This is a genomic window from Sphingopyxis sp. NJF-3, from assembly GCF_053514865.1.
The window spans coordinates 816,941-869,986 of record NZ_CM130726.1 but is presented as its reverse complement, the minus strand read 5'-3'; the positions used below and the strand labels follow the sequence as shown (position 1 = coordinate 869,986).

Sequence of the window (53,046 nt, the reverse complement as noted above, 5' to 3'; positions counted from 1 at the left end):
GCGACCTTTGCGTCGGCACGACCTGCGACAGCGCGACCGCGATCCATTTGAACGGCGACCCGCTGTTCTCGACCCGCCTGTTCGAGACCGAATTCTTCGACCTCGAGCGCGTCGAGGTGCTGCGCGGCCCGCAGGGCACGCTGTTCGGCCGCAACGCGACCTCGGGCGTGGTCAACGTCATCACCGCCAAGCCCAAGCTGGGCACCTTCGAAGGATCTGCCGAAGCCGAATATGGCAATTATGATTCGATGAAGGGCAAGGCGATGATCAACATCCCGCTGGGTGACACCGCGGGCATTCGCGTCGCCGGCATTTACCTCAACCGCGACGGCTATACGAAGAACACGTTCCTCAACACCCGCATCGACGACCGCGACCTCTATTCGGTCCGCGGCTCGCTGCGCTGGGAGCCGACGTCGGACACGACGATCGACCTGATGGCGTCCTATTTCCACGAAAAGGACCAGCGCACCCGCATCCAGAAGCAGCTGTGCCAGCGCGACCCGACCGGCATCCTCGGCTGTCTGAACACGCGGCTCGACAATTCGCCGTTCAACGGCGACGCGACCTTCACCGCGGCGCTGACGTCAAGGGAATTCCTGGCGATCCGGGGTATTCCGACGATCTTCGCGCTGGGTAGCGTTTATGATACCGATGGCGACGTCTATGCCGGTACGACGGTTCCGTCCGACCCGCGCGTCGTGAACACGGCATATACCCCCTCCTATTTCACCAGCGAACTAATCCTTCAGGGCCAGATCGAGCATAATTTCGGCCCCGTGTCGCTGCAGGTGTCGGGCCAGTATCAGAAGGTCAAGCTCGAGGCGCAGCAGGATTACAACAGCAATGTCGGCGATCGGTCGCAATATGCGAGCGCCCTTGGCTTTCTGCAGAACGCGGCCGATGGCCTGCTTGGCCCGGCCCTCGATGCTTATCTCAGCCCCGTCGCCGCGGCCCTGATCCCCAATGGCCCCGACGGCGTGCTGTGCACCTCCTTGTCCGACGACAGCGGACTCGGCAGTTATGGCGGCAACAGCATTTGCTCCGACCAATCGCTGCAGTTCGACCGCTCGAACCAGTATAACAGCAGCTGGTCGGCCGAGGCGATCCTGACTAGCGACTTCGACGGACCGTTCAACTTCCTGGTCGGCGGCATTTACGCCGATTATCATCTGACCGAGAACAGCTATTATGTGAACGCCTTTCCGATCGACTATCTGTCCGGCGTGCTTGGGGCCTTCACGGGCCTGGGGACCTTGGCCGACGCAGACCCGTCCAACGACTTGCCGCCAGGATATCTTGGCACGCCCTTCTTCCGCAACAACACCGACGATCTGAAGATCAAATCCTACGGCATCTTCGGCGAAGCCTATTTCGAGGTGAACGACCGGCTGAAGCTGACCGCCGGCCTGCGCTACAACAACGACAAGAAGAGCGTACTCGCGCGCTCGACGCTGGCGAGCTTCCTCGTGCCCTTCGGCCAGACCGGCACGGCGTTCGATTCGCCCTTCGTCGGCAGCTTTGATGCCGACCCCGGCACGCCCGGAAACCAGATCATCCAGGGACGTACGGTCAAGTTCAGCGAATGGACGGGCCGCGCGGTCCTCGATTTCAAGGTGACCGAGGACAACCTTCTCTATGCCTCCTATTCGCGGGGCTATAAATCGGGCGGAATCAACCCGCCGCTGCAACCCGTGTTCGCGGTGCCCGAATCTTTCGCCCCAGAGCAGGTCGACGCCTTCGAAATCGGGTCGAAGAACGCCTTCGGCAACGGCGCGCTGCAGCTCAACCTCACCGCCTTCTACTACAAGTACAAGGATCTGCAGCTCAGCAAGATCGTTGCCCGCACCGCGGTCAACGACAATGTCGACGCCGACATCTACGGCTTCGAGGCCGAAGCCATGATCCGGCCCGATCCGGACTGGGTCGTCAACCTGGGCTTCAGCTATCTCCACACCAAGGTGTCGAGCGACAAGTTCACCAGCAACCCGCGCGACTTTGGCGGCGGACGGGCCGACGCCGTGATCATCAAGGACCTTTCCAACGGCGCTAACTGCGCGGTGGCGCCGGGCACAGCCGGCAACGCGGCAGGCAGCAACGGCTTTGTGAATGCCGTCAACGGCAACCTCAACACCGCGACCGGCGCCGGGCTGCAACCCACCACCGCCTTCCCTGCCGACGGGGGCATTGCCTCCACCGGCGCGTTCGGCATCTGCTCGGTCCTGGCGGCCGCGGCGGTCGATGCGAATGGCGATCCCACGCCGGCCGCCCTGTTCTTTGACCCCAACGGAATCCAGGTTTTGTCCGCCGGCGTGCCCGTGAACATCAAGGGCAACAAGCTGCCGCAGGCGCCGAATTACAAGTTCAGCGCCGGCATCCAGTACACTGCGCATATGGGCGACATGACGCTCGTCCCGCGCTTCGACCTCGCCTACACCGGCGACAGCTATGGCAGCATCTTCAACGGCAACGTCAACAAGATCAAAGGCTATGCCCAGGTCAACGCCCAGCTGCAGCTGAACGGCGCCGACGACAAATGGTTCGTGAAGGGGTTCATCCAGAACATCTTCGATGCCAACAGCGTCACCGGCCTCTACATCACCGACCAGTCGTCGGGGAACTACACCAACATCTTCACGCTCGAACCGCGGCGCTACGGCATCGCGGCGGGGGTGCGCTTCTGATCTGACGAAGACATCCGCCAAAGAAAGACCCCGGCCCCTCGACGGAGGGACCGGGGTTTTTCTTTGCCCAGAGAGACGGGCGGAGCGGAAGGACCGCCCCGCCCTGCCCGTCAGAATTTGAAGCGGCCGGTCACGCCATAGGTGCGCGGCTGGCTGGGGTAGCCCGAGACGCTGCCCGACTGCGCGACGGCGGGGAAGATCGTCGTCAGATAGCGCGCATTGGTCAGGTTGCGGCCCCAGACCCCGAGTTCCAGCCCGTTGTTCAGCGCGAAGGTGAACGATGCGTTGAGCTGGTTCACCTCGCGTTTGAACCGGTCGGAGAAGCCGGCGGGGAAACCCTGCAGGCCGTCGACCAGGCGCGTCGGGCTTTCGTAGAGATAGTCGACGTGGAAGATCGCGCGGTTTCCATCGCCGACCTCGGCGGTATAGGTCGCCCCCATCGCCGCCGACAGGTCGGGGATGCCCGAAGGCTTGGTGCCCGAAATATCGCCGAAGGCCGAACCGGTGAAGCTGTCATATTTGGGGTCGAGCCAGGTCACGGCGAGCGTCAGGTTGAGCCCGTCGACCGGCCGCACCGAGCCGTCGAACTCGACGCCCCAGGTCGACTGCTTGCCCGCGTTGGCGAGCGCGAAGCCGGTGCCGGTGAAGATGTTCGACTGGAAACCCTTGATCGACTGCTTGAACACCGCGAGGTTGACCGCCGCGACCGACCACTGGCCCTTGAGCCCGAATTCATAGACTTCGGATTCCTCCGGCCCCGCAAAGCGCGTGCCGCCGACGAGGTTCGGCGTGGTCAGCCCCGCCGCATCGATCGCGGGGAGGTCCGACGCAAGCGGGCGGCTGTCGCGCGACAGGTTGATCGAGCTCGCCTTGAAGCCCGTCGCATAGGTCGCATAGACGTTGACCGTGTCGGTCAGTTCATAGGCCAGGCGCGCGCTCCACGCGAGGTCCTTGTCGTGCGTCTTGCCGGGTTCGACCGCGTTCGGGACGTTGAGGAAGGGCGGCAGGAACTGGAACGCCTTCAGCCCGGCGAGCGGGTTGGCGCTGCTGCCGTCGGGCAGCGTGATCGTCGGGTTCGCGGCCAGATAGGCGGCCGTAACCGGATCGACACCCGCCCCGACGAGAAGCGCCTGACGGAAGGGCGTATATTGCGGCGCGTCGAGGTCGATCGCCGAGAAGGTGTCGGTGCTGACCACATCGGTCGAGAAGCGCTTGCGGTCCTGCGTATAGTTGGCGCCCGCGGTGAAGGTCAGCCGGTCGGTGATTTCGAAATCGACCGTGCCGAAAATCGACCACGACGTGTTCTTCATCCGATAGGCTTCGTCGAAGCCGTCGCCGGCGCGGAAGAAGCGGCCCGCATATTGCGCCGGGTTCCCGTCGAAGGTTCCCAGGAAGGTTTCGAGCGCCGGCACGCTCAACGCGCCGCCGCTCGCCGCCTGGATCAGCGCATTGCCGTAATTGCGGAAATCGTCGCCGAAGAAGAGCTGGTTCTTCTGGTCGATCTTTTCGTTGAAATAATAGCCGCCAAGCAGGAAGTTGACCGGGCCGTCGAAGTCCGAGGTCAGGCGCGCTTCCTGGGTGAAGGTGTTGATCGCGACGTCGTCGCTCTTGCGGCCGATCAGGTCGGCGGCGGTGAAGTCCGAATCCTGGTTGGCGAAGGATCGCACCTCGCGATAGGCGGTGATCGAGGTCAGCGCCATGTTGCCGAGGTCATAGTCGATCTGCGCCGAACCGCCGTAGTTCTTGATCCGGTTCTCCGACAGGAAATTGTTGTAGACATCGTAGGAGAAGGGATTGTTCCGATCGACGCTCGGTCCGCCGACCAGCGCGTCGGTGATGTCGACCGTCGGGCCGGCGACGACATTGCCCGCGATGCAGCAATTTTCGTCGATCTTGTCGTAATCGCCGATCAGGCGGATCGACAACGCGTCGCTCGGTTCGAACAGCAGCTGGCCGCGAACGCCCCAGCGGTTGCGGTCGTTGACGTCCTGATCGAGGTGGAGGTCGCGGGCATAGCCGTCGCGGCGGTTGTAATTGCCGCCGATCGAGAAGGCGAGCGTGTCGCTGATCGGCCCGGTGATGTCGCCCTTGACGACGATCGCGTCGTAATTGCCGTAGCTCGCCTCGAGCGAGCCGCCGAATTCGAACTGCGGCTTCTGCGTGATGATGCTGATCACGCCCGCCGAGGCGTTCTTGCCGAACAGCGTCGATTGCGGACCGCGCAGCACCTCGATGCGCTCCACATTCGGCAGGTCGCCAACCTGGGCGGCCGAGCGCGAGCGGTAGACGCCGTCGATGAAGACGCCGACCGAAGGCTCGATGCCGGCATTGTTGGCGCCGTTACCGAAGCCGCGGATGACGAAATTGGTGTTGGCGCTCGACTGGAGCTGGCTCACGCGCAGGCTGGGGACCGAGCTCTGGAGATCGATGAGATCGCGGATCTGCGAATTCTCGAGGTCGGCGGCCGAGGTCACCGAAACCGCGACCGGCGTGTCCTGCAGCGTCTGCGACCGCTTCGACGCGGTGACGATGATGTCGTTGCCATAATCGACGGTATCGGTCGGCGCCGCAGCGTCGTCGGCGGGCGCGGCGTCCTGGGCGAAGGCGAAAGCGGGGGTCGTCGCGGCGCACAGCATGGTGGCGCCCAACAAGAGGTTGCGCAAAGTCATCATGTCTCTCCAACCGGCGAAGCTCAGGCCCTATGGCCTCAAGAGGGGATGCTCCACCGGTGACTGATGGCTGTAATAGGCCGGCTCGCAAGGTCAACGCGACGCACGGAAGCAAGCCGATTTCACGGCGCATTTGTGACTAAAAAGCAACAGTTTACGCTACGGAAGCGTCGTAGCCGGCCGCCGCCCGCTATTCCGAGGGATCCTGTGACTGCCGGCAAAGGGAAGATGGTAGCGGAGGAGGGACTCGAACCCCCGACACGCGGATTATGATTCCGCTGCTCTAACCGGCTGAGCTACTCCGCCCCGAAAGGCCGCCGTATTCGGGCGAGCCGCGCCTATAAGCATGGCGGTAGCCGCGGTCAATATGCTCCGCGCTGCGCACGAAAATTCCGCGAAAAGGCGAGTTCCCACGGGCCGCCGCGATAATGATGTGCAGCAAGGCCAGTGATCGCCAGCGGGCGCGAACGGGCGCTCCGCGCGAGATCGGCGAGCAGCGCCCGTGCGGCTTCGGGCACGACCTTGTTCTGCACCGTGATGTGAAGCCGGGGTGTGCCGCGGTCCTGCGCGGTGAGAAGGCCCGCGAGCCGGTCGGCAAGGCGAGCGCGGATGGCGAGAAGGTCGGGACTGGCGATGCGGAACGCGACCCCCGTTCCGAGTGAGTAAACGCCCGCGATCAGGGCCGCGGGCGGCGGCGTATCGGCTGCAACGCGCCGCACCAGCTCCTTCAACTCGTCGAGACTCGATGGCGGCAGCTGGCGGAAAAGCGTGATGTGTGCCGGAACGCGATTACGCTCGGGCGGGAAATGCGCAGCGCGCAAAGCGTCGAAATGGCGCTGGTCTGCCGCGCCCATCGTCGCGGTGACGATGACGGGCGCGGCCCCAGAGGCCCGGACGGGAGGGGGGAGGCCCGGGTCGCTGTTCACGAGACGGGATGGAGGCGGCGGGAGGGGGATGGCCGAAATCCATGGGACGCCCTGTCTCGTTGCCAGCGCCTTTCGCCGATCGCCGCCAAACGATCCAATCGATTTATTGGGTCACAATGATCGTCCACGCCAATCATGGCGAAAAACCCCGTTCCTACAGATCGTTCCAGAAACGCGTCAGCGCCGCGGCGACCTCGGCGGGCCGTTCGGCGATCGCCCAATGCCCCGCGCCGTCGATCACCGTCAGCGGCGTGCCCGTGCGCGCGGCGAAGCGCTCCGCCACCGCAAGCTCGACATAGGGGTCGTTCGCGCCCCAGATCAGCGCACCCTTCGCGGGCAGCCGGCCGATGTCGCGCGCCCAGTCGTGCTCGAAGCTCAATCCCTTCGCCGAGCGATAGAGGCGGAGGATCGCGCGGCGCTTGTCCCTGTTCGCCCATTGCGCGGCCTCCTCCGCCGCGATGTCCGCGGGCATGCCCTGTCCGGCGAGCCCCCTGGCGAGCGCCGCGGGCCGGCTCAGCGCCATGAAGATCTCGCCGAGGATCGGCGTGTTCCAGATGCGCGCGATGCGGTGGCCGCGATAGTCGGGGTCGATCACCGCGTTCGAGACCGCCCAGCTTCGGATCAGGTCGGGACGCAGCATCGCGACGCGCTGCGCGATCAGCGCCCCCCAGTCGTGGCCGACGATGTCGATCGGGCCGTGCGCCGCAACCAGCGCCTCCGCCTCCCCCACCGCCCAGTCGGCATAGGCCTCCTTGGTCGCCGGGAAGCCGGCGGGGAGCGGGGCGGTGAAGCCCGGCAGCGCGGGCACCGCGACGGGCACGTCATCCAGATCGAGCGCGGCGAGCAGCGGGCGCCAGATCGCGGGGCTGTCGGGGACGCCATGGAGGAAGAGTTTCGCGGTGGTCATCTGTCCTTCTCCGTCACCCCCGCGAAGGCGGGGGCCGCTGTCGGCCTTTCCTGCGGCGCTGCGTAAAACGACTGCGGCCCCCGCCTTCGCGGGGGCGACGATCATCGGTTGCCGCGCCTACATCTCCCCGCGCTCGCGGCGCAGTTCATACCATTTCTGGACATTGGCATTATGCTCGGCGAGTGTGCGCGCGAAGATGTGGCCGCCGTCGCCCTTGGCGACGAAGAAGAGATAGTCGTTGGGTTCGGGGTTCAGCACCGCGGCGATCGACGCCTTGCCGGGGTTGGCGATCGGCCCCTTGGGCAGACCGATCATCGCATAGGTGTTATAGTCGTTCACCGCGAGAATCTCCGACCGCAGGATGCGGCGCCCGAGCGGTTTGCCCCGGGTGATCGGATAGATGATCGTCGGATCGGCCTGGAGCCGCATCCCGACCGCGAGGCGGTTGGTATAGACCCCCGCGACGGTGCGGCGCTCGGCGGGAACGCCGGTTTCCTTCTCGACGATCGAGGCGAGCGTGATCGCCTGGTTGCGGTCCTTCGCCGCGGTCCGCGGGCTGCGCTTCGCCCACAGTTCGGCGAAGGTCCTGTCCATCGCCGCCTGCATCCGCTTCAGCACCGCGGCGCGCGTCTCGCCGGTGGTATAGGCATAGGTGTCGGGGAGCACGCTGCCCTCGGCGGGAACCGCGACCTCGCCCTTCAGCCGCTTTTCGGCCATCAGCCGTTCCCACACCATGATCGACGGCATGCCTTCGGGCACCGTGACGAAGCGCTGGACGGTCTTGCCCGATTGGAGCAGTTCGAGGATGTCGCCCGCGCCCATCCCCTTCTTCACCTCATATTCGCCGGGCTTGATCGGCGCATCGCCGCCGAAGAAGCGCGCGTGATTGACGAAGCCCGAGGCAGAGGTCGCGCCCGCCTGTTCGAGGATCTCGCCCGCCCTGGCGATACTCGCCCCCGGCGGGATCACGACGACGGTGTCGCGTGGCGCGCCGCCCGAGCAGGCGGCGAGCAAGAGGGCCAGCAAGGCTGCGAACAGCCAGCGCATGGCTCAGTCCTCGACCGCCTTCAAGACGAGACTGGCATTGGTGCCGCCGAAGCCGAAGCTGTTGTTGAGCGCCGCCTTGACGGGGCGCGCCTTCGCCTTGTGCGGGACGAGGTCGACGCCTTCGGTGCCCTCGTCGGGATCGTCGAGATTGAGCGTCGGCGGGACGATCTGGTCGCGGATCGCGAGGATGCAGAAGATCGCCTCGACCGCGCCGGCGCCGCCGAGCAGGTGGCCGATCGCCGACTTGGTCGAGCTCATCGACACGCCGCCGATCGCGTCGCCGAACAGCCGCTTGACCGCGCCGAGTTCGATCGTGTCGGCCATCGTCGAGGTGCCGTGGGCGTTGATATAGTCGATGTCGGCGGGGGTCATGCCCGCCTTTTTCAGCGCCATCTCCATCGAGCGATAGGCGCCGAAGCCTTCGGGGTGCGGCGCCGTGACATGATAGGCGTCGCCCGACAGGCCGTAACCGACGACCTCGGCATAGATTTTCGCGCCGCGCGCCTTCGCATGCTCATATTCCTCGAGCACGACGACGCCGGCGCCCTCGCCCATCACGAAGCCGTCGCGGCCCTTGTCGTAGGGGCGGCTCGCCTTTTCGGGGGCGTCGTTGCTGCTCATGTTCAGCGCGCGCGCCTGCGCGAAGCCGGCGATGCCGATCGGGCAGATCGTCGATTCGGCGCCGCCCGCGAGCATGATGTCGGCGTCGCCATCCTTGATCATCCGCGCCGCGTCGCCGATCGAATGGGCGCCGGTCGAACAGGCTGTGACGACGGCGTGGTTCGGACCCATCAGGCCGTATTTGATGCTGACCTGACCCGAGATCAGGTTGATCAGGCGGCCGTGGACAAAGTGCGGCGAGACGCGGCTCGGCCCCTTTTCGGCGAGCAGCAGGCTTTCACTCTCGATTCCCGGCAGGCCGCCGATGCCCGAGCCGATCGAGCAGCCGGCGTTGAGCCGCTCCTCCTCGCTCATGTCGGTGAGCCCGGCATCCTCGAGCGCCTGCCCCGCGGCGTCGATGCCATAGACGATGAAGGGGTCGACCTGGCGCTGGACCTTGTGGTCGACGCGCTTGCCGGGGTCGAAGCCATATTCATGATCGGCGGGCTTCACCTCGCACGCGATCGTGCATTTCTGATCCGAAGCGTCGAAGCGGGTGATCTGCCCCGCGCCCGACTTTCCGGCGAGCAGATTGGCCCAGCTGGTTTCGACGTCTCCGCCCAGCGGCGTCACCAAACCCAGTCCCGTCACCACAACCCGGCGCATAGTCATTCCTTTCGTCGGCCCTGCCCCCGCAAGGGTCCACATCAGATTCGCAGGCGCGCATCCATAAAAAAGGCTTCCCAGCCACTGCGCGCGAGCGCTCGGGACCGGGAAGCCGGAAACGCATGGGCGGCGTCGCCGCCGCGTCCGGCCACGCCGGACAGGGCTCTCTTAGCCCTTGTTCGCTTCGATATAGTCGATCGCGTCCTTGACGGTGGCGATCTTTTCCGCCGCGTCGTCGGGAATCTCGACGCCGAATTCTTCCTCGAACGCCATCACCAGTTCGACGATGTCGAGGCTGTCGGCGCCCAGATCGTCGATGAAGCTCGCTTCCTCGGTCACTTTCTCGGCTTCGACGCCCAGATGTTCGACGACGATCTTTTTAACCTTTTCGGCCGAATCGCTCATGCACAGTTCCTTTTTCTGACTATGTCGTGAATGTTGGTTTTGCCCTAGAGCGCAGCGACGGGGCTGGCAAGAGGGCTGGCACCGACCGGGGGCCCGAACGAGTCCGCCCCTCGGCCCCGCCCCGCGGATCACCCCGGATTTCCGCGAATCTTCCTAACCCGCCGGTTTCGCGGCGACAACGCCCGAATTGCGCAAGGTGGCGGCCGATCGTGCGATTACCGCGGGGGTGATCATGAACTGGCGCAGCACTTTTTCAGGCGGCGTGCCCGCCGGCTGGCCGGTATAGTCGAGCAATTGACCCCAGAGGCGGCGTCCGCCCGCAACATCCCCCCGCCGCGCGAGCACGATCGCCCGGACCATCAGATATTGCGGCTCGAGATTGCTGGGCGACGGCATGCGGTCGAGGATCGCCAGCGCTTCGTCGGTTTCGCCACGCTGCGACAGCATGAACGCCAGCGTGACCGCGGGAACGCCCGCGTAAGTGGAATCGAGCTCGATCGACCGGCGCAGCAGCGGCTCGCCCCCGGCAAGGTCGCCGCACGACGCCTTGAACAGCCCCAGGAAGCCGGCGAGATCGGGATCGTAGGGATTGAGCGCCACAGCCGCATCGCCCATCGGCGTTCCCGCCGCGCAATTGCCGGCATAGAAATGCGCCCGCGCCATCGCAAACAACCCCGCGCTCGATGCCGGGGCGCTTTCGTAGGCTCGCTCGGCGAGCTGCCGCGCTTCGGCCAGCGCCGCCTTGCCCGCGGCGCTGCTGCGCTGCGGCTGCCAGTCGCCGAAGCGCAACAGCGACAGCGCATTGAGCAGCACCGGATCGCGCGGCGATTCGGCCAGCGATGCGCGCAGACACCTATCGACCTGGCGGACGGTCGTCGCGTTGCGCATCTGGCGCATGCGGTTGAACTGCGCGAGGCAGGGAAAGCCCGCGGCGAAATTATCGGGCTCGCGCTGAACCTGGTCGCGCACGATCACCCCGTAATCGCCTGCGATCTGCGCGATGGACGGGGCGATCGCGCCGAATTCGGGAAGCTGGTCGGCGGCGACCCGAATCTGGTCCGACCAGATCGCGCGCTGGTCCGCGACGCGGTTGAGGACGAGCGTGACGTCGACCGGGCCCTCCGCCGTCCGCACGATCGACGTGTCGAGCCGATAGTCAGCGGCGCGACCCGCGGCCCGGGCATCGGGCGCGCGCGCACTCAGCAGGTCGACAAGCTCGAACCGGCGCAATCCGTCGCGCAGCTTGCCGTCGAGCGCCCGCGCCATCGCGCGCGATTCGGGCGTTTCGCCGGCGACCGGGGCGCTGACTTCGAGCAGCGGCACTGGCGCCGGCGCCTTTCCAAGCAAATGTCCCTTGTCGCCGAATGTCCACCAGGCGGCGAAGAGCGCGATCAGCGCCGCGGCGGCGATCGCCGCCCACCACCAGCGCGGCGATGTCCGGCGGTCACCGTCCGGACTGCGTACCGCCGGCTGTTCGATTGCCGGTTCCTCGCCTGCGGCGGAGGCATCGCCCGGCCGCGACGGCGGCGACGCGCGATATTGCACGACGATCTCGTAGCTACCCTGCGGCACCCGGAGGCGATGGATCCACGGGGTATCGACATAATAGCGGTCGAGCAGGCTGCGCAGCCGCCCGACCATGACGCGCGGATAGCTGTCGACGGCGGGATCGAAATCGGCGCTGCGGCCGAGCGCTTCGGTCGCGATGGCATAGGCCTTGGGCGCGCTGCGTCCGCCCTGCAGCCGGTGTTCGGCCAGAAACTGGAGCAGGCGCGAGAGGACCGGCGAGCGCACGAACAGGGGCGACGCAAGAAGCTGTTCCAGCTCATCGGCGATGATCCGGTCGGTATCGCCGGATTCCGACGTCCCACTATCCTTGGTGCGGTCCATGCTAGCCTTATATGCCCCCCGACAACGCGGAACACGGTAGATACGCCAAACTGCCCCTTCGACCAGCCAGTTACTGCCATGTAACGGTAACAAGTGATCCCAAACGCCCCCGGACGGGCATGGTTCCCACTTTTCCGGCCCGAAAAAAGCGTCGAACGAGGTTAATAATTGATTATCAAATGGCTACACGCCGCTTCGTGACCCCATGTAACTGCCGCATTCGGACCGAAGCTGTCAATCTTTCCCCGACGCGGCATTCCCCACAATGCCGCGGTCTGGTCTGAGACCTGGTCTCAGGTGGACGAATTGAGGTCGGTGGGTTGAGTGGCGCGAGCTGGTCCCTGGTGCCATTCGCAAGATTCGCCGGCTTCATACACTGAGACTTCGCCGATCGGGCAGTAGCCCCACCTACTCCCGATCGGCAAGTCCGCTCCCCTCCCCCGATCTCCCGGCGTTTATACCCTCAAGACACATATGCAGGTGATCCCCGGCGAAAGCCGGGGTCCCCGCCATTCAGGCGCGCGCCATCCGGACCCCGGCTTCCACCGGGGATCGCTCACGTGTCCGAAAGGGATAATCGCTCCCTCTCCGTCCCTTTTCGCCCGGCGTAGCGTCGCGTTGCGGCCGGCTCAGCCGTGAAAGGCGCTTGCCCAAAAAGAAAGGCGCGCGACCGACCGGCCGCGCGCCTCTCCATCTCGATGCCTGGCGGCGTCAGGCCTTGCAGGGACCGATGTTGGTGTTGGTGACCTGCATCTGCATTTCCATCTGGCCGCCGGTGGGGGCGGCCGTCTTGGTCGTGATCGTCATGTCGGTCTTTTTCGACTCGACCGTGCCCGCCATCGCCAGATCGACCTTCTGGCCATTTGCGGTGCAGGTGCCGGCAACGTCGATCTTGCCACCACCGATCTCGTTCTTCGACCAGGTGCAGGCATCGCCGTAACCCTTCGACATGGCGTTCGCCAGATCTTCCTGGTCGGCCTGCTCCTGCGTCAGGCAGGTTTCGGTGCTGCCGGCCGAGGCGAACTGCTTGGCCATCTGGTCCTTCATGGCGGCGGGCGCGCCCGGCATGTCGAACTTGACCAGCTTCACTTCGGTTTTCCAGTTGCCAGGCTCGCGCTTGACCGGGCCCGCGGCTGCGGTGCTCTCGGTCTTGCCCGCGTCCGCGGTGTCGCCCGCTTTCCCGGCATCGTCCGATTTGCCGCAGCCAGCCACCGCCAAAGCGACGCCCAGCGCCGCCACCGTCACGAACTTCTTCATGGGTATCATCCTCCTGTTGGGCAGAGTTGAAACCCTTGTGCGACCAGATGGTTGCGCGCCGATTGCCGTGGCGCGCCGGCGGTCCCATATTGGCCTCGATGGCCATCCAGATTCGCACCTCGCTCGACGAAATCGACACCGCGGAGGGCTATGTCCCGCACCGCCCTGCACGCCCCGACAAGGTCGAGGGCGGCAAGCGGTTCGAACTGGTCAGCGACTATGCCCCCGCGGGCGACCAGCCGACCGCGATCGAGGAGCTGGTGACGACCGCCCGCGACGGCGAGCGCGACCAGGTGCTGCTCGGCGTCACCGGGTCGGGCAAGACTTTCACCATGGCGAAGGTGATCGAGGAGCTGCAGCGCCCGGCGCTGATCCTCGCGCCCAACAAGATCCTCGCGGCGCAGCTCTATGGCGAGTTCAAGAGCTTCTTCCCGAACAATGCGGTCGAATATTTCGTCAGCTATTACGACTATTACCAGCCCGAGGCCTATGTGCCGCGGTCGGACACCTACATCGAAAAAGAGTCGAGCGTGAACGAGGCGATCGACCGCATGCGCCATTCGGCGACACGCGCGCTGCTCGAACGCGACGACGTGATCATCGTCGCGTCGGTGTCGTGCCTCTATGGCATCGGATCGGTCGAGACCTATTCGGCGATGATCTTCGATTTGAAGAAGGGCCAGATCGCCGACAATCGCGAGATCATCCGCAAGCTCGTCGCGCTCCAGTACAAGCGCAACGACCAGGCCTTTGCGCGCGGCAATTTTCGCGTCCGCGGCGACAGCCTGGAGATCTTCCCGTCGCATTATGAAGATATGGCGTGGCGCGTCAGCTTCTTTGGCGACGAGATCGAGGAGATCACCGAGTTCGACCCGCTGACCGGCAAGAAGATCGCGAACCTGAATTATGTCCGCGTCTACGCCAACAGCCACTATGTGACGCCGGGACCGACGCTCAAGCAGGCGACCGAGGCGATCCGCCACGAGCTTGCCGAGCGGCTGAAGGAGCTCGAGGCCGAGGGGCGGCTGCTCGAGGCGCAGCGATTGGAACAGCGCACCAACTTCGACCTCGAAATGATCGCCGCGACCGGATCATGCGCGGGGATCGAGAATTACAGCCGTTTCCTCACTGGGCGCCTCCCCGGCGAGCCGCCGCCGACCCTGTTCGAATATCTGCCCGACAATGCGCTGCTCTTCGTCGACGAGAGCCACCAGACGATCCCGCAGATCGGCGCGATGTCGAAGGGCGACCATCGCCGCAAGATCACGCTGGCCGAATATGGCTTCCGTCTGCCCTCCTGCATCGACAACCGGCCGCTGCGCTTCGCCGAATGGGATCTGATGCGCCCGCAGACGGTCAGCGTGTCGGCGACGCCGGGGACGTGGGAGATGGACCGCACCCAGGGCATCTTCGCCGAGCAGGTCATCCGCCCCACCGGCCTCATCGACCCGCCGGTCGAGATCAAGCCGGTCGAGGAGCAGGTCGACGACCTGATCGCCGAGGCGAAGAAGACCGCGGCGGCGGGGTATCGCACCCTCGTCACCACGCTCACCAAGCGGATGGCCGAGGACCTGACCGAGTTCCTCCACGAAGCGGGGCTCAAGGTCCGCTACATGCACTCGGACGTCGAGACGCTGGAGCGCATCGAAATCATCCGCGACCTGCGCCTCGGGGTGTTCGATGTGCTCGTCGGCATCAACCTCTTGCGCGAAGGGCTCGACATCCCCGAATGCGGGCTGGTCGCGATCCTCGACGCCGACAAGGAAGGCTTTCTGCGCAGTGAAACCAGCCTCGTCCAGACGATCGGCCGCGCCGCGCGCAACGTCGACGGCCGCGTCATCCTCTACGCCGACCGCATCACCGGCAGCATGGAACGCGCGATGCGCGAGACCGACCGCCGCCGCGAGAAGCAGCAGGCGTATAACGACGAACACGGTATCACCCCGACGACGATCAAGCGCAACATCGGCGACATCATCGCGCATGTCGCGTCGAAGGATCAGGTGACGATCGACCTCGGCGAGGACAAGCCCGACCATATGGTCGGCCATAATCTGCGCGCCTATATCGCCGACCTTGAAAAGAGGATGCGCGACGCCGCTGCCGATCTGGAGTTCGAGGAAGCTGGGCGGTTGCGCGATGAAATCCGCAAGCTCGAAGCCGACGAGCTGGGCCTGCCAGCCGACCAGCAGGTGGCGCCGATGGTCGGCCGCTCGAACGAGGGCAAGCCCGGCACGCGCAAGGGGCGTTTCGGGAAGCAGAGCAAGACGAAGTGGGGGCGATAAGAAGTCCCCACCATCGGCATCAGCTCAGCGCAGCAGCCCCGCCGCAGTCTGCCGCCGGGCATAGAGAAACAGCGCGATTGCGACGACCCAGATGATCGCGGTGAAGATCGCAGGAAAGTTCCCGAACATCCGTTGCAGGTCGCCCCAGTGCATCCCGAACTGGTAGATGCTGCTGATCGCAAGGCCGATCAACGAGACGATGAAGGCGGTCACGGCGTGGCGGCTACGCACGAGGAGCAGCAGCGAACCGAGGACCGATCCCCACACGCCCAGTGCCCAGCCGATATTGGCCCACATCGGGAAGCTGGTAAAATAGACCTGCTGGTCGGGTGTGAAATCGGCAAGATAGGTCGCGGCGTCGAGCTTCGTCATGGTAAAGTCGTACGCGCCCATCGCGTTCCACAACAAGGACAGCACTCCGACGACCCACAGGTGCCACGGTGTCTTGACGGTTGTATTCATGGCGAACCCCTCCCCATTGAACCGGCGCAATCTACCACGCTTCGGCCCCGCGCGGAACTGTATTATTTTGTCATGACAGCGCACGGCCCTTGGCAAGCGCTCGCCGCCGCGCGATAGGCGCGCCATGTGCGTCGTCGCCCTCGCCTGGCGGGTCCATCCGGACTGGCCGTTGATCCTCGTCGGCAATCGCGACGAGTTTCACGAACGCCCCAGCGCCGCGCTCGCCGCATGGGACGATGGTAGCGGCATCGTCGCGGGACGCGACCTGCTGGCGGGCGGGACGTGGCTGGGGGCGCATGCGCCGAGCGGGCGCGTCGTCGTCGTGACCAATGTGCGCGGCGCCATGCCCGATCCGGCGAAAGAATCACGCGGCGTGCTCGTCGTCGACATGCTGCGCGGCGAGGGCCGCTTCGCCGACCCGACCGCGGCCGATCTCGATCGCTTCAACGCCTTCAACCTGTTCGCGGTGGACGGCGAGGCGCGCCTGCTCACCAACCGGCCGGGGGCGCGCATCCTGTCGCTGGAACCCGGCGTCCATGCGCTCGCCAACGAGTCGATCGACCGGCCCTGCCCGCGCGCCGAGCGGCTGCGTGCGGCGCTCGGCGCGGTGGTTGACGCCGGCATCGCGCCCGACGGCCTGCTCGACACGCTGAGCGCGACGAGCGACCCGGCGCTGTTCCTGCGCGGCGAGGTCTATGGCACGCGCTGCTCGACGCTGATCGCGGTCGCTGCGGACGGCACCGCACGGATCACCGAGCGCCGATACGAAGCGGGCGGCCGTCCCGATGGAACGACCGCCCTCGAATTTCGCTCCGGCTGAGCCGGATTTCCTATTTCGGCGCCAGCACCATCAGCATCTGGCGGCCCTCGGTGCGAGGGTGCGCCTCGACCTTCGCGACCTCGGCGGTCATTTCGGCGACGCGCTGGAGGACGTTGAGGCCAAGCTGGGTGTGGCTCATCTCGCGGCCGCGGAAGCGCATGGTCATCTTGACCTTGTCGCCTTCCTCGAGGAAGTCGAAGACCTTCTTCATCTTCACGTCGAAATCATGATCGTCGATGTTCGGACGCATCTTGATCTCTTTGATTTCCTGCGTCTTCTGGCTCTTGCGCGCCAGATTCGCCTTTTTCTGCGCTTCGTACTTGAATTTGCCGACGTCGAGGAACTTGCACACCGGCGGATCGGCGTTCGGGGAGACTTCGACCAGATCAAGGCCCACCTCGGCCGCCTGTTCGATCGCTTCGGCAGTCAGCATCACGCCCAGATTTTCGCCTTCCTCGTCGATCACGCGGACCTTGGGGGAGGCGATGAATTCATTGTATCGCGGGCCGTTTTTGGGCGGTGTTGGTCCAAGCGGGCGGCGGGTCATGGGCGGGCGTATAGCTGTATCTCCTGAAATCATTGACGAGCGAGCGCGGCGCATCGCCATGCGGCGCGTCTCGCGCTCATATAGTGAACGCGGGCGCGTCGTAAAGGCCGCCTGTGGCAAAGCGACCGCAGTTTTCGCCCGACTGTGGCGGCGAAGTCACGCCCTGACGGCGATCACCACTTCGTCGGCGCAGGGTCGATGACGCGGAATCCGCCCGCACCGACTTCGCTGACCTCGAGCGCGCGCACCGCGATCCCGCGTTTGTCGAAGCGGAAAATCCCGTCGATTCCGCCGAACCCATCGGGCGCCAGCAGGCGGCCCGTCGGGAAGTTCGTCCCCGGTTTCCACTCGCGCGCGATTCGCACGGTGAGCAGCACGGCATCATAGCCGAGGCTCGACAGGCGGTAGGGTGCCTTGCCGTAGCGCTGGCGATACTGCGTCGCCATCTGGCGATAGAGGCCGTCGGACACGCTGGCGAACCAGGCGCCGCGCATCGCCGCGCTGCTCCCCAGCGAGGCATCGGTATTCCACCGCTCGGTACCGAGAATCTGCCGGTCGCCATTGCTCTTGATCACCGGCACCGCGCGCACCGCGTTGCCGCCCGCATCGGCGATCAGTACCGCGTCGATATCGCCCGCATTGGCCAGCCGGCGCGCCGCGCCCGACATCGCCGCCGCGTTATGATCATAGGATTCGACGGCGACGAGCGTGCCGCCGGAGGCCGCAACCGCCGAGCGGAAGGCAGCGGCCGAGCGTTCGCCATAGACATTCTTGGGCACCAGCGCGCCGAAGCGCACATGCCCCTTGCCGCGCGCATAGGCGACGACACGCTCGACCGACTGGCCGGGCACGAAGCCCATGATGAAGACGCCGTTGCCGGCGACGCTTGTATCGTTGGAGAAGCTGAGCACCGGCACCTTCGCCGCGCGCGCGATCGGGGCGACCGCGGCGACATCCTCGCTGAGCAGCGGCCCGAGGATCAGCTTGTTGCCGTCTGCAACCGCCTGCCGCGCCGCGGCGGCGGCGCCGAGCGCGGTATCGTAGGTGGTGATGCGCACCTTATCGGCGCGCGCGTCGAGCAGCGCCATCGTCGTCGCATTGGCGATCGCGGTGCCGACGTCGGCATTGGTACCCGTTTCGGGCACCAGCAGCGCGACGCGGTGGCGGTCGGTATCGGTCGGCAGGCCGGGTTCGATCGTGTCGGGCTTTTCGGGCGGCGGCGGCGGACCCGCGGTTTTCGGCACGACCTGGCACGCCGCGAGCAGCCCGCCGAGCGCCATGACGCCCAGCCCGCGCAGCAAATGCCGGCGCGGCGACGCATTGTCTTGGCGCCGGACGGCAGTTTCTGCCATTTTCGGCGTCATGCCGGATTCGACCATTTCATATTCTCCCTTGCCCGGTCTCTATATCGTGGCGACCCCCATCGGCAACCTCGGCGACATCGGCGCGCGCGCCGCGTCGGTGCTGGCGCGCGCCGACCTGATCGCGGCCGAAGACACGCGGGTGACCGCGAAGCTGCTGTCGCATCTGGGTTTGCGTGTTCCGATGACCCCCTATCACGATCACAGCGACGAACGCACCCGCGCCGCCTTGGTTGCGCAGATGGCCGACAAAGTCGTGGTCCTGGTGTCGGACGCCGGAACGCCTCTGATTTCGGACCCCGGCTACAAGCTTGTGCGCGACGCCCGCGCGGCCGGGCGGCTTGTCACCACCCTTCCCGGCCCTTGCGCCGCGATCGCCGCGATCACCCTGTCGGGGCTGCCGAGCGATCGCTTCCTCTTCGCCGGTTTCCTGCCCTCGAAGGCGAAGGCGCGCGCCGACACGATCGCCGAGTTCGCGGGGCTGCGCGCCAGCCTTGTCTTCTATGAAAGCGGACCGCGCCTCGGCGCGTCGCTCGGCGCGCTCGCCGAGGGGCTCGGCAACCGCGACGCGGCGGTCGCGCGCGAGATCACCAAGCTCTACGAGGAATGCGTGACCGGCCCCCTGGCCGAACTCGCGGCGCGCTATGCCGAGGCGCCGCCCAAGGGCGAGATCGTGATCGTCGTCGCGCCGCCCGCCGACGGCATCGCCGAAGAGGCCGACGACGCGACCGTCGATGCCGCGCTCCGCGCGGTGCTGGCCGAGCAGCCGGTCGCCAAAGCCGCGAAGGAGGTGGCGAAGCGCTTCGGGCGCGACCGGCACGATCTCTACGCCCGCGCGCTGACGCTAAAGGGAGGCGAATGAACCGCGCCGCCGCCGAAGCGCGCGGGCGCCGGGCCGAGCGCCGCGCCGCCTGGTGGCTGCGCCTCCACGGCTGGCGCATCGTCGGCCGGCGGCTGCGCGTGCCGGTGGGCGAGGTCGACCTGGTCGCGCGGCGCGGGCGCACGATCGCCTTCGTCGAGGTGAAGTGGCGCGACCGCGTCGAAGATCTCGACCATGCGATCGACGAATATCGCCTGCGCCGCGTCGCGGCGGCGGCGGAAATGCTGAGCCCGCGCTTCGCGCGCGCCGCCGACAGCATCCGGATCGACGTGATGCTCCTTGCGCCGCGGCGCCTGCCGCGCCATCTGGTCCACGTCTGGCAACCCTAGGAGACCCCGATGACCCTGCGCGCCGCGGTGCAAATGGACCCGATGGACGGCATCAACATCGCCGGCGACAGCAGCTTCGCCCTGATGCTGAGCGCGCAGGACCGCGGATACAGCCTCTATCATTACGACGTGCGTTCGCTGACCTGGGAGGCCGGGCGGCTGACCACGCGCGCGCATCCGGTGCTCGACGTCCAGCGCGAAGCGGGCGCGCATTACCGCTTCGGCGAGGCGGTGACCCTCGACCTCGGCCGCGACGTCGACGTCGTGCTGATGCGGCAGGACCCGCCCTTCGACCTCGGTTATCTGACCGGCACCTGGCTGCTCGAACGGATCGCGCATGAGACTTTGGTGGTCAACGACCCGGTCTCGGTCCGCAACGCGCCCGAGAAGGTGTTCGTGCTCGACTTCGCCGAGTTCATGCCGCCGACGATGGTGACCCGCGATCTCGAGGCGGTGAAGGATTTCCACCGGCGCCACGGCGCGCTGGTCATCAAGCCGCTGCACGGCAACGGCGGCAAGGCGGTGTTCCGCATCGACGAGGCCGGCACCAATCTCGGCGCGCTCGTCGAGCTGTTCGGACAGGTGTGGCTCGAGCCCTTCATGGTCCAGCAGTTCCTGCCCAGCGTGCGCGAAGGCGACAAGCGCATCGTGCTGATCGACGGCGAGGTCGCGGGCGCGATCAACCGCAAGCCCGGCGAAGGCGAATTCCGCTCGAACCTCGCGGTCGGCGGTTATGCCGAGGCCGCCGAACTGAGCCCGCGCGAAAAGGAAATCTGCGCCGCGCTCGGCCCGAAACTCAGGGAGCGCGGGCTGATCTTCGTCGGCATCGACGTGATCGGCGGCGAATGGCTGACCGAGATCAACGTCACCTCGCCCACCGGCATCGTCGCGATCGATCGCTTCAACGGCACCGACACGGCGGCGATGATCTGGGACGCGATCGCTCGGCGGATCGGCTGACGCCCGCCGGCGTAAACTTTCGCATGACCGGTTTCATTCTCGATCTGATCCAGGGCTGGGGCTATCTCGGCATTTTCGTGCTGATGGTGCTGGAAAATGTTTTCCCGCCGATTCCGTCGGAGGTGATCATGGGCCTCGGCGGCATCGCCGTCGCGCAGGGCCGGTTCGATTTCTGGACATTGATCGCGGTCGCGGTCGCGGGGACAACCGCGGGCAATTGGGTCTGGTACGCGATCGGGCGCTGGATCGGCTATGAGCGGCTCAAGCCCTTCATCGACCGGCACGGGCGCTGGCTGACGCTCGACTGGGCCGAGGTCGAGCGGCTGCACGGCTGGTTCCTCAAATATGGCCCCGGCATCGTCTTCGCCGCGCGCTTCATGCCGGTCGCGCGGACGATGGTGTCGCTGCCCGCGGGGATGGTGCGGATGAACCAGGCGAAGTTCCTGGCCTGGACCGCGGCGGGCTCGACGATCTGGATCACAGCGCTGGCGGGCGCCGGAAGCTGGTTCGGCGACCGCTTCGCCAATCTTGACGCCTTCGTGGGGCCGGTCGCGCTGGTCGCGATCGGGTCGCTGGTGCTGATCTATCTCTGGCGCGTCGTCACCTGGCGGCCAAGGAGTTAGGCGCGCGGGTGCGCGCTGCGATAGATGTCGAGCAGATGCGCGGCGTCGACCGCGGTATAGACCTGCGTCGACGCGAGGCTCGCGTGGCCGAGCAGTTCCTGCAGGCTGCGGAGATCGGCGCCGCCTGCGAGCAAGTGCGTCGCGAAGCTGTGGCGCAGCGCGTGCGGGGTCGTGCGCTCGGGCAGGCCCAGCGCGCGCCGCGCGGAGCGGACGCTGGCGCGGACCACTCCGGGCGCGAGCGGGCCGCCGCGCGCGCCGAGGAACAGCGGCGTCTCCTTGCCGATCGGCCAGGGGCAAGCCTCGGCATAGCGCGACACGGCCGACGCGACGGCGGGCAGGATCGGCACGATGCGCGTCTTGCCGCGCTTGCCGGTGACGCGCAGCGCCTCGCCGAGCGGCAGCACCGCGCCGGTCAGCGCCAGCGCCTCGCCGATCCGCAGCCCCGCGCCGTAGAGCAGCAGGAGCAGCGCGAAATCGCGCGCGCCGACCCAGCCCTGCCGGGCGTTGTCCGCGACGTCCTGCGCGAGGTTCAGCGCTTCGGCGGGCGCGACCGGGCGCGGCAGGCCCTTCTTGACGCGCGGCCCGCGCATCTGCGGCACGCTCGCGCCCGATCCGCCGACGAAGCGCAGGAAGGTCCGCAGCGCCGACAGTTCGCGCGCCGCCGACGCATTGCCCAGCCCCTCGCCGCGCCGCTCGGCGAGATAGGCGCGCAGGTCGTTCGGGGTCAGCGATCGGAGCATCGCCTTGTCGACCGCGCCGCCATGATGCAGCGACAGGAAGGCGCAAAAACGCTCCGCGGTCGCGATATAGGCGCGGCGCGTATGGTCCGACCGGCGCTTCTCATGCGCCAGATGGGCATCCCAGTCGCGGATCAGGTCTGCGCTCACTCCAAATCCGTTCGTGCTGAGCTTGTCGAAGCACCATACTTCCCTTCGACGGTGAAGGAAAAACGGTCCTTCGACAAGCTCAGGACGAACGGCTGCAGGGTTCAGCCCGTCCGGACGACCTCGGAAAGGATGCTGTCGAGCAAAAGGATGCCGTCGTCGGTCACGCGCAGCCGGTCGCCATCCTCGACAAGCAGCCCCTGCCCCGCGAGCCGCGCTACCGCGTCCGCATCGACGAAGGCTCCGCGTGCCAGCCCGCTGCGCGCCTCGACGCGCTCCAGATCGACGCCTTCGGTCAGTCGCAATCCCATCAGTAGCGCCTCGGTCGCGCGTTCGTGCGGAGGCAGATCGGTTTCGACCTTGAGCCCATGCCCGTTGCGCTCCACCGCCGCGAGGAAATTCTCGGGCTTCTTGTGCCGCTCGGTCGCCTGCTTGCACCGCCGCCCATGCGCGCCGGGGCCGATGCCGGCATAGTCGCCATAGCGCCAATAGGTCAGATTGTGCCGGCTCTCCTCGCCCGGCCGCGCATGGTTCGACACTTCGTAGCGCGGCAGGCCCGCGCCGCGGGTCAGCGCCTGCGTCGCGTCGAACAGGTCGGCCGCGGCGTCGCCATCGGGAATGACGAGATCGCCTTTCGCCGCGAGCGTCGCGAAGCGCGTGCCCGGCTCGATGGTCAGCTGATAGAGCGAGAGATGGCCGGTGCCGAAGGCGAGCGCCTCGCTAAGCTCCACCTCCCACGGGGCGAGCGTCTGGCCGGGCCGCGCGTAGATCAGGTCGAAGCTGACCCGCGCGAAATGCGCCTGCGCCGCCGCGATCGCGGCGCGTGCCTCTTCGCCGCTGTGTGCGCGGCCCAGAAATTCAAGGATTTGCGGATCGAAGCTCTGAACGCCGATCGACACGCGGTTGACCCCCGCGCTCGCCAGCGCCGCAAAATTGGCAACCTCGACCGAATTGGGATTGGCTTCGAGCGTGATCTCGCAATCCGCCGCCAGCCCCCACGCCGCATCTGCCGCGGCGATCACCGCCGCAACGGTTTCGGGCGGCATCAGGCTGGGCGTGCCGCCGCCGAAGAAGATCGAGGATATCTTGCGACCCGGCAGCAGCGCCGCCTCGTGCCGCAGATCGGCGAGCAAGGCCGCGAGCCACGCAGCCTGATCGACGCGCTCGCGCACATGGCTGTTGAAGTCGCAATAGGGGCATTTCGACACGCAGAACGGCCAGTGGACGTAAAGGGCGAGCGGTTCGGCCATGCAGGCGACATAGGCGCGGAGTGCGCGAATGTCAGCCGGCGATCAGATGCCGGATATGTCCGCGCACATCCTCGGGCCACTCCGCGATCAGTCCGTCGAACGCCGCGCCGTCGTCGCGATAGAGCGCGCGCAGCGCCTCTTCATAGCCCGGCAGGTTGCCGCACATATGGCTCATGAAATGATAGGCGGCATCCTTGCGCGTCCGGCCGTCGCCTGCCTCCCTGCTCGCCGCCTCGACCAGCCGGCGCAGCGCGGCGGAGGCACCGCCGGGCTGCGCCGCGAGCCAGTCCCAATGCCGCGGCAACAGCGTCACCTCGCGCGCCTTGACGCCCAGCCGGGGTCGCCCAGCCGACGGCGTGGGCGCCGGCGTCGCGGCGTCCCAATAGTCGAGGTCGGCAAGCTTGCCGGTCGCGTCGTCGAAAACAAGGATCAACCCGAGGTCGCTTGCATAGCCTTCCTCCAGCAGATGCTGGACGGCCGCGCGCGATCCCGATGCGAGTTTCCTGCCGCCAAGAAAGGCGGTTACGGTTTGAATATCGTTCATGCCGCGCCAATTACACCCGGATAAAATATCTGTCAATAACATCCGGGTAAAATATGCGACGGGCACAAAATAGTCACTTTGCAGCGATTGTCTGCGTGGTTAGATTTGCCTCCAGAACGCAATGCCGGAGGAAGCTATGGAGATTGGCAATCGGGATTTTGTTCAGCTGGTCAAGCGGACCCGCGAGAAATTTGGCGTGAGCATCGACGGCGCCCACGACCTGATCTTTGCCGATGAAGAGATGCGCAGGCTCGTCGCCCGTCGTATCAACCATGATCCCGAATGCCGCAAACAGACGCTATGGGATATGCGGAAAAAAGGCGAGCGATCGCGTTTTATCAAGGTGGATGGGAAAATCAGGTTTCGCCTCTGACGGGGCGCAGCTTCAAAACGATTCGGCCACCAGCTTCGCAAACGCATCGGCGCGGTGGCTGATCGCATGTTTCTCCGCCGGGTCGATTTCTGCATAGGTCAGTGATTTGTCGACCGGAACGAACACCGGATCATAACCGAAGCCCAGCGTCCCGCGCGGTGGCCAGGTCAGGCTCCCCTGCGCCCGCCCCTCGAAAACCTCGGCATGGCCGTCGGGCCAGGCGAGCGCGAGGGTGCAGACGAAGCACGCGCTTCGATCGACGCCCAGCCCCTGTTCGGCGAGCAGGCCCTCGACCTTGCCCATCGCCAGATACCAGTCGCGTCCGGCCCAATCTTTTCCGGGCTCGCCCTCGAACCATTGCCGCTCCGCCCAGTCGGCGGTGTAGACGCCGGGCCGGCCGCCGAGCGCCGCGACCTCGAGCCCGCTATCGTCGGCGAGCGCGGGCAGCCCCGACGCCGTAGCACTGGCGTGCGCCTTGAGCAGCGCATTGTCGCGGAACGTCGTTCCGGTCTCTTCGGGCTCCGGCAGGCCGAGATCGCCCGCCGACACCGGATCGATGCCGAAGGGTTCGAGCAGCGCCCGAATCTCGCGCACCTTGCCCGCATTGTGGCTTGCGATGACGAGCTTGCCGGGGGTGAGTTTGCGGTGGGACATGGGTCTATCCATCCTCCGTCGGTTCAAATCGTTTCGCACAAAGCCACGAAGCCACAAAGAAAGCCTAGGCCGACAGGCCCCTCATTCCATGAACCGAGGGCCTGACGCAGCGCATGAATAAAAACAATGCTTCGCGGTATGGCACATCTTTGTGGCTTCGTGGCTTTGTGCGAGCCCAATCAACCCGATCCTATCGCCCCACCGCCTTCGCCTGCGCCGCGAAAATGTCGGTGCAGCCGATGCGCGCGAGGCGGAGCAGGCGGAGCAGGCCTTCCTCGTCGTAGGTCGCGCCCTCGGCGCTCGCCTGAACTTCGACGATCTGCCCCTTGCCGGTGAGCACGAAATTGCCGTCGGCCTCGGCGTTCGAATCCTCGTCATAGTCGAGGTCGAGCACCGGGGTGCCCTTGTAGATGCCGCACGAGATCGCCGCGACCTTGTCCTCGATCGGGTCGGCGGTCAGCGCGCCTGCGGCGATCAGCTTGTCGACCGCGAGACGCAGCGCGACCCACGCGCCCGAAATCGACGCGGTGCGCGTGCCGCCGTCGGCCTGGATGACGTCGCAGTCGATGACGATCTGGCGCTCGCCGAGCTTCGCCATATCGACGACGGCGCGCAAGCTGCGGCCGATAAGCCGCTGAATTTCCTGCGTCCGCCCCGACTGCTTGCCCTTCGCCGCCTCGCGGCTGCCGCGGGTGTGCGTCGCGCGCGGGAGCATGCCATATTCGGCGGTCACCCAGCCCTGCCCCTTGCCGCGCAGGAAGGGCGGCACCTTTTCCTCGACGCTGGCGGTCACCAGAACCTTGGTGTTGCCGAAGGCGACGAGGACGCTGCCCTCGGCATGGATGGTGAATTCGGGTTCGATGGCGATGGAGCGCATCTGGTCGGGCGCGCGGCCGGAAGGGCGCATGGTAGATCCTTTCGATGGAAGATTGCCGCCGCCCTTAGGCGCGCGCGCTCATTCGCTCAACCGCATACGGAAGAAATCGAGGATTTCGTCGCGCGCCGCGACCGTCGGCTGTCCCGCCTCGTCGATCAGGTGGATGGTGACGACGCTGTGCGGATTCTTCATCGGGCTGTCGGGGTTGGCGGCGCTGTCGGGCAATACGCGGCCGACGAAGCGGTCGCCGAGCGCATCCTCATAGGCGGCGAAGCGCGCGGCCTTGCAGAATGTGTCGCCCTCGAAGCGATAGGCGAGCACGGTCAGATCCTCGGCCTCCATCCGCGCCTTGACCGCCGCCAGCTCGTCGGGAGCGATGTGCATCCCCGCAGCGTCGTTCAGCGGCAGCGAGGGCTGCGAGAGCACCGGCGCGAGCACCGCGGGTTCGAGCATCATCGACAGCGCGAAATTGCCGGTGAAGCACATGCCGATCGCGCCAACGCCCCGGCCGCCGCATTCCTCGTGCGCGAGCGCCGCGAGCGCGCGCAGCCAGCGCGTCGCGGGCGAGCTTTCATTGGCCTGAAAGGCGCGGAACTGGCGGCTGATGCAGCCGCCGATCATCGTGAACAGCGCGCCGGGCATGCGCGGCACTGCGCCATCCTTCCCGAAGATATGCGGCATGTAGACGGTGAAGCCGGCGTCGCGGACCCAGCGGGCAAAGCGCGCGACGTGCGGGCTGATGCCGGGCATTTCGGTCATCACGATCACCGCGGGGCCGCTGCCCATCGTGTAGACGCGGTGCTTGCGGCCGAGCAGCGCGATGTCGCGATGCTCGAAATCGTCGAGCGGGTCGTTCTGGTTCAATGGACGATCGGTCATGCGGTTTTTCCCCCGGCGGGAGGCTAAGAGTAAGTCCACGCGAATGCATCCTCTTTCGTCGCCCCCGCGAAGGCGGGGGCGACGATATGCGGCGGCTTGCCCCTCCCCCTCGCCGCCCCTACATCCTCCGCATGACCACGCCGCCGATCACCGAACTCACAACGCGCGCGCGCGACGTGTTCCGGCTGGTGGTCGACGCCTATCTGGAGACCGGACAGCCGGTCGGGTCGCGCACGCTCTCCAAGCTCGCGGCGCTCAACCTGTCGCCCGCGTCGATCCGCAACGTGATGCAGGACCTCGAGGAGCTCGGCCTGCTCGCGAGCCCGCACACCAGCGCCGGGCGGCTGCCGACCGAACAGGGTCTGCGGCTGTTCGTCGACGGGATGATGCAGGTCGCCGAGCCGAGCGCGGAAGATCGCGCGCAGATCGAGGCGAGCCTGTCCGACGCCGGACCGATCGAAAGCGCGCTCGCGCAGGCAACCGCGGCGCTTTCGGGCCTGTCGGCCTGCGCCGGGCTCGTCCTCGTCCCCAAGCATGAGCGGGTGCTGAAACAGGTCGCCTTCGTGCCGATGTCTGCGAGCCAGGCGCTCGTCGTCCTTGTCGCGGGCGACGGCACGGTCGAAAATCGCGTGATCGGCATTCCGGCCGGGCTCCACCCCTCCGCGCTGGTCGAGGCGGGCAATTATGTCTCGGCGATGCTGTCCGGCCTGACGCTGACCGAGGCGATGGCGCGGGTGCGGCGCGAGATCGAGGCCGAGCGCATCGCGATCGACCGCGCCGCCGCCGACCTCGTGTCGCGCGGGCTCGCAATCTGGTCGTCGGACGGCGCCGACCGGCCGGTGCTGATCGTGCGCGGACAGGCGAACCTGCTCGACGAGAGCGCGGTCGGCGACCTCGACCGGGTGCGGCAATTGCTCGACGAACTCGAGACAAAGCAGGACATCGCCCACCTGCTCGACAGCGCGCGCGAGGGCAGCGCGACCCGCATTTTCATCGGGTCAGAGAATAAGCTCTTTTCGCTCTCGGGCTCGTCGGTTATCGCCGCGCCCTATCGCGGATCGGATGGGCGCGTCGTCGGCGTCGTCGGGGTCATCGGCCCGACGCGCTTGAACTATGCGCGCATCGTACCCATGGTGGATTTCACCGCCCAATCGCTCTCCAGACTGATACGATAGGTTTATGACGAACATCGAAAACGAGACGCCCGTCGACGACGGAACGCCCCCCGAAGCCGAGACCGCCGAAGCGCCGGCCGCTGAGCAGGACGAGACGGCGAAGCTCGCCGAGCAGGTCGCGTCGCTGCAGCAGGACCTGCTCTATGCGCGCGCCGAGACGCAGAACGTCACGCGCCGCAAGGACAAGGAGATCGCCGACGCGCACGCCTATGCCGCGACCAAATTCGCGCGCGACATCTTGTCGGTCGCCGACAATCTGGGCCGCGCGCTCGCGGCGATCGGCGAGGAACAGCGCGAGGACGAGAAGTTCAAGCCCTTCGTCGCGGGCCTCGAGGCGACCGAGCGCGAGCTGATGAGCGTGTTCGAGCGCCACGGCATCACCCGCATCGCCGCGATCGGCCTGCCGCTCGATCCCAACCAGCATCAGGCGATGCTCGAAATCCCGAGCGACAAGGAAGCCGGCACGATCGTGCAGGAAATGCAGGCGGGATACATGATGAAGGACCGCCTGCTGCGCCCCGCGATGGTCGGGGTGGCGAAAAAGGCGGATTGAGTCCAACTCACCCAATGTCGTCATGCCGGACTTGATCCGGCATCCATCGCTGCGCCACAGTCATGGACCCCGGATCAAGTCCGGGGTGATGAATGTTGGCGGTTAAGCCGCCTTGCGCAGCTTCGCGAGCTTCTTCAGCACCATATCGCGCTTCAGCCGCGACAGATGGTCGATGAAGAGAATGCCCTCCAGATGGTCGTGCTCGTGCTGGATGCACGTCGCCATCAGGCCGGTCATGCGTTCCCGGTGATGCTTGCCGTCCTCGTCCTGCCAGTCGACCGTGACCTCGGCGGGGCGCGTCACCTCGGCATATTGCTCGGGGACCGACAGACAGCCTTCCTGATAGACGCTATGCTCCTCCGAAAAGTCGGAGAAGACCGGGTTGATGAACACGCGGGGATCGCGGATCACGCGCTTGCCCTCTTCGTCCTCGGGATCGGGTTCCTGCAGGTCGATCACCAGGATGCGCTTCGCCACCCCGACCTGAATCGCGGCGAGCCCGATGCCGGGCGCATCGTACATCGTCTCGAACATGTCGGCGACCAGCGTCTTCAGCTCGGCGTCGAAGGTCTCGACGGGCTTCGAAATGACGCGCAGCCGGGGATCCGGGGTCTCTATGATGGGTAGCAGGGCCATGGGTGCGAGGTATGATCGCCGGGGCGCGGGGTCAAGGGGGAGACACGTTCTCGCCGCAATGCAACATGTCTAGCTTTCCAGAGATAAGATCATAGCTCCCAAGCACCATCCGATAGTGACGATCGTCATTGTCGCCCGATCCTGGTGGAAAATCCGAATAGCCTTTCCTGCCCCTGCCGAACTCCGCAAAATTGGCTTGGCGCAGATCTATCTCGACGATGGATCGGAGATAGCTCGTAGGCTTGGGCGTTCTATTTTCTTCAAGAGCGCGTGCAGTTTCGCTGCTCGAAAAGATGGGGTGATAGAAATAGCGCCGGTCCCAGTCATTCAGGTCGCCCACGCAGGGCAGTCGCCGAAGTGCAGCGTCAACACGGTCCATCTCTCCATCGGTGGGTTCATTTCCTAACGGAGTGCAGGCACCCAAGCACAGGGCAGAGAAGAGCGGAAACCGGATCATCCCACCGGCCGCCTTGCCCTAAGCGCCTGCGCCAGCGTCCCTTCGTCGAGATAATCCAGTTCGCCCCCCACCGGCAGCCCGTGCGCCAACTGCGTCAACCGCACCGGATAGCCTTCCAGCCGCTCGGCGAGATAATGCGCGGTCGTCTGCCCCTCCAGCGTCGCGTTCATCGCCAGCACGACCTCGTCGATGCCGCCCGCGGCGACGCGCGCGACGAGCGCGTCGATGCTGAGGTCCTGCGGGCGCACGCCTTCCAGCGCCGACAATCGCCCGCCAAGGACATGATATTTGCCCGGAAAGAGCCGCGACTTGTCGAGCGCCCACAGGTCCGACACCTCCTCGACGACGCACAGGCTGCGCGCGTCGCGGCGCGGGTCGGCGCAGATCGCGCAGGGGTCCAGCGTGTCGACATTGCCGCAAACCCCGCAGGTGACGAGCCGCTCCGACACCGTCTGGAGCGCGGCGAGCAGCGGCGCGAAGGCGCTCTCGCGCTTCTTCATCAGATGCAGCACCGCGCGCCGCGCCGAGCGCGGGCCAAGGCCGGGGAGCCGGGCGAGTTGCTGGACGAGGGCTTCGATTTCGGTGGAGGCCATGCAGAGCACCTATCGCGCCGGGCGACGCCATACAATCCTCTCCCCTTGCGGGAGAGGATGCCGGAGCTTGGCGCGAAGCGCCTAGCGAAGGCTGGAGAGGGGATGCGGCGCTGCTGCCCCCTCTCCCGCTGCGACTAGCGAGCAAGCTCGCAAGTCTCGCTGCCCTCTCCCGCAAGGGGAGAGGGGTTGAATGTATCGCCTGGCTCCGCCAAAGCGCGCAGCGATGCGCATCGCCTTCATGGGAACGCCGCCCTTCGCGGTGCCGACGCTCGCCGCGCTGCATACGGCGGGTCACGAGATCGTGGCCGTCTACACCCAGCCGCCGCGCCCGGCGCAGCGCGGCAAGAAGCTGCAGCCGAGCGCGGTGCACATATGGGCCGAGGCACACGGCCTGCCCGTCCGCACGCCAAAGAGCCTCAAGAGCGCCGAGGAGCAGGCCGCCTTCGCGGCGCTCGACCTCGACGTAGCGGTGGTCGCGGCGTACGGCCTGATCCTGCCGCAGGCGGTGCTCGACGCGCCGCGCGAGGGCTGTCTCAACGTCCACGGATCAATCCTGCCGCGCTGGCGCGGCGCGGCGCCGGTGCAGCGCGCGATCCTCGCGGGCGATGCCGAGACGGGCGTGACGATCATGCAGATGGACGCGGGGCTCGACACCGGCGCGATGCGGCTGGTCGAGGTGACACCGGTCGCGGGGAAGACCGCGGGGATGCTGACTGACGAGCTGGCCGAAATGGGCGCGGTGATGATGGTGAAGGTCTTGAGCGACCTCCATGCCTTCGCCCCTCAACCGCAGCCCGACGCGGGCGCCACCTATGCCGCGAAGATCGACAAGAGCGAGGCGCGGCTCGATTTCCTGACCAGCGCGGTGCAGGTCGAGCGGCAGATTCGCGCGTTCAATCCCGTTCCGGGCGCGTTTTTCGAGCTGGAGGGCGAACGCTACAAGCTGCTCGCAGCCGAGGTCGTGCATCCCGCCGAGACCGTTGCGGGCGCAGCGCCCGGCGTGACGCTCGACGATGCGCTGTCGGTGGCGTGCAACCCCGGCGCGATCCGCGCGCTGCGCGTACAGCGCGCGGGCAAGCCGGCAATGGACGCGGCGGACCTGCTGCGCGGGCGCGCGATTCCCGAGGGAACTCGGCTGGCATGACGCTCTCCCTTCCCCTTCTTCGTCACCCCGGACTTGATCCGGGGTCCCGCTCAGCGACGTCAGAAAGCGGGACCCCGGATCAAGTCCGGGGTGACGACAGGCTGGGTGGCCCCCGCCCATGACCCGCTTCGCCCTCACCATCGAGTTCGACGGCCGGCCCTTCATGGGCTGGCAGCGCCAGTCGCACGGGCCGAGCGTCCAGCAGGCGATCGAGGAGGCCGTCACGCGCATCACCGGCGAGGAGGCCGCGGTGCACGGCGCGGGGCGCACCGACGCCGGGGTCCATGCGATCGCGATGCGCGCGCATGTCGATATCGCAAAGCCGCTCACCCCCTTCCGGCTGATGGAGGCCCTGAACGCGCAGCTTCGCCCCGCGCCGGTCGCGGTGCTCGCGTGCGAGACGGTCGCCGACGACTGGCACGCGCGCTTTTCGTGCATCGCGCGTGCCTATGAATATCGCATCGTCAACCGCCGCGCGCCGCTGACCTGGGACAAGGGGCTGTCGTGGCAGTTCGCGAAACCGCTCGATGCCGAGGCGATGCACGGCGCCGCGCAGGTGCTCGTCGGGCGGCACGATTTCACGACCTTCCGTTCGGTGCATTGCCAGGCCGAAAGTGCAGTGAAGACGCTCGACCGGATCAGCGTCAGCCGCCACGGCGAGGAAATCATCATCGAGACCGCGGCGCGGAGCTTCCTCCACCATCAGGTGCGCTCGATGGTCGGCTGCCTTTCCATGGTGGGTGAAGGCAAATGGACGGCCCGCGATTTGAAGGCGGCGCTCGACGCAGCGGACCGCAGCGCGCTGGGGCTCAATGCGCCGCCCGACGGGCTGTATTTCGTGAGCGCGAAATATCCGTAGCTCGTCATTGCGAGGAGCGAAGCGACGCGGCAATCTCCAGTAGGCGTCCAGGCAGAACGATGGCTGGGGATTGCTTCGCTCTGCTCGCAATGACGGAAACGAAAAAGGGCGACCTTCTCAGGCCGCCCCTTCCCCCTTTATCGCTCTGCGACGCGCTTACACCTTTTCGGCGTAATAGAGCGGCGCATGCTCGTTGAGGATCTGGAGGATCTTCGCCTGCGCGGTCTTTTCGTCGCTTTCCTCCATCGCGGCGAGTTCGCGCGCGAGGCGGCTCGACGCCGCTTCGAAGATCTGGCGCTCCGAATAGCTCTGCTCGGGCTGGTCGTCGGCGCGGAACAGGTCGCGGGTCACTTCGGCGATCGACACGAGGTCGCCCGAGTTGATCTTCGCTTCATATTCCTGCGCGCGGCGCGACCACATGGTGCGCTTGACCTTCGGCTTGGTGGTCAGCACCTGCAACGCTTCCTTCAGCGTCTTGTCCGACGACAGCTTGCGCATCCCCACGCCCTCGGCCTTGTTGGTCGGGACGCGCAGGGTCATTTTTTCCTTTTCAAAGCGCAGGACATAGAGTTCGAGCTGCATGCCGGCGATTTCCGACTTCTGCAGTTCGATGACGCGCCCCACGCCATGCTTCGGATAAACGACATAGTCCCCGACTTCGAAGAGGAGGGTATTTGCGGACATGCAGGTTCCTTTCATTGGCCTTGCCGTGGGGTCAGCGTCAAAACTCCGGTGCATCCGGCCCTCGTGCGAGAGGGGGATCGAGCAGTTCGGTCGGCGCTAGCCCGTTAAAGTGACAAGGGATATGGCTCCATCGGAACGCCGGACGATGCCCCGCCGCGAACGGCGAAGCGGGGGAAAAGTTCGACGCGTTGACATTTATTATAGCAGAGTCGCAACAAAATTGCCACCCCCGCGCGGAAATCCGCGAGATCAGCGGGTTGACGGCGATTCCAGTCCGTTTCACCTTGAGACGGAAATGCAGATGGGGATGTCGATATGCAGGATCAAGTCTGGTGGGTTACGGGCGCGTCGTCAGGAATCGGCGCGGCGCTCGCGCGGGGTCTGGCGGCGCGCGGCGCGAAGCTGATCCTGTCGGGGCGCAATGTCGCGGCGCTCGAGGCGGCAGCCAAGGATATCGGCCCCGGAACGATGATCCTGCCCTTCGAAGCGACCGACTATGCCGCCCTACCCCGCATGGTCCAGGAAGCGTGGGACTGGTGCGGCCGCATCGACGGGCTGGTCAACAACGCCGGCATCTCGCAGCGCAGCCTGGCGATCGAGACCGACCTTTCGGTTTATGAGAAGATCATCGACGTCGACCTGCTCGCGCCGATCGCGCTGACGCAGCAGCTTTTGCCGCGCATGGTCGCCGCGGGCGGCGGACAGATCGTCGCGATATCGAGCGTCGCGGGCATCGCCGGCGTCCCGCTGCGCAGCGCCTATTCGGCGGCCAAGCACGGGCTGATCGGTTATCATGACGCGGTGCGCGCGGAGAATGAGCATCTGGGACTGAAGGTGCTGGTCGTTGCGCCGGGATCGGTCGCGACCAACGTCAGCCGCAACGCGCTCAACGCCGACGGCAGCGTGCGCGGGACCAGCGATGCCGCGATCGACAACGGCCTGTCGCCCGATGCGGCCGCGGCGCAGATCCTGGACGCGGTGACGGCGGGCAAGCGCGAGATCGTCGTCGCCGAGGGCGCCGAGGCCGAGATCGCGGCGCTCCGCCGCGGCGATCCCGACGCGCTGTTCGACCGGATGAGCGCGATGGTGCAGGCGGGCTATGCGCGGCAGATGGGGGCGACGTCCGCGTCCTGAGGCGGCTTTCGGCCGGGAACTGCCGATCCCGCTCCTATACTTCGTCATTCCCGCGAAAGCGGGAACCCAGAGCGCACGTCGGCTGACCCCACGCTGGGCTCCCGCTTTCGCGGGAATGACGAAGGTGGGGGCAGTGTCCGCTCGCTCCCCCCAAAACCGCCAAATAGCCAAACAAAAGCCCCGCCGGATCGCTCCGGCGGGGCTTCTTTTTCACCCGAAGGCAGCGTCAGCCGACGGCATGCCCCGCCAGCGCCGCGAGCAGCAGCAGCGCGACGATGTTGGTGATCTTGATCATCGGGTTCACGGCCGGACCCGCGGTGTCCTTGTAGGGGTCGCCCACGGTGTCGCCCGTGACCGCGGCCTTATGGGCTTCGCTGCCCTTGCCGCCGTGGTTGCCGTCCTCGATATATTTCTTGGCATTGTCCCACGCGCCGCCGCCTGCGGTCATCGAGATCGCGACGAACAGGCCGCCGACGATCACGCCGAGCAGCAGCGCGCCGAGCGCGGCAAAGCCGGCCGCCTGATCGCCCGCGACCCAGCTGATCACATAATAGACGACGATCGGCGCCAGCACCGGCAGCAGCGAGGGGATGATCATCTCCTTGATCGCGGCCTTGGTGACGAGGTCGACCGTGCGCGCATAGTTGGGTTTCGACGTACCCGCCATGATGCCCGCATCGTTCGCGAACTGCTCGCGCACGTCCTTCACCACATCGCCCGCAGCGCGGCCGACCGCGGTCATGCCCATCGCGCCGAACAGGTACGGAAGAAGGGCACCGAGCAGCAGGCCGACGATGACATAGGGATTTTCGAGGCTGAAATTGACCGTCAGGTTCGGGAAGAACTCCCTGAGATCGGTCGTGTAGGCCGCGAACAGCACCAGCGCCGCGAGGCCCGCGGAGCCGATGGCATAGCCCTTGGTCACCGCCTTGGTGGTGTTGCCGACCGCGTCGAGCAGGTCGGTCTTTTCGCGCACCGAATCGTCGAGACCGGCCATTTCGGCGATGCCGCCCGCATTGTCGGTCACCGGACCATAAGCGTCGAGCGCGACGACCATGCCGGCGAGCGCGAGCATCGCGGTCGCGCCATAGGCGATGCCGATCAGCCCCGCGAGCTGATGGGCGATGATGATGCCGGCGACGATCACGAGCGTCGGCAGCGCGGTCGCCTCGAGGCTGACCGCGAGACCCTGGATCACATTGGTGCCGTGGCCCGTTTCCGACGCCTTGGCGATCGAGCGGACCGGGCGGAAGCCGGTGCCGGTATAATATTCAGTGATCCAGATGATCAGCCCGGTGATGACGAGCCCGAGCAGCGAGCAATAGAAGAGCGCGCGGCCCGTATAGTCGGTGCCCGGAATCACCGTTTCCATGCCGCCGAGCGCGTAGCTCGTCGCGAACCAGATGCCGAAGACCGACAGCACGGCCGAGACCAGGAAGCCCTTGTACATCGCGCCCATGACATTGTTCGACTTGCCGAGACGGACGAAATAGGTGCCGATGATCGAGGTGATGATGCACACGCCGCCGATCAGCAGCGGCAGCGCCATTAGGCCGTCGAGAAGCTCGCCCGCGCCCTTGAGCAGCAGCGCGGTCAGCACCATCGTGGCGCCGACGGTGACGACATAGGTTTCAAAAAGGTCAGCCGCCATGCCGGCGCAGTCGCCGACATTGTCGCCGACGTTATCGGCGATCACGGCCGGGTTGCGCGGGTCATCCTCGGGAATGCCCGCCTCGACCTTGCCGACCAGGTCGGCGCCGACGTCGGCGGCCTTGGTGAAGATGCCGCCGCCGAGACGCGCGAAGATCGAGATCAGCGAGGCTCCGAAAGCGAGCGCGACGAGCCCGTCGACGACCGTGCGATCGTCGCCGCCGACGCCCTTGCCCATCTGCGTGGTCAGGAACCAGTAGAAGACCGAGATCGCGAGCAGCGCGAGGCCGGCGACCAGCAGCCCGGTGATCGCGCCGGCGCGAAACGCCAGCGTCAGACCCGACTGCAGCCCCTTCTGCGCCGCCGCGGCGGTGCGGACGTTCGAGCGCACCGAGATGTTCATGCCGATGAATCCGGCGACCCCCGACAGGATCGAGCCGATGACGAACCCGGCCGCCGACACCGGGCCGAGCGCCCAGGCGACGATGATCGCGACGACGACGCCGACGATGGCGATGGTGGTATATTGGCGCTTCAGATAGGCCTGCGCGCCCTCCTGGATCGCCGCGGCGATTTCCTGCATTTTTTCATTACCGGCCGAGGCGCCGAGCACCTGGCGGGAGGTAATGAATCCATAGAGCACGGCCAAAAGGCCGCACGCTATCGCGATCAGAACCGGATTCATGCGTGTCTGTTCCTTCCCCATTGAGAAGGGCGAACGCAAAGATAGCAGTCGAACGTCCGACTTATTGATGCCGGCTCGCTCTCTCCCCTGATGCGACCGCCCCAAATTTGGACGGCCGGGTTATGGGAAGAAAGAATGCCAAGCACAAGCCCGCAATGGCCGCCATCCGTCGGGATGCCGGTCGAGCGACATTTCAGTGCATGAAACCCAGCCGCTCGGGGAGCGGAACGCGCTGCGCCTTGTGGGTCAGCATGACGCCCTCGCCCACCGCTGTGTGGCCGAGCATCGTGATCCGGACGTCGAGCCCCGCGGCGATCTCGCGGATCGCCGCCGCTTCGCCGGGATCGGCCGCGAAGAGAAGCTGATAGTCGTCGCCAGCCGTCGCCGCGGCGAGCCGCGTGTCGGGCACGTCGGGGCGCGCCGCGAGCAGCGCCGCCGACAAGGGCAGAGATTCGAGCATGATGCCGAAGCGGCAGCCGCTCGCCGCCGCCATCCGCTCGGCGTCGATGAGCAGGCCGTCCGACACGTCCATCATCGCATGGACATGACCCGCGACCGCCTGGCCGAAGGTCAGCTGCGGCTGCGGGCGGCGATAGGCGTCGAGGCAGGTCTCGTTCGGCTCGATCTCGCCGAGCCGCATGGCAAGGCCGACGCCGGCGTTGCCGATCGTGCCGGTGACCCAGATCTGGTCGCCCGGCCGCGCACCGCCGCGCGAGGGCGCGCCGCCCTCGGGCGCGCGGCCGATCGCGGTCAGGCCGAAGCTGCGCGGCGCGCCCGCGGGCACGCGCACCGTGTCGCCGCCGAGCAACAGCAGGCCGAAGCGCCGCAAGGCGGTGTCGAGTCCGTCGGCGAACGCCTTGTCCCAGGCTTCGTCGCCGAGGCTGTAGCCGACGAGCACCCCGATGGGCGCCGCGCCCTTCGCCGCGAGATCGGACAGATTCACCGCGACGAGCTTCCACGCGACGTCCTGCGGCTTTTCGTCAGGCAGAAAGTGAATGCCCTCAATGATCATGTCGTGGGTCAGGACCAGCCCCTCCCACACCGCCGCATCGTCGGCGAGGCCGCGCGCGGCGGGGTCGGTCGCGATGGCGCGCATGCGGGCGATGAAATCGACTTCGCTCATCTCACAAACCCCGTTCGCCCTGAGCTTGTCGAAGGGCTGCCCTTTCTCTTGCCGTCGCTAAAAGAAGGGCGGGGCTTCGACAAGCTCAGCCCGAACGGCGAACAGAACGCTTCACCCCTTCGCCCGCACATCCTTGCCGATCGCATCGAGCAGGCCGTTGGCGAAGCCCGCCTCGCGCGCGTCGAAGAAGGCTTTCGCGACATCGACATATTCGCTGACCACCGCGCCGACGGGCACGTCGCCGCGCGCTATCAGTTCATAGGCGCCGGCGCGCAGGATCGCCTTCATCGTGCGGTCGAGCCGCTCCATCGTCCAGCCGCTGGCGAGCCGCGCGGTGATCGCGGCGTCAACCTCGTCCGCCCGCGCGAGCGCGCCCTTCACGATGTCGTCGAAGAAGGGGACGTCGGCCTCCGCATATTCGGCATCCTCGATGATCTTGCCGATGCGATGCTGGTGGAATTCGTGGACGAGCTGCGCGACCGGCGTGCCCTCCATCTCGTGCTGATAGAGCGCCTGCACGGCGGCGAGGCGGGCGGCGGAACGGGATACGGCGCGTTTGTTCATGGCTGTTTCAATCTGTTCTGGACGCTGAGCGCGTGGGCGGGCAGCCCCTCGGCGGTCGCCAGCGCGACCGCGGCGGGGCCGATCGCCGCGAGGCTGGCCTCGTCGAGCGCGAGAAAGCTGGTGCGCTTCATGAAGTCGGTGACCGACAGCCCGCTCGAAAAGCGCGCGCGGCGTCCGGTGGGGAGGACGTGGTTGGGCCCGGCGACATAGTCGCCGATCGCCTCGGGGGTCTGGCGGCCGAGGAAGACCGAGCCCGCATGGCGGACCCTGGCGAAGAGCGCGTCGGCTTCGGCCGCATCGACGGCGAGTTCGAGATGCTCGGGCGCGAGCCGGTCGCACAAGGGGATGGCGTCGGCGAGGCGCGGCACGACGATCACCGCGCCATTGTCGGCCCAGCTCGCCTGCATCGTCGGCGCGGTGCCGAGCGTCGGGATGACATGCGCGACCGCCGCCGCGACCGCATCGGCGAAATCGCCGTCGTCGGTGAACAGGATCGACTGGCTGGTCGGGTCATGCTCGGCCTGGCTGAGCAGGTCGGCGGCGATGACATGCGGATCGTTCTTCGCGTCGGCGACAACGACGATCTCGCTCGGCCCCGCGACCATGTCGATGCCGACCAGCCCATAAAGCTGTCGCTTCGCTTCGGCGACCCAGGCGTTGCCGGGGCCGGTGACGACGTCGACCGGCGCGATCCGGCCGGTGCCATAGGCAAGCGCCGCTATCGCCTGCGCGCCGCCGACACGCCAGATCTCGTCGACCCCGCCGATATGCGCCGCCGCCATCACGACCGGGTTCGTCGCGCCGTCGGGCGTCGGCGTGACCATGACGATGCGCTCGACCCCCGCGACCTTCGCGGGAATGATGTTCATCAGCACCGACGAGGGATAGGCGGCGCGTCCGCCGGGGACATAGACTCCCGCCGCGTCGACCGCCCTCCAGCGCGCGCCGAGGCGGGCGCCAGCGGCATCGCGATAGTCGCGATCCTCGGGCCGCTGCGCGGCGTGATAGGCGCGGATGCGCTCCGCGGCGAGATCGAGCGCGCCGCGAAGCTCGGGCGCCAGCGCGTCATAGGCGGCGGCGCAGTCCTCCTTCGAAATGCTCCAGCCGCTGGCATCCAGATCGAAGCGGTCGAACTTCGCCGTATAATCGGCAATCGCCGCGTCGCCCTCGGCCTTTACCCGCGCGACGATCGCGGCGACATCGGCCGAGACGTCGGACGCGCTCTCGCGCCGGTCGTTCGCCAGCGCGTCGAACGCCGCCGCAAAACCGGGATCGGAGGCGTCAAGCCGCCGCATCGCCCACCGCCTGCCGGAACCGCTCGACCAGCGCGGGCACTTCGGCCGAACGCAGCTTGAACGCCGCGCGATTGACGATCAGCCGCGCCGACACCTCGCTGATCACCGTCTGTTCGGCGAGCGCATTCTCGACCAGCGTACGCCCGGTCGAGACGAGATCGACGATATGCGAGGCGAGCCCGAGCTTCGGCGCAATCTCCATCGCGCCGTTGAGCTTGATGCATTCGGCCTGGATGCCCTGCCCCTCGAACCAGCGGCGCGTGGTCGACGGATATTTGGTCGCGACGCGGATATGGCTTTCGCCCAGCCCCGGCGGCGCACTGTCCGCGGGACCGGCGAGCGACAGGCGGCAATGACCGATGCCGAGATCGACCGGCGCGTAAAGCTCCGAATAGTCGAACTCGTCGACGACATCCGACCCGACGATGCCGAGCTGCGCCGCGCCGTGCGCGACGAAGGTCGCGACGTCGAAGGCCCGCACGCGGATCAAGGAAATATGCGGCTGGTTCGTCCCGAACACCAGCGCGCGGCTCTTCGGATCGAAGAAGTCCGCCGCGGGCTCGATGCCGACGCGCGCGAGCAGCGGCAGCGCCTCGTCGAGGATGCGTCCCTTGGGGATGGCAAAGATGATCGGTTCGGGCATAAGCGCCGTGCCTTTAAGCGGCGACGGGAGAAAGGGCAATGAGCGAGCGCTATCAGTTTGTCGACATGGCGGAAACCGGGCGCGAGGCGGTGCGCACCGCCTTTTCGAACCAGGTCGCCTATTGCCGCGCCGCCGAAGCGCCGGTGACGGCGCGGATCGTCGCGGCCGTCGCAAGCCTGCTCGATCGCCCCGCGACGGACTTCGCGCGCAGTATCGCCGACTGGCCGGGCGCGCCGCTCGCCGACGCGCTGCCGCTGCGCGCCGCCGGCGGACTCCACGCGCTCCATCTGTCGGGCGCGGCGCCCGAGCTCGCGCCCATCTATGCCGATGCCGAGGATATCAACGACGCCGCGATCGTCGCGGGGGTCGTGCAGCGGCACGAGGCGGTGCTGCTCCCCTGGCTCGACGGGCCGCCGCAGACCAATGAGGCGGGGCGTTCGTCGAACTTCGTCGCGGCGATGCTGTGGCTCGCCGACAAGGGACTGCCGCCGCGCTTCCAATGCCTCGAAATCGGGTCGAGCGCGGGGATCAACCTGATGCTCGGCCGTTATCATTACGACCTCGCCGGGGTGCAGGTGGGGCCCGAGCCCGGCGTGATGGCCTTCACCCCCGAATGGCACGGCGCGCACCCTCCGCAGCATGCGATTGCAATCGAGAGCACCAGGGGATGCGACGTCGCGCCGGTCGACCTCACCGATCCCGCGCAGGCGCTGCGGCTCAAGGCCTATATCTGGCCCGAGCATCACATCCGCTTCGGCCGCATCGAGGCCGCGATCGCCGCCGCCGAGGCCGATCCGCCCGATCTCGTACGGATGACCGCCGCCGATTTCGTCGAAGCCGAGCTGGCAAAGCCGCAGGCCGAGGGGACCACGCGCGTGCTGATGCATTCGATCGTCTGGCAATATGTTCCGGGCGACCAGCAGACGCGGGTGACCGCGGCGATGGAGGCCGCGGGCGCGCGCGCCACGCCCGAGCGGCCGCTCGCCTGGATCGCGCTCGAGGCCAACCGGACGATGCACCGGCACGAGATGATCGTGCGCTATTGGCCCGGCGGCGGCGAACCGGTGATGATCAGCCACGCGCATCCGCACGGCGCCTGGATCGAATGGACCGCGCCGCAGTGAAGCGCCCGCGCTTTTGGGCATAGCCCCGACTCATGCTATGCTGCGCGCGGAAAGGAGAAAGCCCATGCAGGCCGTAACCGAAGGCGACCGCCGCAAGGAACTCGCCGTCCTCCTCGACCAGATCCAGGCGCATCCCGAACGCGACTGGACCCGCGAGCGGCGACGAATCGCGACGCTCAACCAGCTGATCGCCCCCACCCGCAAGCCGCACTGACGGCCCCACCGGCGCGAAGGCGGGCGGGCGTTCGTCGCATCGCTGCACCCGCCCGCCGCGTTCGCGCGTCCGCAAGGAAACAAGCGGGCGTCTCCGTTCGTTACTCCCTCGCAACGCCGCCCGCGCGGGTCCCTTCGCGCGGGCGGCTGATCCGATTTCAGGAACAGGGGAACAGCAGGAGACCGATCATGCGCAAGACCCTCATCCTTCTTGCGGCGAGCACCGCAGCCTTCGCCGCTCCCGCCTTCGCCCAGGTCGATACCGGCGTCGCGGGCCAGGTCGGCGGAACGGTCGGCGGCAGCGTCGATCCCGGCCGTATGGCCGGCGACGTCGTGCAGGACGCGACCCAGCCCGTCGGCGACGCGGTCGACCAGGTCGACCAGACCGCGAAGGACGCGACCGACGCCGCCGACCTCAAGCTCGCGACACGCGAGGACGTGCGCGCGGGCGCCAATGTCACCGATTCCAAGGGCAACAGCATCGGCACGGTGCAGAGCATCGACGGCGACAACGCCGTCGTCGTCAGCGGCGGCAAGCTCTACAATATCCCGCTCTCGGCGCTCTACAGCCACGCCGAAGGCGCAGCGCACGGCCTGGTGACCAAGCTGCCCAAATCCGAATTCGAAGCGCACGGCGCGGCGGGCGCTGATGCCAGCGACCCCGGCGGCCGCTGATCGCCCGCTGATCGAACGAGCCCCCCGCGCGGCCACCCCCCCCCCCCGGCCGCGCATGAAGGCGCCGGAGCTTAGGCTCCGGCGCCTTCACTATATGCCGGGAAAGCTCGAACCTGCGTGCACATCGACCTCGCCGCCCGTCGCGATCGGGATGACCGCGCGGCCAAACCAGACATAGCGCGCGGTCGGCCGCGTCAGATCATTGTCGTAGCGCGCCGCGACCGCCGCAGGGTCATAGCCCATCCAGCCGAGCGTCGCGGGCAGGATCTGGCTCGCCGAATGCCCCTCGTGCGGCGCCCCGGCATAATGATTGGCGAGCCGCGCGGGCAGGAAAGCGAGCAGCGGCACACGAAACTCGTCGGCCACGGGATCGCGGCTGCAGTGCGGCAGCGCGCCCGGCGTCAGATTCTGGCCGTGGTCGGAGGTATAGACGATCGCCACGTCGTCGCGGTCGACCCCGGCGAGCAGCCGCGCGAAGAAGCGCCGCTTCGACCAAGCGAGCGCCGTCGCATATTGCCGCGCGACCGGGGCGTCGGCGGGGATGGTGCCGAGCGGATAATGGTCGCGATACTGGAAATGCACCCCGCGCAGCACGGCATAGCTGAACGTCCGTCCGCGGCTCTTGATCTCGGCGTTGAGTCGGTCGGCGATCTTCAGGTCGGTGTCGATCCCGCCCTTCATCGACAGCACATGGTCGATCAGCGCGCGCTCGGGCGGCAGCAGCAGATTCTGCGGCGCGCCGCTCGTCTGCCCGTCGATCAGCAGGGTTCGATAGCCCGCGGCGCGGGCATAGCCCCAGATCGACGGCGTCCGCCGAAGGTCGATCCCCGGCCCTGCGCGGCGGACATCGACCCCCGATCGCAGCGCGACATGCGCCGGCGCGCTGCAATTGGCCATCGCCGCGGTCACGCCGAAATCGATGTGCGGAGTGCGGGTCAGCAGCGGGGCGATGATGCGCTCGAACGGTGCCTGCGCGACGCTTTCGTCGATCACCCAGACGATATGGCGCGGCGCCAGCGCCGCTCCCTCCGGCGTCGGTCGCAGCGCGGGGGCGGCGCGCGGCGGCGGCGCCTCGGCGGTGGCGACGTCCCAGGCGAGACCATAGAGATTGCGCCCGGCGCTCTCGGGCCAGACGTCGGCGAGGCGATAGACGAGGCTCGGCACGATCAGCAGGATCAGCAGCGCCGGCAGCGCGCGGGGCCACGCCGGCAACCGCCCGCTTCGCCGCGCCAGTACGCGCGAACCCGCGAGCAGCGCCAGCGCCGCGACCGTCTGCGCGCCCGCGAGCAGCAGCGGCGCGGTGAACTCGCCCGCCGCATTGCCCGCCTGCCGCGCCTCGGCGAGCATCCAGTCGAGCGTCGCCGCGTCGAGCGGCGCGCCGACGACCTGCCCATAGCCGATGTTGACGAGGATCGACGCACCCGCGAGCGCCAGCAGCGCCGCGAACCAGCGGCGCGGCAGCAGCCACGCGGACGCAAGCAGCACCGCGGCCTGCATCGAGAGGAAGAGGAAGGCGGTGGTCGCGCTCGCCGCGTCCCCCGCAGCGAGGCGATAGAGCACCGAATGGACGAGCTGAAAGCGATTGGCGAGCGCGAAACCCGCCGCGAACAGCAGCACCGCCGCCGCGATCCGTCCCCAGCCGCCGCGGCCCGCGCGGCGGGTTTCTTTCGTCCCCGCACCCGTCATCGAACGGCAACATAGCGGCAAAGCGTTGAAAAATCACGAAGCGATCGGCGCCCGCCCACAGACGAAGCCAGCGTCAAAGGAAATGGCCCGCCCCGGGGGCGGCGGGGCGGGCCAGTTTCGGTGCCGGGGCGCCGGATTGCGCGCCCGGCCCTCTGATTATCCGGTCAGGCCGTCAGTCGGCTTCCTCGAACAGGTCGACGGCGTTCGCCGCGGTCGCCGACAGGCGCACCGTGTCGCCATCGACCGAGGCGACGAGCCCGGCGGGGAGATAATGATGCTTCGCACCCTCGCCATCCTCGGCCTGCGGGCTGTCGCTTTTCGTCAGCTTGATGCGTTCGCCGTCGAGATGGTCGACGGTACCGACATGGACGCCATCGGCGCCCACCACCTGCATATGTTCCTTGATCGCGCTATGGTCATGTTCGGCCATGGTCTGTCTCCTTGCCGCTCGCGGGCCCTGCCGCGCGAGCCTGATCATCCTACGCGCCAGATCCGATTCGGCTCCAGCGCCTCCGATGAGCCGGGCGAAATCTTCGCCGGCTTTCATCCCCGCCGGCGCTGCGCTAGTTTGGTGCGATGCGCACCCTTCTTCCCTTCGCTGCCCTCGTCCTCGCCGCGGCGCCGCTTCCCGCCGCCGCCTGCTCACCGGTGGCCGGCTATCGCCCGCCGACCAACTTCGAGCTGACGGCGGCGGCCGACCTGATCCTGCTCGCAGCGGTCGAGGACGGCGCGACGCAGCCGGGAAGCGAGGATGCGATGACGCTGCGCGTCCGCCCGCTCGCCGCGATCAAGGGCACCATGCCGACAGGCCCGATCACTCTGCCGCAGGCAATGATTGCGACCGGCGCCATGGCCGGACTCAGCAATCCTTATGACTTGGCCGAACCGCATCCGCAGAGCCTTGCCGGTGCGTGCAACCGTTATGCCTTCCCGCGCGGCTCGCACGTCCTTTTCTTTCTGAAGCAGCGGGACGGCCAGTGGGTACCGGCGGGCGGACCGTTCAGCCGCTGGGCCGAGGATGTGCTGACCGACGACGCGCCCTGGCTTCAGGCCACGCGCCTCTATGCCGAGGTTGCGGCGCTACCCGTGGCCGAGCAGGCCCCGGCGCTCACGCGGCTCCGCGATGCCTATCGCGCCCGCGCCGACGACCCGCTGGCACAGACTGTCGCCGATGACATCGACCGCCAGATCGCCGGGCCGAAGAAACCTCTGCGCGAGCCAGCGCCGGCGCCGGAGGGCGATTGACCGGCGTTTCGCAAGCCATCGGATCGACGCCCTAGCACCACGGTCGCCGATACCCGGTCCACTCTCGCGCCAGCCCTTCGTCGATCAGTGCTGCGCCCGCGCTCGCGCCGCCGCGCGTCACGACCCGCAATTTGCGGCCATAGCGATCGACGTCACGGTCAACGCTTTCGAGGCTGAACGCGCCTTCGTTCAGCCACTGCCGCAGGCGCTCGGTCGCCGCCTCGCCCAGCCGCGCTTCCTCGGCACAGCGCGGTGGATGGGTTTCGGGGGTGTCGATGTCGGCGATGCGATATTTCTCGCCCGCGAACCAGAAGGTGTCGCCATCGACCACGCAATTGCGCCCACCGCCGCTGTGGCAGAAGCCAAAGCGCGCATGGAGGTCGTCCCCGGACTCCGGGGCCGCAGCCCCGCGGCTCAGCGCATACTCGACGCTGGCGATCGCCGGTTCCGCGGAGTTTAGCCGAAGCGCAGCGAGGGTGCCGAGGAAGCCGCCCAGCGCCACAAGCACCAGCCCGATGCCGAAGCTCGGCCGCCGTCGGCGGCGGAAGCGCGCGGCGCCGCGATGGGCTTTGCGCGGGTGCCAACTGGGCCGGAAGGAAGGGTGCGGCATGGCGGCGGTTTTGCCATGCCGAGCTTACCGAAATACCAACGGCTCCGTCCGCTATGAAAGCGAAGGCGGGCGAAACGCGTCCAGCGCGGCGCCGTTTCCGACCGGGCTCACGGCGCCCCGCGCGGTTCGTCGTCGTCGATTCCGCCGGGACCGAGTTCGCTCTCCTCGTCGTCGTCGCTCCGTTCCCCGCGATAGGCGTCCATGTCGATGCGGCCCGACCGCTCCATCTGGCGCATATGATCGACTAGATCCTGCGTATCGTCGCGTTCGTCGCGGGAGGGCGGCTTGGCGCTGTCCTCCAGCCGGCGGCCGCTTCGCGCATCCTCGGCGACGCTTTGCGCCTGCGCCTCGTCGTCGCGCTGTTCGCGGTTGACCGCCTCGGGCGCGCCGGGATCGCGGGCATCATCGACGCGGGGCTTGGAGGACTTGTCGCTCATGACCGGTTCCTTCACGCTGGATGCCGGTTCAACGCGCGACGCGGCGCCGCCGTTCCTCAGGCCGCGTCGGCGAGCACCTTGCGATCGATCACGCGAATGAACGCCTCGGGCTCCTGCGCCCCGGGGATCAGCATCCGCCCGTCCAGAATGAAGGCGGGAACGCCGGTGATGTTCTGCTCGGCCCAATAGGCTTCCTCGGTGCGCACCATCTCGGCATAATCGTCCGAGGCGAGGATCGTCGCCGCGCGATCGGCGGGAAGCCCGACCGAGGCGGCGACGTTGGCGAGGACGTCATGATCGCTCACATCGCGATTGTCGGTAAAATGGGCGCGGAACAGCGCGAGTTTGAGCGCGGTCTGTACGCCGGTCGGCCCGGCCTGATCGGGCGCTTCGAGCGCCCCCGCCCAGGTCAGCAGCCGGTGCGCGTCGAAACTGTTGCGCATCCGGAAACCCGGCCCGCGGTTGAAAACGAAACCAAGATCGGCGGCGATCCCCGCCATCCGGTCGCGGTTCGCGCGGCTCTGCTCGGGCGTGATGCCATATTTGCGGATCACATGCTCCACCGCATCCTCGCCTTCGCGTGGCATGCCGGGGTTGAGCTCGAACGGATGCCACTGGACGCGAACGTCGAGCCGGCCCGCGAAATGCGCGATCACCGTCTCGAACTTCAGCCAGCCGATGATGCACCACGGGCACATCACGTCAGAGACGATATCGACGGACAGACGCGGAACGGGCGCTGCGGTCACGGCAATCCTCCTTCACGGCAACGCCCCGCCCCACTGTCAGGGCGAGCGGCGATCCTTGCCCGTGCGCCGCTCGCCCTTGCGGCGTTCGGGGCCCTTGTAATCCGGATCGTCGGCGACACGCCGATCGCCCGATCGCCGGTCGGGCCTGTTGCGCTTATCCTCGTCGGCCATCCTTGTCTCCTTCCCACCACAAAGGAACCGGAAGCGACCCGGCGGTCAGTTACTCACAATATTGTCAAAAAGACAAGCGAGCGGGAGTTTGGGGGCTTGTGGAATGTCTGCTCTGGGGTGGAAAGCGGCCGTTCAAGATCACGTCATGCTGAACTTGTTTCAGCATCCATGACCAGACCTCTCGTTCGATGCCGCGTCGAAGTAGACGGCAGGCCATGGACCCTGAAACAAGTTCAGGGTGACGATGGTGAAATGGCTGCAACCGGTCGTTTTAGGTCTTCGTCATCCCGGACTTGATCCGGGATCCATTGGCTCGACGCTGCGTGAATGGATCCCGGATCAAGTCCGGGATGACGAACGTGGGAAAGCGACCGCAACCGGCCGCAAGCCACCATCGAAATCCTCGCCGCGTCGGCCGATCAATGCACCGTATCGACCGGCGCCTCGACGGCCGCCGGGGCCGGTCGCGACAGCACCCACCAGCTCGCAATCATCAGCCCGGTCGACAGCGCTTCGATGATCATCGCCTGGATGATGCCGGCGTTGACGACATCGCCGCTGCTCGCCCCGATCAGCCGGCCGATCAGCGCGGTGCCGTAAAGCGCGGCGGGGACCAGCAGCGCGCGCGACCAGCCGGGCAGCAGCGCGCCCACCGCCGCGCCGCCCGCGGCTACCAGGAAAAAGGCCGACAGGTCGGCGCGCACCGTATTGGCGGCCGGACCCTCGGCGATGATGCCGAACAATTCGGTGAAGCTCGCCGGGTCGAATATCCCGCGCAAGCCGACGATGGCAAAGAACAGCGCCCACAGCAGGACGGCACCGCGCAACACCCAGTTGATCATATCGTCTCTCCCCTTTGTTGCCGCACAGGCTGCGGCATCGGCGGGAAAAGTTCAATCTATTCCGTGAGGTCCGCGGCCAGCGTTTCCTCGATCCAGCCGCCGCCGAGGACGCGGCTTGCGTCCGCCGCATCGTAGAGCACCGCCGCCTGCCCCGGCGCGACGCCATATTCGGGCGCTGCGAAGCGCAGCCGGTCGCCTTCGACCCGCGCCGGCACCGGCTTCGCCATGCTGCGCACCTTGGCGAGCACCTCGCGGCCCTCGACATCGGCGAGCCAGTTCGCTTCGCCGAGCCGAGCCCCCGACACGGCGAGCGCGCGCCGCGGACCGACGACGACGCGCTTCGCCCCGGCATCGAGCCGCACAACGTAAAGCGGCTCGGCCTGCCCACCGATCTCGATCCCGCGCCGTTGGCCGACCGTATAGTGGATCAGGCCCCGGTGCGCGCCGAGCACCGTGCCGTCGACATGGACGATTTCGCCCCCGTCGTCGGCCTCGGGGCGCAGCTTGCGGACAAGGCTCGCATAATCGCCGTCGGGGACGAAGCAGATATCCTGACTGTCGGGCTTGCCCGCGACACCGAGGCCGAGCTCGCGCGCGATCTCGCGCACCACGCTCTTCTCCAAGCCGCCGAGGGGAAAGCGCAGGAAGTCGAGCTGCTCCTGCGTCGTCGCGAACAGGAAATAGCTCTGGTCGCGCGCCGGATCGACCGCGCGGTGAAGTTCGGCGCCCGCCGGTCCTATCACGCGTCGGACATAATGGCCGGTGGCGAGGCAGTCGGCACCAAGGTCCTTCGCCAGCGCGAACAGATCGGTGAACTTCACCCCCATGTTGCAGCGCACGCAGGGGATCGGCGTCCGCCCTGCCAGATATTCGTCGGCGAACTGGTCGATCACCGTGTCGCGAAAGCGGCTTTCATGGTCGTGGACATGGTGCGCGAAGCCCAGCCGGTCGGCGACCGCGCGCGCGTCGCGGATGTCCTGCCCGGCGCAGCACGCCCCGACACGCTTCGCCTTCGCGCCATGATCGTAGAGCTGCAGCGTCACCCCGATCACCTCCGCGCCCGAGCGCGCCGCGAGCGCCGCGACGACGCTCGAGTCGACACCGCCCGACATGGCGACGACGATTCGCCGGTCCTTCAGCGGTTCGGCGAGCTGGAAATCGCCGAGTCGGTCAGGGGAAAGCACATGAACCATGATCGCGGCCATCTAGGGACGGCTGGCCCGAAATGCCAGCTTTTCCGCGCATCGCGTCAAAATATTGACGGGGGTTAAGCTTCGCTAACAAGCTCTGAAATGGACATTTACTCCGCTTTAGCGGGTCTGGGGTAGACAGGCGGCATGAACCTCGCCCCGTCCGATCTTCCGCGCCCTGCCGGTGCTGCCAGCCTGTCGAAGCCCGGCTTCGACATCATTCTGGCCGTTTCCGCCGCGCGGCAGGCCGCCTTGCCGACCGTGCGCCTGCTCCGCGCCCGGTCGCATCGCGAATCGCACCGGGCGGCGGTGAACGCTCTGCGCGCAATGCTGGGCGGAAATGCGGGTGGGGCCCGTTCCGTCGACCTGCGACCGGCGCGTTTCTTCGATCTGTCCGATCGGAAAAACGCCCTGTCCGAAACCATGAACGGCCCGTTTACCAGAGGGTTTCAGCCGATGTTGAACCTGGCTCATATAGGTAAGCGGCTGTCGGTCGAACCGATCCCCCCCGCTCAAGACATTATGGAATGACTATGATCGAGAATCAGAAAATCCGCCCGGCCCAGGTCATCGGCCCCCTCGGGGAACCGCTGACGCTGGACTCGCTGCCGCCGCCGAACACCACGCGCTGGGTCGTGCGGCGCAAGGCCGAGGTGGTGGCGGCGGTCAACGGCGGCCTGCTGACCGTCGACGAGGCGTGCGAACGCTATGGGCTGACGCTCGAGGAATTCGCCGGCTGGCAGCGGTCGATCGACCGCAGCGGCATGCCAGGGCTGCGCGTCACGCGCATCCAGCACTACCGCGACCTTTACGAGCGCCAGCAGCGCTTCTGACCGGGGCGCCAAGCACGAATGAGAGAGGGCGCCGCGGCGCCCTCTTTTTTTGCCCGTGCCGCCGATGCACCCGGTCCGGACGTCCATCCGCTCATAAAAACAGCCCGTATTTCCTGACTTTAGCAATTTCCTTGCAACCCCTGCGTTCACACGGCGTTAAGCCCGGGAGTCAATCAGGAGATCACTCACATGCGCAAGTTTGCAATCACCCTTACCGCCGCGTCGGTTCTCGCCCTCGGCGCGTGCCAGAGCCCGGCGGCCGACAAGGTCGAAGATCAGGCGGAGGCGCAGGCCGACGCGATCGACGATCAGGCCGACGCCATGCCCGAAGGCGCGGCGAAGGAAGCCATGGAAAAGAAGGCCGATGTCGTCGAGGAGCAGGGCGAGGAAAAGGCCAACGCGATGGACGACAATGGCGAGATCGCCCCGTCGGAAACCGGCGTCGGCGACACGCAGACCAAATAGGCCTTTTCGCGAAGGCAGTTGGAAGGGCGCCGCGGCCTTGTCGCGGCGCCCTTTTTTCACACCGCCCCGTCCAGCACCCGGAACACGTCCCGCACCCCCTGCGCGCCGCGGTCCCCGTCCGCGCGCAGGACCGCCAGCGCCGCGGCGACATCGAGCCGATATTCGGCGACCCCCGCGCCCTCGCCCGCCCACGCCGCGCCGAGCGATCGCATCAGCCGCGCCGCGGCGCGATTTTCGGACAGCGTGTCGACCTCAAGCTCGGTCAGCCCTTCGGCGAGGCACTGGATCAGCAGCGCCGCGGTCATCATCCGCGCGAGCCCCTTGCCGTGAAAGGCGTCGAGAACCGCGACCGAATATTCGCCGACCCGCCCGCCGTCGGCGTGCCGCACCGCGTGCACCGCGCCGATCGCCGGCGTCCCCTCGCATTCGGTGCACAGCGCGCCCCACGCGATATGGTCGTGCCCGTCGACGTCGACCAGCCGCTCGACCACGCTGTCGGGCGGCATCGGCGCGGGCGAGAAGAAGCGCAGATAGCGCGATTCGGTCGACAGTGTCGCGATCCCCTCGCGCAGCAGCGGCTCGTCGGCGGGCGTGATCGTGCGCAGGCAGACGGCGGTGCCGTCGGCGAGCACGCTATGCACCTCGATGCCGCCCAGCGGCACCCGCGCGGTCGTTGCCATGCCGATCTCCCCGGCCGCGAGCGATATCGGCAAGGATAGAGCCGTCACGCCTGCCGGACAAGCGCGCCTGCCCCCTACGGGTCAGGCATCGTCCCCCATCCGCAGCGCGGCGATGAACGCCTCCTGCGGGATGTTGACGTTGCCATATTCGCGCATCCGCTTCTTGCCCTCTTTCTGCTTTTCGAGGAGCTTCTTCTTGCGGGTCGCGTCGCCGCCGTAGCATTTGGCGGTCACGTCCTTGCGCAGCGCGGCGATGGTTTCGCGGGCGATGACCTTGCCGCCGATCGCCGCCTGGATCGGGATCTTGAACATGTGGCGCGGGATCAGGTCCTTCAGCCGCTCGCACATGCCGCGCCCGCGCGCCTCGGCGCTGCCGCGATGGACGATCATCGACAGCGCGTCGACCGGCTCATTGTTGACGAGGATGCTCATCTTGACGAGGTCGCCGGGGCGATGGCCGATCTGGTGATAGTCGAACGACGCATAGCCGCGGCTGATGCTCTTCAGCCGGTCGTAGAAGTCGAACACCACTTCGTTCAATGGCAGTTCGTAGGTGATCTGCGCGCGGCCGCCGACATAGGTGAGGTTCTTCTGGATACCGCGGCGGTCCTGGCACAGCTTCAGGATCGCGCCGAGATATTCGTCAGGAACATAGATGACCGCCTCGATCCACGGCTCCTCGATCTCCTCGATCCGGTTCGGGTCGGGCATGTCGGCGGGGTTGTGCAGCTCCATCTCGGTCGGGCCGCCGTCCTTCGAGCGGGTGAGCTTCAGCTTGTAGACCACCGACGGCGCGGTGGTGATGAGGTCGAGGTCGTACTCGCGGGTCAGCCGCTCCTGGATGATCTCGAGGTGGAGGAGGCCGAGAAAGCCGCAGCGGAAGCCGAAGCCGAGCGCGGCGCTCGTCTCCATCTCGAAGCTGAACGACGCGTCGTTGAGGCGGAGCTTCTGGATGCTCTCGCGCAGTTTCTCGAAGTCGTTGGCGTCGGTGGGGAAGAGGCCGCAGAAGACGACCGGCTGGACTTCCTTGAACCCGGCGAGCGGCGCCGCGGCGGGCTTCTTCGCGTCGGTCACCGTGTCGCCGACGCGCGCCTGCGCGACGTCCTTGATCTGCGCGGTGATGAAGCCGATCTCGCCGGGACCGATCTCGGTCAGGTCCTGCCGCTTGGGCGTGAAGCAACCGACGCGGTCGATCAGATGGGTGGTGCCCGCCTGCATGAACTTGATCTGCTGGCCCTTTTTCAGCACGCCGTCGACGACGCGGACAAGGATGACGACGCCGAGATAGGGGTCGTACCAGCTGTCGACGAGCATCGCGACGAGCGGCGCCGACGCATCGCCCTTCGGCGGCGGAATCTTGGCGACGATGGCTTCGAGCGCTTCCTCGATGCCGATCCCCGATTTGGCCGAGGCGAGCACCGCGTCGTCGGCGGGCAGGCCGATGATGTCCTCGATCTCGGCCTTCACCTTGTCGACGTCGGCGGCGGGCAGGTCGATCTTGTTGATCACCGGCACGATCTCATGATCATGCTCGATCGACTGATAGACGTTGGCGAGCGTCTGCGCCTCGACCCCCTGCGCCGCATCGACGACGAGCAGCGCGCCCTCGCACGCGGCGAGGCTGCGCGACACCTCATAGGCGAAGTCGACGTGGCCGGGCGTGTCCATCAGGTTGAGCTGATAGGTCTCGCCGTCGTGCGCCTTGTAGGAAAGGCGCACCGTCTGCGCCTTGATGGTGATCCCCCGCTCCTTCTCGATATCCATATTATCAAGGACTTGCGCCGACATCTCGCGCTCGGTCAGCCCGCCGGTGAACTGGATCAGCCGGTCGGCCAGCGTCGACTTGCCATGGTCGATGTGCGCGATGATCGAAAAATTACGGATATGCGAGAGGGGCGTTGTCATGGCGCGCGCGTTAGCAGGGGAAATGCGTGCTGTCAGCAGGGAGTGGTGGCGCCGCGCGGACGGGGCGATTTTCCCGACGTTCAGGGCAAAGTTCAGGAAAGTTCAGCCTTGTGCGACGCCCTTTCGCGCTTCCGAGGCCTTATTGTCTCCTTTGGAGCTTTAAAAAAACGGCAACGGCCGCGCCGCGTGGCGGCGACAGACGGCGGATTACTACGGAATCAAAGAGCAAGAGGTAGAGGGTGGCATG

At 66.9% G+C, this 53,046-nt stretch carries 56 protein-coding genes and 1 tRNA gene (1 of these 57 running past the window's edge); 20 read left to right on the top strand and 37 right to left on the bottom strand.

Features of this window, described 5'->3' with window-relative positions:
• Positions 1 to 2,684, top strand: partial view of a TonB-dependent receptor gene (locus tag ACOTSS_RS04110; protein ID WP_448690262.1) — the 3' portion only. It extends 298 nt beyond the left edge of the window; only the last 2,684 of its 2,982 coding nucleotides appear in the window; its start codon lies beyond the left edge, outside the window; its stop codon occupies positions 2,682 to 2,684.
• A gap of 110 nt (positions 2,685 to 2,794) precedes the next feature.
• Here the strand turns inward: ACOTSS_RS04110 and ACOTSS_RS04105 are convergent, their stop codons facing one another.
• The 9 genes from ACOTSS_RS04105 to ACOTSS_RS04065 all read right to left on the bottom strand — a co-directional run bounded on the left by ACOTSS_RS04105 (position 2,795) and on the right by ACOTSS_RS04065 (position 13,051).
• Positions 2,795 to 5,353 (bottom strand): TonB-dependent receptor, encoded by a 2,559-nt coding sequence (locus tag ACOTSS_RS04105; RefSeq protein ID WP_448690261.1) that lies wholly within the window; start codon positions 5,351 to 5,353, stop codon positions 2,795 to 2,797.
• A gap of 229 nt (positions 5,354 to 5,582) precedes the next feature.
• Positions 5,583 to 5,659: transfer RNA gene (locus ACOTSS_RS04100), tRNA-Met, on the bottom strand.
• A gap of 56 nt (positions 5,660 to 5,715) precedes the next feature.
• Positions 5,716 to 6,207, bottom strand: a complete 492-nt coding sequence (locus ACOTSS_RS04095) for a 2'-5' RNA ligase family protein (RefSeq protein WP_448690260.1) — start codon at positions 6,205 to 6,207, stop codon at positions 5,716 to 5,718.
• A gap of 226 nt (positions 6,208 to 6,433) precedes the next feature.
• Positions 6,434 to 7,186 carry an alpha/beta fold hydrolase gene (locus ACOTSS_RS04090; protein WP_448690259.1) on the bottom strand — a complete coding sequence of 251 codons (753 nt, stop codon included), beginning with the start codon at positions 7,184 to 7,186 and terminating at the stop codon, positions 6,434 to 6,436.
• Between the two features lie 117 nt (positions 7,187 to 7,303).
• Positions 7,304 to 8,233: an endolytic transglycosylase MltG gene (gene mltG, locus ACOTSS_RS04085; protein WP_448690258.1), complete on the bottom strand. Its 930-nt coding sequence runs from the start codon at positions 8,231 to 8,233 to the stop codon at positions 7,304 to 7,306.
• Positions 8,234 to 8,236: 3 nt separating this feature from the next.
• Positions 8,237 to 9,499 carry a beta-ketoacyl-ACP synthase II gene (gene fabF, locus ACOTSS_RS04080; protein WP_448690257.1) on the bottom strand — a complete coding sequence of 421 codons (1,263 nt, stop codon included), beginning with the start codon at positions 9,497 to 9,499 and terminating at the stop codon, positions 8,237 to 8,239.
• A 168-nt stretch (positions 9,500 to 9,667) separates the two neighbouring features.
• Entirely contained in the window at positions 9,668 to 9,904 is a 237-nt protein-coding gene (locus ACOTSS_RS04075; protein WP_184100156.1) for an acyl carrier protein, read from the bottom strand.
• 153 nt (positions 9,905 to 10,057) lie between these two features.
• Positions 10,058 to 11,794 carry a tetratricopeptide repeat protein gene (locus ACOTSS_RS04070; RefSeq protein ID WP_448690256.1) on the bottom strand — a complete coding sequence of 579 codons (1,737 nt, stop codon included), beginning with the start codon at positions 11,792 to 11,794 and terminating at the stop codon, positions 10,058 to 10,060.
• A 711-nt stretch (positions 11,795 to 12,505) separates the two neighbouring features.
• Complete coding sequence (locus ACOTSS_RS04065; protein ID WP_448690255.1) at positions 12,506 to 13,051, bottom strand: DUF3617 domain-containing protein; 546 nt, start codon at positions 13,049 to 13,051, stop codon at positions 12,506 to 12,508.
• Between the two features lie 98 nt (positions 13,052 to 13,149).
• Here ACOTSS_RS04065 and uvrB point away from each other — a divergent pair, with 98 nt between their 5' ends.
• Entirely contained in the window at positions 13,150 to 15,336 is a 2,187-nt protein-coding gene (gene uvrB, locus ACOTSS_RS04060; RefSeq protein WP_448690254.1) for an excinuclease ABC subunit UvrB, read from the top strand.
• A 24-nt stretch (positions 15,337 to 15,360) separates the two neighbouring features.
• Here the strand turns inward: uvrB and ACOTSS_RS04055 are convergent, their stop codons facing one another.
• Positions 15,361 to 15,798 carry a hypothetical protein gene (locus ACOTSS_RS04055; RefSeq protein ID WP_448690253.1) on the bottom strand — a complete coding sequence of 146 codons (438 nt, stop codon included), beginning with the start codon at positions 15,796 to 15,798 and terminating at the stop codon, positions 15,361 to 15,363.
• A 124-nt stretch (positions 15,799 to 15,922) separates the two neighbouring features.
• On the opposite strand from ACOTSS_RS04055, the gene ACOTSS_RS04050 reads away from it, so the two are divergent.
• A complete protein-coding gene (locus ACOTSS_RS04050; RefSeq protein ID WP_448690252.1) occupies positions 15,923 to 16,618 on the top strand; it encodes an NRDE family protein in 696 nt (231 codons plus the stop codon).
• 10 nt (positions 16,619 to 16,628) lie between these two features.
• On the opposite strand, the gene infC is transcribed toward ACOTSS_RS04050, so the two are convergent.
• Positions 16,629 to 17,165, bottom strand: a complete 537-nt coding sequence (gene infC / locus ACOTSS_RS04045; protein WP_095387448.1) for a translation initiation factor IF-3 — start codon at positions 17,163 to 17,165, stop codon at positions 16,629 to 16,631.
• Positions 17,166 to 17,338: 173 nt separating this feature from the next.
• Entirely contained in the window at positions 17,339 to 18,517 is a 1,179-nt protein-coding gene (locus ACOTSS_RS04040) for a penicillin-binding protein activator (protein WP_448690251.1), read from the bottom strand.
• Between the two features lie 10 nt (positions 18,518 to 18,527).
• On the opposite strand from ACOTSS_RS04040, the gene rsmI reads away from it, so the two are divergent.
• The 4 genes from rsmI to ACOTSS_RS04020 are packed head-to-tail and all read left to right on the top strand — an operon-like array spanning position 18,528 to position 21,318.
• Positions 18,528 to 19,388, top strand: a complete 861-nt coding sequence (gene rsmI / locus ACOTSS_RS04035; protein ID WP_448690250.1) for a 16S rRNA (cytidine(1402)-2'-O)-methyltransferase — start codon at positions 18,528 to 18,530, stop codon at positions 19,386 to 19,388.
• Positions 19,385 to 19,735, top strand: coding sequence for a YraN family protein (locus ACOTSS_RS04030; protein WP_448690249.1), 351 nt, complete (start codon positions 19,385 to 19,387; stop codon positions 19,733 to 19,735). The genes rsmI and ACOTSS_RS04030 overlap by 4 nt, the downstream gene beginning before the upstream one ends.
• A 9-nt stretch (positions 19,736 to 19,744) precedes the next feature.
• Positions 19,745 to 20,695: a glutathione synthase gene (gshB, locus tag ACOTSS_RS04025; protein WP_448690248.1), complete on the top strand. Its 951-nt coding sequence runs from the start codon at positions 19,745 to 19,747 to the stop codon at positions 20,693 to 20,695.
• 23 nt (positions 20,696 to 20,718) lie between these two features.
• On the top strand, positions 20,719 to 21,318 hold the full coding sequence (locus ACOTSS_RS04020; RefSeq protein WP_448690247.1) for a DedA family protein: 600 nt from the start codon (positions 20,719 to 20,721) through the stop codon (positions 21,316 to 21,318).
• Here the strand turns inward: ACOTSS_RS04020 and ACOTSS_RS04015 are convergent.
• From ACOTSS_RS04015 to ACOTSS_RS04005, 3 genes are all read right to left on the bottom strand, one after another.
• Positions 21,315 to 22,205, bottom strand: a complete 891-nt coding sequence (locus tag ACOTSS_RS04015; RefSeq protein WP_448690246.1) for a tyrosine-type recombinase/integrase — start codon at positions 22,203 to 22,205, stop codon at positions 21,315 to 21,317. The two genes, ACOTSS_RS04020 and ACOTSS_RS04015, sit on opposite strands and share 4 nt — an antisense overlap.
• Positions 22,206 to 22,306: 101 nt before the next feature.
• On the bottom strand, positions 22,307 to 23,452 hold the full coding sequence (gene hemW / locus ACOTSS_RS04010) for a radical SAM family heme chaperone HemW (RefSeq protein WP_448690245.1): 1,146 nt from the start codon (positions 23,450 to 23,452) through the stop codon (positions 22,307 to 22,309).
• A gap of 31 nt (positions 23,453 to 23,483) precedes the next feature.
• Positions 23,484 to 23,996 carry a DUF2239 family protein gene (locus ACOTSS_RS04005; protein WP_448690244.1) on the bottom strand — a complete coding sequence of 171 codons (513 nt, stop codon included), beginning with the start codon at positions 23,994 to 23,996 and terminating at the stop codon, positions 23,484 to 23,486.
• Positions 23,997 to 24,132: 136 nt separating this feature from the next.
• Here ACOTSS_RS04005 and ACOTSS_RS04000 point away from each other — a divergent pair, with 136 nt between their 5' ends.
• On the top strand, positions 24,133 to 24,369 hold the full coding sequence (locus ACOTSS_RS04000; RefSeq protein WP_448690243.1) for a hypothetical protein: 237 nt from the start codon (positions 24,133 to 24,135) through the stop codon (positions 24,367 to 24,369).
• A gap of 12 nt (positions 24,370 to 24,381) precedes the next feature.
• Here ACOTSS_RS04000 and rdgB read toward each other — a convergent pair whose 3' ends face one another.
• The 3 genes from rdgB to ACOTSS_RS03985 all read right to left on the bottom strand — a co-directional run bounded on the left by rdgB (position 24,382) and on the right by ACOTSS_RS03985 (position 26,779).
• Entirely contained in the window at positions 24,382 to 25,023 is a 642-nt protein-coding gene (gene rdgB, locus ACOTSS_RS03995) for an RdgB/HAM1 family non-canonical purine NTP pyrophosphatase (protein WP_448690242.1), read from the bottom strand.
• 190 nt (positions 25,024 to 25,213) lie between these two features.
• Complete coding sequence (gene rph, locus ACOTSS_RS03990; protein WP_448690241.1) at positions 25,214 to 25,930, bottom strand: ribonuclease PH; 717 nt, start codon at positions 25,928 to 25,930, stop codon at positions 25,214 to 25,216.
• A 48-nt stretch (positions 25,931 to 25,978) separates the two neighbouring features.
• A complete protein-coding gene (locus tag ACOTSS_RS03985) occupies positions 25,979 to 26,779 on the bottom strand; it encodes a dienelactone hydrolase family protein (protein ID WP_448690240.1) in 801 nt (266 codons plus the stop codon).
• A 131-nt stretch (positions 26,780 to 26,910) separates the two neighbouring features.
• On the opposite strand from ACOTSS_RS03985, the gene hrcA reads away from it, so the two are divergent.
• Positions 26,911 to 27,954 (top strand): heat-inducible transcriptional repressor HrcA, encoded by a 1,044-nt coding sequence (gene hrcA / locus ACOTSS_RS03980; RefSeq protein ID WP_448690239.1) that lies wholly within the window; start codon positions 26,911 to 26,913, stop codon positions 27,952 to 27,954.
• 4 nt (positions 27,955 to 27,958) lie between these two features.
• Positions 27,959 to 28,507 (top strand): nucleotide exchange factor GrpE, encoded by a 549-nt coding sequence (gene grpE / locus ACOTSS_RS03975; protein ID WP_448690238.1) that lies wholly within the window; start codon positions 27,959 to 27,961, stop codon positions 28,505 to 28,507.
• A 102-nt stretch (positions 28,508 to 28,609) separates the two neighbouring features.
• On the opposite strand, the gene def is transcribed toward grpE, so the two are convergent.
• The 3 genes from def to recR all read right to left on the bottom strand — a co-directional run bounded on the left by def (position 28,610) and on the right by recR (position 30,193).
• Positions 28,610 to 29,143 (bottom strand): peptide deformylase, encoded by a 534-nt coding sequence (gene def / locus ACOTSS_RS03970; protein WP_448690237.1) that lies wholly within the window; start codon positions 29,141 to 29,143, stop codon positions 28,610 to 28,612.
• A gap of 31 nt (positions 29,144 to 29,174) precedes the next feature.
• Entirely contained in the window at positions 29,175 to 29,522 is a 348-nt protein-coding gene (locus ACOTSS_RS03965; RefSeq protein WP_448690236.1) for a hypothetical protein, read from the bottom strand.
• A 74-nt stretch (positions 29,523 to 29,596) separates the two neighbouring features.
• The gene (recR, locus tag ACOTSS_RS03960) at positions 29,597 to 30,193 is read right to left on the bottom strand and encodes a recombination mediator RecR (RefSeq protein WP_448690235.1); all 597 of its coding nucleotides are present in this window, start codon (positions 30,191 to 30,193) and stop codon (positions 29,597 to 29,599) included.
• Positions 30,194 to 30,416: 223 nt separating this feature from the next.
• Between recR and fmt the strand changes: the two genes are divergently transcribed.
• Together fmt and truA are read left to right on the top strand one after the other, a co-directional pair.
• Positions 30,417 to 31,337: a methionyl-tRNA formyltransferase gene (gene fmt, locus ACOTSS_RS03955; protein WP_448690234.1), complete on the top strand. Its 921-nt coding sequence runs from the start codon at positions 30,417 to 30,419 to the stop codon at positions 31,335 to 31,337.
• 118 nt (positions 31,338 to 31,455) lie between these two features.
• The gene (truA, locus tag ACOTSS_RS03950; protein ID WP_448690233.1) at positions 31,456 to 32,196 is read left to right on the top strand and encodes a tRNA pseudouridine(38-40) synthase TruA; all 741 of its coding nucleotides are present in this window, start codon (positions 31,456 to 31,458) and stop codon (positions 32,194 to 32,196) included.
• A gap of 156 nt (positions 32,197 to 32,352) precedes the next feature.
• Here truA and ACOTSS_RS03945 read toward each other — a convergent pair whose 3' ends face one another.
• A complete protein-coding gene (locus ACOTSS_RS03945) occupies positions 32,353 to 32,880 on the bottom strand; it encodes a CarD family transcriptional regulator (RefSeq protein WP_095387466.1) in 528 nt (175 codons plus the stop codon).
• Positions 32,881 to 33,195: 315 nt separating this feature from the next.
• On the opposite strand from ACOTSS_RS03945, the gene ACOTSS_RS03940 reads away from it, so the two are divergent.
• Positions 33,196 to 34,014 carry an SDR family NAD(P)-dependent oxidoreductase gene (locus ACOTSS_RS03940; RefSeq protein ID WP_448690232.1) on the top strand — a complete coding sequence of 273 codons (819 nt, stop codon included), beginning with the start codon at positions 33,196 to 33,198 and terminating at the stop codon, positions 34,012 to 34,014.
• A gap of 226 nt (positions 34,015 to 34,240) precedes the next feature.
• On the opposite strand, the gene ACOTSS_RS03935 is transcribed toward ACOTSS_RS03940, so the two are convergent.
• The 5 genes from ACOTSS_RS03935 to hisG all read right to left on the bottom strand — a co-directional run bounded on the left by ACOTSS_RS03935 (position 34,241) and on the right by hisG (position 39,974).
• Complete coding sequence (locus tag ACOTSS_RS03935) at positions 34,241 to 36,349, bottom strand: sodium-translocating pyrophosphatase (RefSeq protein WP_448690231.1); 2,109 nt, start codon at positions 36,347 to 36,349, stop codon at positions 34,241 to 34,243.
• Positions 36,350 to 36,542: 193 nt separating this feature from the next.
• Positions 36,543 to 37,472, bottom strand: coding sequence for a thiamine-phosphate kinase (gene thiL, locus ACOTSS_RS03930; RefSeq protein ID WP_448690230.1), 930 nt, complete (start codon positions 37,470 to 37,472; stop codon positions 36,543 to 36,545).
• Positions 37,473 to 37,583: 111 nt separating this feature from the next.
• Positions 37,584 to 38,036, bottom strand: coding sequence for a transcription antitermination factor NusB (gene nusB, locus ACOTSS_RS03925; RefSeq protein ID WP_448690229.1), 453 nt, complete (start codon positions 38,034 to 38,036; stop codon positions 37,584 to 37,586).
• Positions 38,033 to 39,331: a histidinol dehydrogenase gene (hisD, locus tag ACOTSS_RS03920; RefSeq protein ID WP_448690228.1), complete on the bottom strand. Its 1,299-nt coding sequence runs from the start codon at positions 39,329 to 39,331 to the stop codon at positions 38,033 to 38,035. Before hisD ends, nusB begins: the two co-directional genes overlap by 4 nt.
• Positions 39,318 to 39,974: an ATP phosphoribosyltransferase gene (gene hisG / locus ACOTSS_RS03915; RefSeq protein WP_448690227.1), complete on the bottom strand. Its 657-nt coding sequence runs from the start codon at positions 39,972 to 39,974 to the stop codon at positions 39,318 to 39,320. Before hisG ends, hisD begins: the two co-directional genes overlap by 14 nt.
• Before the next feature lie 38 nt (positions 39,975 to 40,012).
• Here hisG and ACOTSS_RS03910 point away from each other — a divergent pair, with 38 nt between their 5' ends.
• The 3 genes from ACOTSS_RS03910 to ACOTSS_RS03900 all read left to right on the top strand — a co-directional run bounded on the left by ACOTSS_RS03910 (position 40,013) and on the right by ACOTSS_RS03900 (position 41,986).
• Positions 40,013 to 41,098 carry a DUF2332 domain-containing protein gene (locus ACOTSS_RS03910; protein WP_448690226.1) on the top strand — a complete coding sequence of 362 codons (1,086 nt, stop codon included), beginning with the start codon at positions 40,013 to 40,015 and terminating at the stop codon, positions 41,096 to 41,098.
• A 64-nt stretch (positions 41,099 to 41,162) separates the two neighbouring features.
• Positions 41,163 to 41,312 (top strand): hypothetical protein, encoded by a 150-nt coding sequence (locus tag ACOTSS_RS03905; RefSeq protein WP_448690225.1) that lies wholly within the window; start codon positions 41,163 to 41,165, stop codon positions 41,310 to 41,312.
• Between the two features lie 188 nt (positions 41,313 to 41,500).
• Entirely contained in the window at positions 41,501 to 41,986 is a 486-nt protein-coding gene (locus tag ACOTSS_RS03900; protein WP_448690224.1) for a hypothetical protein, read from the top strand.
• 90 nt (positions 41,987 to 42,076) lie between these two features.
• On the opposite strand, the gene ACOTSS_RS03895 is transcribed toward ACOTSS_RS03900, so the two are convergent.
• Both ACOTSS_RS03895 and ACOTSS_RS03890 read right to left on the bottom strand, forming a co-directional pair.
• Positions 42,077 to 43,672 (bottom strand): sulfatase-like hydrolase/transferase, encoded by a 1,596-nt coding sequence (locus tag ACOTSS_RS03895; RefSeq protein WP_448690223.1) that lies wholly within the window; start codon positions 43,670 to 43,672, stop codon positions 42,077 to 42,079.
• Positions 43,673 to 43,844: 172 nt separating this feature from the next.
• Positions 43,845 to 44,102 (bottom strand): DUF2171 domain-containing protein, encoded by a 258-nt coding sequence (locus ACOTSS_RS03890; protein ID WP_448690222.1) that lies wholly within the window; start codon positions 44,100 to 44,102, stop codon positions 43,845 to 43,847.
• A 146-nt stretch (positions 44,103 to 44,248) separates the two neighbouring features.
• Here ACOTSS_RS03890 and ACOTSS_RS03885 point away from each other — a divergent pair, with 146 nt between their 5' ends.
• Positions 44,249 to 44,917, top strand: a complete 669-nt coding sequence (locus ACOTSS_RS03885; protein ID WP_448690221.1) for a hypothetical protein — start codon at positions 44,249 to 44,251, stop codon at positions 44,915 to 44,917.
• 31 nt (positions 44,918 to 44,948) lie between these two features.
• On the opposite strand, the gene ACOTSS_RS03880 is transcribed toward ACOTSS_RS03885, so the two are convergent.
• The 6 genes from ACOTSS_RS03880 to mnmA all read right to left on the bottom strand — a co-directional run bounded on the left by ACOTSS_RS03880 (position 44,949) and on the right by mnmA (position 48,919).
• On the bottom strand, positions 44,949 to 45,527 hold the full coding sequence (locus tag ACOTSS_RS03880; protein WP_448690220.1) for a thermonuclease family protein: 579 nt from the start codon (positions 45,525 to 45,527) through the stop codon (positions 44,949 to 44,951).
• Positions 45,528 to 45,634: 107 nt separating this feature from the next.
• Positions 45,635 to 45,964, bottom strand: a complete 330-nt coding sequence (locus ACOTSS_RS03875; RefSeq protein ID WP_448690219.1) for a hypothetical protein — start codon at positions 45,962 to 45,964, stop codon at positions 45,635 to 45,637.
• A gap of 56 nt (positions 45,965 to 46,020) precedes the next feature.
• On the bottom strand, positions 46,021 to 46,713 hold the full coding sequence (locus ACOTSS_RS03870) for a DsbA family oxidoreductase (RefSeq protein ID WP_448690218.1): 693 nt from the start codon (positions 46,711 to 46,713) through the stop codon (positions 46,021 to 46,023).
• A gap of 36 nt (positions 46,714 to 46,749) precedes the next feature.
• Positions 46,750 to 46,884 carry a hypothetical protein gene (locus tag ACOTSS_RS03865; RefSeq protein ID WP_255247156.1) on the bottom strand — a complete coding sequence of 45 codons (135 nt, stop codon included), beginning with the start codon at positions 46,882 to 46,884 and terminating at the stop codon, positions 46,750 to 46,752.
• Positions 46,885 to 47,303: 419 nt separating this feature from the next.
• A complete protein-coding gene (locus ACOTSS_RS03860; protein ID WP_448690217.1) occupies positions 47,304 to 47,726 on the bottom strand; it encodes a hypothetical protein in 423 nt (140 codons plus the stop codon).
• 56 nt (positions 47,727 to 47,782) lie between these two features.
• Entirely contained in the window at positions 47,783 to 48,919 is a 1,137-nt protein-coding gene (gene mnmA, locus ACOTSS_RS03855) for a tRNA 2-thiouridine(34) synthase MnmA (protein WP_448690216.1), read from the bottom strand.
• Between the two features lie 144 nt (positions 48,920 to 49,063).
• Between mnmA and ACOTSS_RS03850 the strand changes: the two genes are divergently transcribed.
• The 3 genes from ACOTSS_RS03850 to ACOTSS_RS03840 all read left to right on the top strand — a co-directional run bounded on the left by ACOTSS_RS03850 (position 49,064) and on the right by ACOTSS_RS03840 (position 50,214).
• Positions 49,064 to 49,447 carry a hypothetical protein gene (locus tag ACOTSS_RS03850; protein WP_448690215.1) on the top strand — a complete coding sequence of 128 codons (384 nt, stop codon included), beginning with the start codon at positions 49,064 to 49,066 and terminating at the stop codon, positions 49,445 to 49,447.
• A 2-nt stretch (positions 49,448 to 49,449) separates the two neighbouring features.
• Entirely contained in the window at positions 49,450 to 49,749 is a 300-nt protein-coding gene (gene sciP, locus ACOTSS_RS03845; RefSeq protein ID WP_095387481.1) for a CtrA inhibitor SciP, read from the top strand.
• A gap of 189 nt (positions 49,750 to 49,938) precedes the next feature.
• Positions 49,939 to 50,214, top strand: coding sequence for a hypothetical protein (locus ACOTSS_RS03840; protein ID WP_448690214.1), 276 nt, complete (start codon positions 49,939 to 49,941; stop codon positions 50,212 to 50,214).
• A gap of 56 nt (positions 50,215 to 50,270) precedes the next feature.
• Here the strand turns inward: ACOTSS_RS03840 and ACOTSS_RS03835 are convergent, their stop codons facing one another.
• Together ACOTSS_RS03835 and lepA are read right to left on the bottom strand one after the other, a co-directional pair.
• Positions 50,271 to 50,894 (bottom strand): N-acetyltransferase family protein, encoded by a 624-nt coding sequence (locus ACOTSS_RS03835; RefSeq protein ID WP_448690213.1) that lies wholly within the window; start codon positions 50,892 to 50,894, stop codon positions 50,271 to 50,273.
• Positions 50,895 to 50,975: 81 nt separating this feature from the next.
• Positions 50,976 to 52,799 (bottom strand): translation elongation factor 4, encoded by a 1,824-nt coding sequence (lepA, locus tag ACOTSS_RS03830; protein WP_448690212.1) that lies wholly within the window; start codon positions 52,797 to 52,799, stop codon positions 50,976 to 50,978.
• Positions 52,800 to 53,046 lie beyond the last annotated feature (247 nt).

What these genes read in the sequence shown, in the direction of transcription:
- ACOTSS_RS04105 (WP_448690261.1), bottom strand. Translation starts at nt 5,353, where the DNA reads ATGACTTTGCGCAACCTCTTGTTGGGCGCCACCATGCTGTGCGCCGCG.
- ACOTSS_RS04095 (WP_448690260.1), bottom strand. Translation starts at nt 6,207, where the DNA reads ATGGGCGCGGCAGACCAGCGCCATTTCGACGCTTTGCGCGCTGCGCAT.
- ACOTSS_RS04090 (WP_448690259.1), bottom strand. Translation starts at nt 7,186, where the DNA reads ATGACCACCGCGAAACTCTTCCTCCATGGCGTCCCCGACAGCCCCGCG.
- mltG (WP_448690258.1), bottom strand. Translation starts at nt 8,233, where the DNA reads ATGCGCTGGCTGTTCGCAGCCTTGCTGGCCCTCTTGCTCGCCGCCTGC.
- fabF (WP_448690257.1), bottom strand. Translation starts at nt 9,499, where the DNA reads ATGCGCCGGGTTGTGGTGACGGGACTGGGTTTGGTGACGCCGCTGGGC.
- ACOTSS_RS04075 (WP_184100156.1), bottom strand. Translation starts at nt 9,904, where the DNA reads ATGAGCGATTCGGCCGAAAAGGTTAAAAAGATCGTCGTCGAACATCTG.
- ACOTSS_RS04070 (WP_448690256.1), bottom strand. Translation starts at nt 11,794, where the DNA reads ATGGACCGCACCAAGGATAGTGGGACGTCGGAATCCGGCGATACCGAC.
- ACOTSS_RS04065 (WP_448690255.1), bottom strand. Translation starts at nt 13,051, where the DNA reads ATGAAGAAGTTCGTGACGGTGGCGGCGCTGGGCGTCGCTTTGGCGGTG.
- uvrB (WP_448690254.1), top strand. Translation starts at nt 13,150, where the DNA reads ATGGCCATCCAGATTCGCACCTCGCTCGACGAAATCGACACCGCGGAG.
- ACOTSS_RS04055 (WP_448690253.1), bottom strand. Translation starts at nt 15,798, where the DNA reads ATGAATACAACCGTCAAGACACCGTGGCACCTGTGGGTCGTCGGAGTG.
- ACOTSS_RS04050 (WP_448690252.1), top strand. Translation starts at nt 15,923, where the DNA reads ATGTGCGTCGTCGCCCTCGCCTGGCGGGTCCATCCGGACTGGCCGTTG.
- infC (WP_095387448.1), bottom strand. Translation starts at nt 17,165, where the DNA reads ATGACCCGCCGCCCGCTTGGACCAACACCGCCCAAAAACGGCCCGCGA.
- ACOTSS_RS04040 (WP_448690251.1), bottom strand. Translation starts at nt 18,517, where the DNA reads ATGGCAGAAACTGCCGTCCGGCGCCAAGACAATGCGTCGCCGCGCCGG.
- rsmI (WP_448690250.1), top strand. Translation starts at nt 18,528, where the DNA reads ATGCCGGATTCGACCATTTCATATTCTCCCTTGCCCGGTCTCTATATC.
- ACOTSS_RS04030 (WP_448690249.1), top strand. Translation starts at nt 19,385, where the DNA reads ATGAACCGCGCCGCCGCCGAAGCGCGCGGGCGCCGGGCCGAGCGCCGC.
- gshB (WP_448690248.1), top strand. Translation starts at nt 19,745, where the DNA reads ATGACCCTGCGCGCCGCGGTGCAAATGGACCCGATGGACGGCATCAAC.
- ACOTSS_RS04020 (WP_448690247.1), top strand. Translation starts at nt 20,719, where the DNA reads ATGACCGGTTTCATTCTCGATCTGATCCAGGGCTGGGGCTATCTCGGC.
- hemW (WP_448690245.1), bottom strand. Translation starts at nt 23,452, where the DNA reads ATGGCCGAACCGCTCGCCCTTTACGTCCACTGGCCGTTCTGCGTGTCG.
- ACOTSS_RS04005 (WP_448690244.1), bottom strand. Translation starts at nt 23,996, where the DNA reads ATGAACGATATTCAAACCGTAACCGCCTTTCTTGGCGGCAGGAAACTC.
- ACOTSS_RS04000 (WP_448690243.1), top strand. Translation starts at nt 24,133, where the DNA reads ATGGAGATTGGCAATCGGGATTTTGTTCAGCTGGTCAAGCGGACCCGC.
- rdgB (WP_448690242.1), bottom strand. Translation starts at nt 25,023, where the DNA reads ATGTCCCACCGCAAACTCACCCCCGGCAAGCTCGTCATCGCAAGCCAC.
- rph (WP_448690241.1), bottom strand. Translation starts at nt 25,930, where the DNA reads ATGCGCCCTTCCGGCCGCGCGCCCGACCAGATGCGCTCCATCGCCATC.
- ACOTSS_RS03985 (WP_448690240.1), bottom strand. Translation starts at nt 26,779, where the DNA reads ATGACCGATCGTCCATTGAACCAGAACGACCCGCTCGACGATTTCGAG.
- hrcA (WP_448690239.1), top strand. Translation starts at nt 26,911, where the DNA reads ATGACCACGCCGCCGATCACCGAACTCACAACGCGCGCGCGCGACGTG.
- grpE (WP_448690238.1), top strand. Translation starts at nt 27,959, where the DNA reads ATGACGAACATCGAAAACGAGACGCCCGTCGACGACGGAACGCCCCCC.
- def (WP_448690237.1), bottom strand. Translation starts at nt 29,143, where the DNA reads ATGGCCCTGCTACCCATCATAGAGACCCCGGATCCCCGGCTGCGCGTC.
- ACOTSS_RS03965 (WP_448690236.1), bottom strand. Translation starts at nt 29,522, where the DNA reads ATGGACCGTGTTGACGCTGCACTTCGGCGACTGCCCTGCGTGGGCGAC.
- recR (WP_448690235.1), bottom strand. Translation starts at nt 30,193, where the DNA reads ATGGCCTCCACCGAAATCGAAGCCCTCGTCCAGCAACTCGCCCGGCTC.
- fmt (WP_448690234.1), top strand. Translation starts at nt 30,417, where the DNA reads ATGCGCATCGCCTTCATGGGAACGCCGCCCTTCGCGGTGCCGACGCTC.
- truA (WP_448690233.1), top strand. Translation starts at nt 31,456, where the DNA reads ATGACCCGCTTCGCCCTCACCATCGAGTTCGACGGCCGGCCCTTCATG.
- ACOTSS_RS03945 (WP_095387466.1), bottom strand. Translation starts at nt 32,880, where the DNA reads ATGTCCGCAAATACCCTCCTCTTCGAAGTCGGGGACTATGTCGTTTAT.
- ACOTSS_RS03940 (WP_448690232.1), top strand. Translation starts at nt 33,196, where the DNA reads ATGCAGGATCAAGTCTGGTGGGTTACGGGCGCGTCGTCAGGAATCGGC.
- ACOTSS_RS03935 (WP_448690231.1), bottom strand. Translation starts at nt 36,349, where the DNA reads ATGAATCCGGTTCTGATCGCGATAGCGTGCGGCCTTTTGGCCGTGCTC.
- thiL (WP_448690230.1), bottom strand. Translation starts at nt 37,472, where the DNA reads ATGAGCGAAGTCGATTTCATCGCCCGCATGCGCGCCATCGCGACCGAC.
- nusB (WP_448690229.1), bottom strand. Translation starts at nt 38,036, where the DNA reads ATGAACAAACGCGCCGTATCCCGTTCCGCCGCCCGCCTCGCCGCCGTG.
- hisD (WP_448690228.1), bottom strand. Translation starts at nt 39,331, where the DNA reads ATGCGGCGGCTTGACGCCTCCGATCCCGGTTTTGCGGCGGCGTTCGAC.
- hisG (WP_448690227.1), bottom strand. Translation starts at nt 39,974, where the DNA reads ATGCCCGAACCGATCATCTTTGCCATCCCCAAGGGACGCATCCTCGAC.
- ACOTSS_RS03910 (WP_448690226.1), top strand. Translation starts at nt 40,013, where the DNA reads ATGAGCGAGCGCTATCAGTTTGTCGACATGGCGGAAACCGGGCGCGAG.
- ACOTSS_RS03905 (WP_448690225.1), top strand. Translation starts at nt 41,163, where the DNA reads ATGCAGGCCGTAACCGAAGGCGACCGCCGCAAGGAACTCGCCGTCCTC.
- ACOTSS_RS03900 (WP_448690224.1), top strand. Translation starts at nt 41,501, where the DNA reads ATGCGCAAGACCCTCATCCTTCTTGCGGCGAGCACCGCAGCCTTCGCC.
- ACOTSS_RS03895 (WP_448690223.1), bottom strand. Translation starts at nt 43,672, where the DNA reads ATGACGGGTGCGGGGACGAAAGAAACCCGCCGCGCGGGCCGCGGCGGC.
- ACOTSS_RS03890 (WP_448690222.1), bottom strand. Translation starts at nt 44,102, where the DNA reads ATGGCCGAACATGACCATAGCGCGATCAAGGAACATATGCAGGTGGTG.
- ACOTSS_RS03885 (WP_448690221.1), top strand. Translation starts at nt 44,249, where the DNA reads ATGCGCACCCTTCTTCCCTTCGCTGCCCTCGTCCTCGCCGCGGCGCCG.
- ACOTSS_RS03880 (WP_448690220.1), bottom strand. Translation starts at nt 45,527, where the DNA reads ATGCCGCACCCTTCCTTCCGGCCCAGTTGGCACCCGCGCAAAGCCCAT.
- ACOTSS_RS03875 (WP_448690219.1), bottom strand. Translation starts at nt 45,964, where the DNA reads ATGAGCGACAAGTCCTCCAAGCCCCGCGTCGATGATGCCCGCGATCCC.
- ACOTSS_RS03865 (WP_255247156.1), bottom strand. Translation starts at nt 46,884, where the DNA reads ATGGCCGACGAGGATAAGCGCAACAGGCCCGACCGGCGATCGGGCGAT.
- ACOTSS_RS03860 (WP_448690217.1), bottom strand. Translation starts at nt 47,726, where the DNA reads ATGATCAACTGGGTGTTGCGCGGTGCCGTCCTGCTGTGGGCGCTGTTC.
- mnmA (WP_448690216.1), bottom strand. Translation starts at nt 48,919, where the DNA reads ATGGTTCATGTGCTTTCCCCTGACCGACTCGGCGATTTCCAGCTCGCC.
- ACOTSS_RS03850 (WP_448690215.1), top strand. Translation starts at nt 49,064, where the DNA reads ATGAACCTCGCCCCGTCCGATCTTCCGCGCCCTGCCGGTGCTGCCAGC.
- sciP (WP_095387481.1), top strand. Translation starts at nt 49,450, where the DNA reads ATGATCGAGAATCAGAAAATCCGCCCGGCCCAGGTCATCGGCCCCCTC.
- ACOTSS_RS03840 (WP_448690214.1), top strand. Translation starts at nt 49,939, where the DNA reads ATGCGCAAGTTTGCAATCACCCTTACCGCCGCGTCGGTTCTCGCCCTC.
- ACOTSS_RS03835 (WP_448690213.1), bottom strand. Translation starts at nt 50,894, where the DNA reads ATGGCAACGACCGCGCGGGTGCCGCTGGGCGGCATCGAGGTGCATAGC.
- lepA (WP_448690212.1), bottom strand. Translation starts at nt 52,799, where the DNA reads ATGACAACGCCCCTCTCGCATATCCGTAATTTTTCGATCATCGCGCAC.